The organism is Streptococcus sp. 3109 (genome assembly GCF_013276905.1).
Lineage (GTDB): Bacteria > Bacillota > Bacilli > Lactobacillales > Streptococcaceae > Streptococcus.
In genome coordinates this window covers 1-40,417 of the sequence record NZ_VMLY01000014.1, presented here as the reverse complement: position 1 = coordinate 40,417, position 40,417 = coordinate 1, and the positions used below count along the sequence as shown (strand labels likewise).

General features: G+C 39.2%; 42 protein-coding genes and 2 pseudogenes. 11 read left to right on the top strand and 33 right to left on the bottom strand.

Going from position 1 to position 40,417, the window contains the following annotated elements; genetic code table 11:
- The 10 genes and pseudogenes from HT698_RS10185 to HT698_RS07575 form a co-directional block, all read right to left on the bottom strand.
- Positions 1 to 227, bottom strand: a pseudogene (locus tag HT698_RS10185) (hypothetical protein); the annotation flags it as partial.
- Between the two features lie 162 nt (positions 228 to 389).
- Positions 390 to 2,264 carry a G5 domain-containing protein gene (locus HT698_RS07615; RefSeq protein ID WP_173218697.1) on the bottom strand — a complete coding sequence of 625 codons (1,875 nt, stop codon included), beginning with the start codon at positions 2,262 to 2,264 and terminating at the stop codon, positions 390 to 392.
- Between the two features lie 630 nt (positions 2,265 to 2,894).
- Positions 2,895 to 3,446, bottom strand: a complete 552-nt coding sequence (locus HT698_RS07610; RefSeq protein WP_173218695.1) for a GNAT family N-acetyltransferase — start codon at positions 3,444 to 3,446, stop codon at positions 2,895 to 2,897.
- Positions 3,447 to 3,844: 398 nt separating this feature from the next.
- Positions 3,845 to 4,669, bottom strand: a complete 825-nt coding sequence (gene nadE / locus HT698_RS07605; RefSeq protein ID WP_173218693.1) for an ammonia-dependent NAD(+) synthetase — start codon at positions 4,667 to 4,669, stop codon at positions 3,845 to 3,847.
- Entirely contained in the window at positions 4,666 to 6,126 is a 1,461-nt protein-coding gene (locus HT698_RS07600; protein WP_173218686.1) for a nicotinate phosphoribosyltransferase, read from the bottom strand. Before HT698_RS07600 ends, nadE begins: the two co-directional genes overlap by 4 nt.
- Before the next feature lie 115 nt (positions 6,127 to 6,241).
- On the bottom strand, positions 6,242 to 6,730 hold the full coding sequence (locus tag HT698_RS07595) for a DUF6773 family protein (RefSeq protein WP_173218684.1): 489 nt from the start codon (positions 6,728 to 6,730) through the stop codon (positions 6,242 to 6,244).
- Positions 6,720 to 6,929 (bottom strand): helix-turn-helix transcriptional regulator, encoded by a 210-nt coding sequence (locus HT698_RS07590; protein WP_049525060.1) that lies wholly within the window; start codon positions 6,927 to 6,929, stop codon positions 6,720 to 6,722. Before HT698_RS07590 ends, HT698_RS07595 begins: the two co-directional genes overlap by 11 nt.
- A 380-nt stretch (positions 6,930 to 7,309) precedes the next feature.
- Complete coding sequence (locus HT698_RS07585) at positions 7,310 to 8,038, bottom strand: hypothetical protein (RefSeq protein ID WP_173218682.1); 729 nt, start codon at positions 8,036 to 8,038, stop codon at positions 7,310 to 7,312.
- Between the two features lie 15 nt (positions 8,039 to 8,053).
- Positions 8,054 to 8,924: pseudogene (locus HT698_RS07580) on the bottom strand (ABC transporter ATP-binding protein).
- A gap of 359 nt (positions 8,925 to 9,283) precedes the next feature.
- The gene (locus HT698_RS07575) at positions 9,284 to 10,570 is read right to left on the bottom strand and encodes a U32 family peptidase (protein WP_173218678.1); all 1,287 of its coding nucleotides are present in this window, start codon (positions 10,568 to 10,570) and stop codon (positions 9,284 to 9,286) included.
- 443 nt (positions 10,571 to 11,013) lie between these two features.
- Between HT698_RS07575 and HT698_RS07570 the strand changes: the two genes are divergently transcribed.
- Positions 11,014 to 11,388, top strand: a complete 375-nt coding sequence (locus HT698_RS07570; protein WP_173218677.1) for a hypothetical protein — start codon at positions 11,014 to 11,016, stop codon at positions 11,386 to 11,388.
- A 293-nt stretch (positions 11,389 to 11,681) separates the two neighbouring features.
- Entirely contained in the window at positions 11,682 to 12,590 is a 909-nt protein-coding gene (locus HT698_RS07565; RefSeq protein ID WP_173218676.1) for a Dam family site-specific DNA-(adenine-N6)-methyltransferase, read from the top strand.
- A gap of 33 nt (positions 12,591 to 12,623) precedes the next feature.
- On the opposite strand, the gene HT698_RS07560 is transcribed toward HT698_RS07565, so the two are convergent.
- Complete coding sequence (locus tag HT698_RS07560; protein WP_173218675.1) at positions 12,624 to 13,466, bottom strand: type II restriction endonuclease; 843 nt, start codon at positions 13,464 to 13,466, stop codon at positions 12,624 to 12,626.
- Positions 13,467 to 13,556: 90 nt separating this feature from the next.
- Complete coding sequence (gene guaA / locus HT698_RS07555) at positions 13,557 to 15,119, bottom strand: glutamine-hydrolyzing GMP synthase (RefSeq protein WP_000065711.1); 1,563 nt, start codon at positions 15,117 to 15,119, stop codon at positions 13,557 to 13,559.
- A gap of 141 nt (positions 15,120 to 15,260) precedes the next feature.
- On the opposite strand from guaA, the gene HT698_RS07550 reads away from it, so the two are divergent.
- On the top strand, positions 15,261 to 15,959 hold the full coding sequence (locus HT698_RS07550) for a GntR family transcriptional regulator (RefSeq protein WP_125452984.1): 699 nt from the start codon (positions 15,261 to 15,263) through the stop codon (positions 15,957 to 15,959).
- 44 nt (positions 15,960 to 16,003) lie between these two features.
- Here HT698_RS07550 and HT698_RS07545 read toward each other — a convergent pair whose 3' ends face one another.
- The 6 genes from HT698_RS07545 to HT698_RS07520 all read right to left on the bottom strand — a co-directional run bounded on the left by HT698_RS07545 (position 16,004) and on the right by HT698_RS07520 (position 21,455).
- Entirely contained in the window at positions 16,004 to 16,900 is an 897-nt protein-coding gene (locus HT698_RS07545; protein ID WP_173218674.1) for a DMT family transporter, read from the bottom strand.
- 8 nt (positions 16,901 to 16,908) lie between these two features.
- Entirely contained in the window at positions 16,909 to 17,844 is a 936-nt protein-coding gene (locus HT698_RS07540; RefSeq protein ID WP_173218673.1) for a serine hydrolase domain-containing protein, read from the bottom strand.
- A complete protein-coding gene (locus HT698_RS07535) occupies positions 17,841 to 18,566 on the bottom strand; it encodes a CppA N-terminal domain-containing protein (protein WP_173218672.1) in 726 nt (241 codons plus the stop codon). The genes HT698_RS07540 and HT698_RS07535 overlap by 4 nt, the downstream gene beginning before the upstream one ends.
- An 83-nt stretch (positions 18,567 to 18,649) precedes the next feature.
- Positions 18,650 to 19,285: a GDSL-type esterase/lipase family protein gene (locus HT698_RS07530; protein ID WP_173218671.1), complete on the bottom strand. Its 636-nt coding sequence runs from the start codon at positions 19,283 to 19,285 to the stop codon at positions 18,650 to 18,652.
- Position 19,286: 1 nt separating this feature from the next.
- Positions 19,287 to 20,114 (bottom strand): HAD family hydrolase, encoded by an 828-nt coding sequence (locus HT698_RS07525; protein WP_173218670.1) that lies wholly within the window; start codon positions 20,112 to 20,114, stop codon positions 19,287 to 19,289.
- A 21-nt stretch (positions 20,115 to 20,135) separates the two neighbouring features.
- Positions 20,136 to 21,455, bottom strand: a complete 1,320-nt coding sequence (locus HT698_RS07520) for a CapA family protein (RefSeq protein ID WP_173218669.1) — start codon at positions 21,453 to 21,455, stop codon at positions 20,136 to 20,138.
- 188 nt (positions 21,456 to 21,643) lie between these two features.
- Between HT698_RS07520 and def the strand changes: the two genes are divergently transcribed.
- Both def and rlmB read left to right on the top strand, forming a co-directional pair.
- On the top strand, positions 21,644 to 22,255 hold the full coding sequence (def, locus tag HT698_RS07515; RefSeq protein ID WP_112444173.1) for a peptide deformylase: 612 nt from the start codon (positions 21,644 to 21,646) through the stop codon (positions 22,253 to 22,255).
- Positions 22,256 to 22,299: 44 nt separating this feature from the next.
- Complete coding sequence (gene rlmB / locus HT698_RS07510; protein ID WP_049497720.1) at positions 22,300 to 23,028, top strand: 23S rRNA (guanosine(2251)-2'-O)-methyltransferase RlmB; 729 nt, start codon at positions 22,300 to 22,302, stop codon at positions 23,026 to 23,028.
- A gap of 39 nt (positions 23,029 to 23,067) precedes the next feature.
- Here rlmB and trxB read toward each other — a convergent pair whose 3' ends face one another.
- The 7 genes from trxB to HT698_RS07475 form a co-directional block, all read right to left on the bottom strand.
- Positions 23,068 to 23,979 (bottom strand): thioredoxin-disulfide reductase, encoded by a 912-nt coding sequence (gene trxB, locus HT698_RS07505; protein ID WP_173218668.1) that lies wholly within the window; start codon positions 23,977 to 23,979, stop codon positions 23,068 to 23,070.
- 65 nt (positions 23,980 to 24,044) lie between these two features.
- The gene (locus tag HT698_RS07500) at positions 24,045 to 24,269 is read right to left on the bottom strand and encodes a DUF4059 family protein (RefSeq protein WP_000926599.1); all 225 of its coding nucleotides are present in this window, start codon (positions 24,267 to 24,269) and stop codon (positions 24,045 to 24,047) included.
- A gap of 77 nt (positions 24,270 to 24,346) precedes the next feature.
- The gene (locus HT698_RS07495; RefSeq protein WP_000590965.1) at positions 24,347 to 25,090 is read right to left on the bottom strand and encodes an amino acid ABC transporter ATP-binding protein; all 744 of its coding nucleotides are present in this window, start codon (positions 25,088 to 25,090) and stop codon (positions 24,347 to 24,349) included.
- Entirely contained in the window at positions 25,090 to 25,890 is an 801-nt protein-coding gene (locus tag HT698_RS07490) for an amino acid ABC transporter permease (RefSeq protein WP_050313437.1), read from the bottom strand. The genes HT698_RS07495 and HT698_RS07490 overlap by 1 nt, the downstream gene beginning before the upstream one ends.
- Before the next feature lie 157 nt (positions 25,891 to 26,047).
- Entirely contained in the window at positions 26,048 to 26,404 is a 357-nt protein-coding gene (locus HT698_RS07485; protein WP_078351980.1) for an arsenate reductase family protein, read from the bottom strand.
- A gap of 12 nt (positions 26,405 to 26,416) precedes the next feature.
- On the bottom strand, positions 26,417 to 26,926 hold the full coding sequence (locus tag HT698_RS07480) for a methylated-DNA--[protein]-cysteine S-methyltransferase (protein WP_173218667.1): 510 nt from the start codon (positions 26,924 to 26,926) through the stop codon (positions 26,417 to 26,419).
- On the bottom strand, positions 26,926 to 27,420 hold the full coding sequence (locus tag HT698_RS07475) for a GNAT family N-acetyltransferase (protein ID WP_173218666.1): 495 nt from the start codon (positions 27,418 to 27,420) through the stop codon (positions 26,926 to 26,928). The genes HT698_RS07480 and HT698_RS07475 overlap by 1 nt, the downstream gene beginning before the upstream one ends.
- A gap of 134 nt (positions 27,421 to 27,554) precedes the next feature.
- On the opposite strand from HT698_RS07475, the gene HT698_RS07470 reads away from it, so the two are divergent.
- Both HT698_RS07470 and HT698_RS07465 read left to right on the top strand, forming a co-directional pair.
- Complete coding sequence (locus tag HT698_RS07470) at positions 27,555 to 28,001, top strand: DUF1836 domain-containing protein (protein ID WP_173218664.1); 447 nt, start codon at positions 27,555 to 27,557, stop codon at positions 27,999 to 28,001.
- On the top strand, positions 27,998 to 28,645 hold the full coding sequence (locus tag HT698_RS07465) for a hemolysin III family protein (protein ID WP_001097996.1): 648 nt from the start codon (positions 27,998 to 28,000) through the stop codon (positions 28,643 to 28,645). Before HT698_RS07470 ends, HT698_RS07465 begins: the two co-directional genes overlap by 4 nt.
- Before the next feature lie 20 nt (positions 28,646 to 28,665).
- Here HT698_RS07465 and pdxT read toward each other — a convergent pair whose 3' ends face one another.
- The 3 genes from pdxT to HT698_RS07450 form a co-directional block, all read right to left on the bottom strand.
- A complete protein-coding gene (gene pdxT / locus HT698_RS07460; RefSeq protein WP_173218662.1) occupies positions 28,666 to 29,247 on the bottom strand; it encodes a pyridoxal 5'-phosphate synthase glutaminase subunit PdxT in 582 nt (193 codons plus the stop codon).
- The gene (gene pdxS / locus HT698_RS07455; protein ID WP_000138526.1) at positions 29,248 to 30,123 is read right to left on the bottom strand and encodes a pyridoxal 5'-phosphate synthase lyase subunit PdxS; all 876 of its coding nucleotides are present in this window, start codon (positions 30,121 to 30,123) and stop codon (positions 29,248 to 29,250) included. It lies immediately after the preceding gene.
- Between the two features lie 152 nt (positions 30,124 to 30,275).
- Entirely contained in the window at positions 30,276 to 31,655 is a 1,380-nt protein-coding gene (locus HT698_RS07450) for an FAD-dependent oxidoreductase (protein ID WP_173218660.1), read from the bottom strand.
- A gap of 144 nt (positions 31,656 to 31,799) precedes the next feature.
- On the opposite strand from HT698_RS07450, the gene HT698_RS10345 reads away from it, so the two are divergent.
- Genes HT698_RS10345 through HT698_RS07435 form a run of 4 tightly spaced genes read left to right on the top strand, consistent with a single transcriptional unit; the run spans position 31,800 to position 34,797 of the window.
- Positions 31,800 to 31,982 (top strand): hypothetical protein, encoded by a 183-nt coding sequence (locus HT698_RS10345; protein ID WP_345789467.1) that lies wholly within the window; start codon positions 31,800 to 31,802, stop codon positions 31,980 to 31,982.
- Complete coding sequence (locus tag HT698_RS07445) at positions 31,952 to 32,875, top strand: FAD:protein FMN transferase (protein WP_173218658.1); 924 nt, start codon at positions 31,952 to 31,954, stop codon at positions 32,873 to 32,875. Before HT698_RS10345 ends, HT698_RS07445 begins: the two co-directional genes overlap by 31 nt.
- Positions 32,876 to 32,934: 59 nt before the next feature.
- Positions 32,935 to 33,540, top strand: coding sequence for an NADPH-dependent FMN reductase (locus HT698_RS07440; RefSeq protein ID WP_033677008.1), 606 nt, complete (start codon positions 32,935 to 32,937; stop codon positions 33,538 to 33,540).
- A gap of 18 nt (positions 33,541 to 33,558) precedes the next feature.
- Positions 33,559 to 34,797 carry an NAD(P)H-dependent oxidoreductase gene (locus HT698_RS07435; protein WP_173218656.1) on the top strand — a complete coding sequence of 413 codons (1,239 nt, stop codon included), beginning with the start codon at positions 33,559 to 33,561 and terminating at the stop codon, positions 34,795 to 34,797.
- Between the two features lie 115 nt (positions 34,798 to 34,912).
- On the opposite strand, the gene HT698_RS07430 is transcribed toward HT698_RS07435, so the two are convergent.
- The 5 genes from HT698_RS07430 to HT698_RS07410 all read right to left on the bottom strand — a co-directional run bounded on the left by HT698_RS07430 (position 34,913) and on the right by HT698_RS07410 (position 40,272).
- A complete protein-coding gene (locus HT698_RS07430) occupies positions 34,913 to 35,170 on the bottom strand; it encodes a DUF896 family protein (RefSeq protein ID WP_173218654.1) in 258 nt (85 codons plus the stop codon).
- Positions 35,171 to 35,212: 42 nt separating this feature from the next.
- Positions 35,213 to 37,249, bottom strand: a complete 2,037-nt coding sequence (glyS, locus tag HT698_RS07425; RefSeq protein WP_173218652.1) for a glycine--tRNA ligase subunit beta — start codon at positions 37,247 to 37,249, stop codon at positions 35,213 to 35,215.
- 211 nt (positions 37,250 to 37,460) lie between these two features.
- A complete protein-coding gene (glyQ, locus tag HT698_RS07420) occupies positions 37,461 to 38,378 on the bottom strand; it encodes a glycine--tRNA ligase subunit alpha (RefSeq protein ID WP_000038733.1) in 918 nt (305 codons plus the stop codon).
- An 18-nt stretch (positions 38,379 to 38,396) separates the two neighbouring features.
- Positions 38,397 to 39,158, bottom strand: coding sequence for an elongation factor Tu (locus HT698_RS07415; RefSeq protein ID WP_125393438.1), 762 nt, complete (start codon positions 39,156 to 39,158; stop codon positions 38,397 to 38,399).
- Positions 39,159 to 39,429: 271 nt separating this feature from the next.
- Entirely contained in the window at positions 39,430 to 40,272 is an 843-nt protein-coding gene (locus HT698_RS07410; protein ID WP_173218651.1) for an aldo/keto reductase, read from the bottom strand.
- Positions 40,273 to 40,417 lie beyond the last annotated feature (145 nt).

Here is a 40,417-nt window from a genome sequence, read left to right as displayed (position 1 = left end):
TTGACCCTGACTCTCCTTAGTCTCAAAATCAAAGACTTATACTCTTCAAAAATCTCTTCAAACCGCGTCAACGTCACCTTGCCGTAGGTATGATTACTGACTTCGTCAGTTTCATCTACAACCTCAAAACACTGTTTTGAGCTGACTTCGTCAGTTCTATCTACAACCTCAAAGCAGTGCTTTGAGCAACCTGCGGCTAGTTTCCTAGTTTGCTCTTTGATTTTCATTGAGTATTAAACAAAAAGTGAACAAACCTGAATTCTAATGTACAGAAGACTAGGCTTGTTCACTTTTTTATAGTCGCTATAAGATGAGCTTATCTATAGCTTTTTATACATAATTATATATTCAGATATACTATTATCAATTGTGTCGCAGGGAGGAATCTATTAACGCACCCATTCACCATTATCATTGACTCTATAGCCATCTATACTTGTATTGACCGCTAGCTCACCCGATGCGTTTACATAATACCATTTACTACCAACTTGGAACCATTGATTGGCTTTCATAGAACCGTTGCTGTTGAGGTAGTACCATGAACCATTATTTTGTAGCCAACCTGTCTCCATAGAACCATTATCGTTTAGATAGTACCATGAACCATCAACTTGCTCCCAACCTGTTGCCATGGAACCGTTAGAGTTGAGGTAGTACCATAAACCATTCACTTGTACCCAACCTGTTGCCATGGAACCGTTAGAGTTGAGGTAGTACCATGAACCATTCACTTGTACCCAACCTGTTGCCATGGAACCATCAGTATTATAAAAATACCACATACCATTTTCTTGTTTCCAGCCTGTTGGCGCAACTGGTTTAGCTGGTTCTACTGCTGCATCCGTTCCTTGATTAGATGTAACAGATACAGGATACGAAGGAATAGATGATTTCTTAGGAACAACAACTTTTTCAGGTTCTCTCGTCCCTCTCCTTATACGTCTTTTTACCATCTCTTTAGTAATTTGACGAGAAGTAGTTTCTTCAATTGTTCCATCACGTTCATCTACAGTATAGATTGTAGTAAGCGTAATTTCACCAATTTCTCCTGCTTCTTCTATTTCTTGACCTTTATCAAGAGTTGGGTCATCGAGATATTCTGTTTCGATTGGGATTACTTTTGTTTCAACGCTATCCTTAGCTGGAACTTTAACAATAATAGGTGTAGCTGCTTTAGTAACCATCTCTGAAACAGTTGCTACCGTAATATCGCCTGTCTTAGAATCAACTTTATAACTAGTCGTAACTGTTTTCAGTCCATCTTCGCTTGGAATAGTCGTAGGTTGGCTTCCTCTTGTATGTTCTGGATCCTTTTCATATCTCACTTCCGTGGAAATTGTAGGCTCAGTTGTTTCAGTCGGTTTTGTCCCGACTTTAACCACTTTCTTAACCATCGCAGTTGTTACTTCACTGGTCTTCTTATCTTCAACTGCCTTACCACCTTCGATTTTATAAGTAGTCGTAATGGTTTCAGTTCCTACCTTACCTGGACGAGTTGGATCATCTTTCTTTTCCCCTTTAACAAGAGTTGGATCCGCTTCATACTCTGTTTCGATTGGAATAGCCTTTGTTTCAACGCTATCTTTAGCTGGAACTTTAACAATAATAGGTGTAGCTGCTTTAGTAACCGTCTCCGAAACAGTTGCTACCGCAATATCGCCTGTCTTAGAATCAACTTTATAACTAGTCGTAACTGTTTTCAGTCCATCTTCGCTTGGAATAGTCGTAGGTTGGCTTCCTCTTGTATGTTCTGGATCCTTTTCATACCTCACTTCCGTGGAAATTGTAGGCTCAGTTGTTTCAGTCGGTTTTGTCCCGACTTTAACTACTTTCTTAACCATCTCAGTTGTTACTTCACTAGTCTTCTTATCTTCTACTGCCTTACCACCTTCGATTTTATAAGTAGTCGTAATGGTTTCAGTTCCTGCCTTACCTGGACGAGTTGGATCATCTTTCTTTTCCCCTTTAGCAAGAGTTGGATCCGCTTCATATTCTGTTTCGATTGGAATTACTTTCGTTTCAACGCTATCCTTAGCTGGAACTTTAACAATAATATTTCCTACTTCATCAACATCAGTCTCCGGTTCCTCCCCTTTACGGCGGGTATCGTCTTTAATAAATGTCACTCCTGTTCCATCAGCATGAACAAAACTTGTATTCAGGACTCCTCCTAAAAATAAAGTTAGCCCGATTATCACAGAACCAAAAATCTTTCCGAGTTTACGTAATGCATAGCGCTTATTGGTATTAGATTTTGCCATTACATCCTCCTTCTAAAAGTTACTACTTCTAGTATAGCATCTTTTCTGGCAAATGTTGAATAATATGTTTCATATATTAAATAAACTTATAATGATATATTGATTATTGAAATAACACTTTAACTATATCGTAATCAATCTCATATATAGAGGATTGCAGACATCTTATCTAAATACATGCTAATATATTTAAATACAAACATTCCAACTTGATAATTTTCACTCATCTTTCATCATTCTTTATACAACGATGCAGTAGCAATCGAATAGTTTGTTCATCAGAATTAGAATGTTTTAATATTAGATATTTTGATGAAAAACATAAATAAAATTTGTGGAATTTAATTCCCTAACTCGATAGAGGATTCTATTTTAAATTTAACAACAGCTAGGATTACACTATAAAACATATATTACTACCTGTTCGGCTGGAGAATCTAGTCGATTAGCTCCCTCTTAGTTACAAGCTTAAAGCGATTTTTTAACTAATACTAAATAAGATTAAAGAAGGAACTAGAACATCTGTCTTGTACTAATCAATATGCTATTTTAAAGTTGTAAATAAACTTGGAATACCCATTATTATATTTACAATAAATAGTTGACTTCAATGAAAACAAAAAAGAGAATTCAACATTCTTCCCTACTTATCTGATAATAAATAAGGTCCGCAAGATAGCCTTTTCTCTCTACACCATTGCTAATAGTCTTTAGATAGGACATTCCAGCCTTCTCCATGACACGACCTGAAGCTGGATTGAGACTGGCATATCGAGCTCTAACTTTTTGAAAACCTGCTTGAGTAAAACAGAAGTCCAAGACAGCTTTCAAGGCCTCCGTCATCATACCATGACCCCAGTACTTCTTGCCTAACACATAGCCAATTTCACAAGAAGAATTGTTCTCATCTATTGCAACGATGCTGATATCTCCTATCACTTGCTCTGGGTTCTCTTTGAGACAAATGGCCCATTTGTAATAGTTGAGATTAGTATAGGAGGCAACCCAATTTCGAATGGAGTTTCGAGTGACCTCGACATCAGGATGGGGATCCCAAGTGACGTAGGTTAGATTCTCAGCAGACGAAGCCCAATTTTGAAACATAGCTTCTGCATCACTTTCCACAAATCTTCTTAAAATCAAACGGTCTGTCTGTAATGTTTGCGTACCGATAGATTTCATGATGCTACCTCACTTTCTGATAGATGTTTCTCTGTCCAATCTCCATCGAAACTTGTTTTGCTTTTGAATTTCAAGGTAATAAGCTAAAAAGGTCCACTGGACCTTCCTCGCTTACCTGTTTCCATGCTCGGGGTAAAAAGATTAAACTCAGTGACAGCTAGAAAATGAGTTTTTCATATAATTTCTTGACGCAGTCGCTGTCTGGTTTGAAATGCGCTTTCCCAAGCTTTTTCAAACCTAGTCATCGTTGCGGGGGTGAGACTACGAAATCGAACTCTTCGAGTTACCGAACCTTCTCTCACTTTCTTATTTCAAGGTGAGAGGCTGAAAACCTCCACTGGAGGTTTTTCTTGCTTTTTAATTTCAGGGCAAGAAGCTAAAAAGTCCCCCGGACCTTTTTACTCCCAAAAGTCATCAAAGACGGTGATTGGTAGGTGGCGTTTGTGTTGGCCTTTGTGCCACCAGTTTTCGATTCTTGCTTGGGCTTCTGGGTTAATTGTTTTGCCTTCTAGGTAGTCGTCAATCTCTTCATAGGTGACTCCGAGGGCTACTTCGTCAGCTAAGCCTGGTTTGTCTTCTTCTAGGTCTGCTGTTGGGATTTTTTCATAAAGTGCTGGGTCTGCACCAAGTTCCTTCAAGAGTTGTTTTCCTTGACGTTTATTGAGGCGGTAAAGAGGGAGAATATCCGCACCACCGTCACCAAACTTGGTAAAGAAACCTGTGATATTTTCCGCGGCGTGGTCTGTTCCAATGACCGCTCCGCTATGGGAACCAGCAAGGGCATACTGAGCAATCATACGGCAACGTGCCTTGATATTGCCCTTGTTAAAATCTGAAACAGGACTACCTGTCGCTTCAACTGCTGCCGTCATGGCGTCAGCTGATTCCTTGATATTGACGACTAAACTGACATCTGGTTGGATGAATGCTAAGGCTTTTTGAGCATCTGCTTCATCAGCTTGCACTCCATAAGGCAGGCGGACAGCGATAAATTTATAGCTGTCGTCTCCCGTTTCTGCTCGCAGTTCTTCCATAGCTAATTGGGCCAAGCGCCCTGCCAAGGTTGAGTCCTGCCCTCCAGAAATTCCTAGTACAAAGGTTTTTAGGAAAGGATGTTTTTTCAGGTATCTCTTTAAGAAATCAATGGAACGACGGATTTCTTCCTGGGCATCAATCACTGGTTTCACGCCCAGTTCTTGGATAATCGCTTCTAGCAAACTCATTCTTCTTCTCCTTCACCAAGGGCTTCCTTGCGCATCTTATCAATCAAGTCCATCTTGTCTTGCCATACATCACGCGCCAAATCTACTGGATAATGTTGCGGATTGAGCACGCGCTTGTATTCATCCCAAAGCTTGTCAAATTCCTTACGAGCATAGTCCTGAATCTCAGTCAAGCTAGGCAGGTTATAAATCAATTTTCCGTCTTTGAAGATATCCACTAAGAGAGGAACAGCGTCAAAATTACGAACGGTCTTCTTGATATAAGTATAGGTCGGATGGAACATCTTGATTTCTGTCATGCTGGCAACATCTACGCCATCATAAGTGATGTAGTCGCCCTCTGACTTACCTTTTTCACGACTGGTAATGCGCCACACCTGCTTCTTACCTGGCGTCGACACTTTTTCCGCATTATTTGACAGCTTGATGGTATTACGCATGTTACCATTTTCATCTTCAATCGCAACAATCTTATAAACCGCCCCAAGAGCTGGTTGGTCATATGCTGTAATCAGCTTAGTACCTACTCCCCAAACATCAATCTTAGCATGTTGCATTTTGAGGTTAAGGATGGTATTTTCATCAAGGTCATTTGATGCATAAATCTTAGCATCAGTAAATCCTGCCTCGTCCAGTTGTTGACGAACTTTTTTAGAAATATAGGCAATGTCTCCAGAGTCAATGCGGACACCAAGGAAATTAATCTGGTCACCCAGCTCACGCGCCACCTGAATGGCAGCGGGTACCCCAATTCGAAGTGTGTCATAGGTATCCACAAGAAAGACGCAATTTTTATGGGTCGCAGCATAAGCCTTGAAAGCCTCATAATCATTACCATAAACCTGCACCAAGGAATGGGCGTGAGTCCCCAAGACAGGAATATCAAAGAGTTTACCAGCACGCACATTGCTGGTTCCATTAGCACCACCAATCACCGCTGCGCGTGTTCCCCAGATAGCCGCATCCATTTCTTGAGCCCGACGTGTCCCAAACTCCATCAAGGGTTCATCTTCAATAACCGAGCGAATACGAGCTGCCTTAGTCGCCACCAAGGTCTGGTAGTTGACGATGTTCAAAAGGGCTGTTTCGACCAACTGACATTGGGCTAGAGGGCCTTCCACCTGCACAATCGGTTCATTAGCAAAAACCAGGTCTCCTTCTTGGGCAGAACGAACGGTCAACTCCAACTTGAAATTGCGGAGGTAGTCCAAGAATGCCCCATGATAGCCCAGCGACTCCAAATAGGCAATATCACTATCTGAAAAACGCAAATCTTCAAGATAGTTCACAATTCTTTCCAAACCAGCAAAAACCGCATAGCCGTTCTTAAAAGGCTGCTGGCGGAAATACACCTCAAAAACCGCCTTTTTATTGTGAATCCCCTGGTCAAAGTAAACCTGCATCATGTTAATCTGGTACAAGTCCGTGTGCAATGTCAAACTATCATCTGGATACATACTTTTCCTACTTCCTTAGCTAGAAACCCATGAAAATTTTCAAGAACTTTCATGTATTCCAATAAATTAGTACTATTATATCACATTTTAGCTGGATTGAGAAAAGAGTAACAAGCTATTCACCACTCTCTAGTTCATCCATATCTTGTTCAAACTTTTTCTGAGCCCATTCACCATAGCTCTTCAGACCAAGATTGCCAATAAAGACCCATGGAAGGTAAATGACATAAGTAATCGCCCAAGCAGATAGGTATTTAACGTTCAAAGGATTGTACTGATAAATTTCTATGTTGAATTGATAATTCTGCAACATCAAAAGAGCCGTAATAGCCAAGGTTAGACAAAAACAACCCAAAATCGTAAAATGAAAACGACTATAGTAGGTCACTCCCAGATAACGGGCACGATTGAAAAAGAAGAAAATTCCTACTATCAGGGTATAGACTAGAAAATTCGGATTAAAAAGAGAGGGAGCCAACACTGCCACCAAATAGCTTAGAAGTACAAGCCCAATAAAGAGTGAAAAAGACTCTGCCCCAGCTTTATTGATTAGTTGTTCTTCTCTTTCGTCAAGTAATTGATAATGAATAAATTTATTTACCATCTTCTTCCTCCCAAAATAGTTGGTCTAAAGTTTTTCCTAAGCATCTGCAAATAGACTGGCAAAGGGAGAGACTAGGATTGTATTTCCCTGCTTCTATCAAGCCTATAGTCTGGCGCGTCACCCCCACAGCCTCTGCCAGTTGACCTTGTGTTAAATCAAGCTCTATCCGAGCTAATTTTAATTTTAAATTTTTAGCCACCTGCGTCCTCCTTATAGTTTTAATACTCATCTACTCTTAAAAAATCCAAAACCAACACAAGCTGTCAGCTATTTATTATAACCTCATTAATTAGCACTCCAATATTATCTTCAGCCTAAAATCAGTATGTTGGATTGTTTGAAATAAACTTCCTAGTTTGCTATTTGATTTTTTGTTTAGTATTAGCTTTAGTAGGGTCTTTTAAGCGAGTTTTGATTGCTTGTATTTCTTATTTAGTTGATTTCATATCACTATTATATAATGCTTTTGGAAATGAGTCTAGTATAAGTCAAAAACGTGGTAAACAGCAAGAGCAGGAGCATAGCAAGATGACTGATTTTTTACTAGATTTTAAGTCTACAAAATAATACTAAATGAAACTAAAATGAATACTCCTTGCTTTTCTTGAGAGTGAAAAAATACAATAAAATGATTGTAGTGATTACCACAAGATACTGACTAATAGACATCGTATTTGAAGCAACAAATACAGGTAAGGAATAAAAAGGAAGAAGTTCAATCGCTTTGATAAACAAATCATTACTAGTATTCATCATAATCGTATTTAATATATTAGGGACAAAGAGTAGTAAAGCTACTAAAATACCAAATACCAAGCCACTTTTCAATTTATATAAATAGAAAATGTAAGATAATAGAAAATAAAATAGGACTAACAAAATTGTATTGACTACAATGGCTACAATAAAATCTAATCCTAAATCACCTGGAACACCCAATTTACTTACGATGACTAGTAACACAATACCATTCAAAGCATAGATAATGGAAACTGAGATGGCATATAGAAAATTGGACAAGACGTAAATCATCCGATTTTTCTGTTGATTATAAAATAAACTGATCGTATTGTGGGAAAAATCCCTGCTAATAATTCGGTTAGCATGTATAACAGCCATTAACATACCGAGCATAGCATAAAAATTTGAAATATGCTTAATACCAAGTGATGTCCCTTGAGTCTTTAGAATAAAGAATGTAACCAGTATAGGCGGTATAAACGAGATAACCAATCCTAGATATATTACGCCTGATGAATATAAATCTCTTATATTTTCCTTAAGAAAATTCAATTTATTTAATTTCATGATTATAACCTTCCTTTATTTTGAACGATTTAGATAAATATCTTTAAGCGTCTCTTTTTTAGTTTCAAAATCAACTACTTTAATAGAGTTTTCGTTAAAAAATTTAAAAAGCTCACTACTTTGAATATTCCCAGACATAGTAATTTTCAGTCCCTCTTCCTGAACAATATCCCCAAATTCTTGTTTGGTAAGGAAAATGTCTCTATCTGTAGCTGATGAGAAAGCTATCTCAAACAAGTAATTATGACTATCTTTTCCTACTTTTTGAAATGTCAAAAGCCCGTTCTCCAAGAAAAGAACTCTCTCACAAATTTCTTCAATATCTTCTAATTTATGACTCGATATTAAAATTCCCACATTTTCACTTAAAGCTAAGTTTTTTAGAACCGCTAAAACTATTTGTGATGATTCAATATCTAAACCATTAGTCGGTTCATCTAAAATCAATATATCAGGTTCCGTAACGAGAGTTAGAAGCAAAGCTAATTTTTGTTTTGTACCCAAAGAATAGGTCTTTACTTTTTTATTAATAGACTGAGTCAAATCTAACTCTTGAATCAAACTCCCAAATCTTTCTTGATTGTAGTCAACACCATATAAATTTGACAAATATTTTAAATTCTCTAAACCTGTTTTAGATAAAAATAACTTTGGTTCTTCGATTAAATACCCAACATTATCACTACTTATAATATTCCCTGCAGTCGGTTGATTATTCTGAACAAGAATTTTCATCAATGTACTCTTACCAACTCCGTTTCTCCCTACTAGACCAACAATTTCACCCTTATTAAGTGCAAAATTTATACCTTTGAGAATGATTGAATGGCCATAATGCTTACTTACATTTATAACTTCCATTTTTTATTCCTCCATTAATATTCATTGTTTGCTCTTTGATTCTTATTGAGTTTAAAAAGTTGCGCCTCTTTTTAACAACATTATATCATATATCTAACTTAATGCAATATATAAATGTCATTTTGTAAAATTTTATTAACAAAAAAACTCTCTACCACAAAAAGATAGAGAGTTTTTAGTTTAAATATATAATTTCAAAATATCGACGGCATCGCTTCTTTGTTTAATTTGATAGGCTTTGGATACCTAAGCTCCGACTTTATCACTTAAAAAATAAAAAAGGACAGCTAATCCCTTGCACATCAAGGGATTTCGCCATTCTTTAATCTCGTTTAAGTGTTGTATATGGAGCTTTGCATAATTTTTTAAAACTAAACAACTACATTAAGCTCGAACTGTGACACTAGTTCCATCTTCTTTGTAAAGATTGATGAGTCCTTCTTTTAATGCACGAACCATGTCTCCTGCTTGAACAGGTTGAGGCACCTTAATAGTCAATAGCTCCATTGGATTTGGAGCACGGTCGATTTTATTGCCTTTAGCATCGTGCAAATCTTCAATATAAGTTTCAAAATGACGGAAACCTGGTCCATAAAACTCAACTTGATCGCCTTCGTTAATGACGTTTCGTTGACGAATAGTTGCTGTTTGTGTTGCGTCATCATAAGAAACCACTTCAGCAACAAACTTGTACTCAGGAATTTTACGGCGAGCACCAAACAACTGCTCATTTTCAGATGGTGTACCATAGTAAAAACCTGTTGCCAATTCACGTTGGGCAACCTTCCACATCTCATCAATCAAGTCTTGTTTGATAGATTCAAACTTTTCAGGACTTTCAAGATAGGCATCCACAGCCGCCTTGTAGCAGTTGGTTACTGTTGATACGTAGTGAATAGACTTCATACGCCCTTCAATCTTAAGACTGTCCACTCCATTTTCAATCATATCTGGAATATGGTCAATCATAGACATATCAACGGCTGACATTGAAAATTCTTCTGGAATCTCTCCCTTAAGGCTCTTACGTTCTTTCCCAAATGGCATATCGTAAAGGTCGTATTTCCAACGGCAAGACTGAGAACAACCACCACGGTTGGCATCACGCATACTCATGTGGTTTGAAAGAGTACAACGCCCAGAGTAAGAAATACACATGGCTCCGTGGACAAAGGCTTCAATCTCAACATCTGTACGTTTGCGAATTTCAGCTAATTCTTCCATTGAAACCTCACGCGCCAAAACGACACGTGTTAAGCCTAGCTCTTTCCAGAACTCAAGGGTTTCATAGTTAGTGGCACTTGCTTGGGTAGAGAGATGGATTTCAAGACCTGGTGCTTCTGTTGCTGCAATCATAATCAAGGCTGGGTCAGACACAATAACTGCCGCAATTCCGATATCACGCAGTTTACGGAACCACTCACCAGCTCCCTCTTCATTCCCTTCGTGCATAACCATATTAGCCGCTACATAGACCTTGGCACCGTACTTGGCAGCAAACTGGACGCCTTCTTCCATCTGTTCAAAGGTAAAGTTACCTGCTCGGCTACGAAGACCATAGGCCTGACCGCCGATAAAGACAGCATCTGCTCCATACTGAACAGCTACTTTTAGCTTCTCTAAAGTCCCTGCAGGTGATAAAACCTCAGGACGTTTTAATGTTTTTGTCATGTTTTCTCCTATTTGCAATATAAAAGTTTGACGTTTTTCCTTCTCATTTTATAGTAAATAAGCCATAAAATCAAGCCTAGACAGATTGTTTTGACAATTCTAATCTTTTAAACTTTGCATAATAACTGTTAAACAATCGAAAATTACCCCAGTTTTAACAAGTATTCAAAAAGTTTAGGAAAGAGCAAAAACCAGTATCCAAAGATACTGGCCCGTTATACTATATAAATTAGTTCTTAGATGACTATTCCCACTCAACTGTTTTCTAAATTGATAAGGTTCGATATAGTGTGAAATTAAGGATTTATACTCAGTTATTTTTATAAGAATTTATTAAAATTAATTTCTGTTATTTGTAAATTGTTTACAGAGTTGAAATTAATGTGTAGCAAAAACACAACATTTTTTGTATAATAGTATTAGTAAAAAAAGGTGGTGAGATAGTGAGATTAGCTGTCAGATTAGCAATAGAAACACGAAATAGCATCGATACTCTAAAAAAAGAAATAAAAGCAACTGGAGAATTTGATAATCTTCATCTTACTAATGGGTTTGTCGTAAATCAAGCTTATTTAGATTCTAAAAAAATTACTGCTGAACAAAACTGGGATAAAGTATTAAAATTTGGGTCTCAAGTTGAAGAACGAAGTGCCCCAAAAACTCGAACTGATTTACAAGTAAATCAAACTACTATTGATGATATTGCTGAGTTAAAAAAGATTTTACCTCTATATACAGAAACAAATTATGTAACCACTTCTTTTGTTATCAGAATGATAGTGAGGGGTTCTCTTTTAGTGCGTCACGGAAAAATTTAGGCTTCAAGCCTATTTTTTTTATTTCAATTTTATGTGTCGACAAAACACGACACTTATTTTATAACAGTGGCGTGAAATAATTACAACACTGAAATTATATAAAGGAGAACTAACAATGATTAGACCAATTTTGAATGCAGAATGCATTTATTTGACTATTTTTTGTAGTGTTAAATATTTTATGCGTTTAACTTTACATTTTAGGAAGAGGAGAAGTTTATAATCAGTTTTTGAAGAAAAAAGTATAAAAAATGCTATAATAGAATACATATAGTAGGGGAGGAGAATTACAATTGTTACCTAAAAAAATTATCACACCTAAAGTACCACCTATTAAAATCCAAGGAATAAAAACTAAATTAGTTCCATTTATTGCTGAATCAATAAAGTGGGATGGTAAAGGAACATACTTTGAACCATTTATGGGATCTGGTGTAGTAGGTTTTAATTTAGAACCACAGAAGGCTATTTTTAGTGACACCAATCCCTATATCATTCAATTTTACAAAGATATTCAATCAAAGAAGATTACTGCTCAAACAGTTAGAACTTTTTTAGAAAATGAAGCAACTAAATTATCTAGTACTCCGGCTGATAAGACATCTTATTACTATGAAGTTAGAGATAGATTTAATAAAGAACATAGCTCTTTAGATTTTTTATTTTTACAACGTTCCAATTTTAATGGAATGATACGTTTTAATAATAAAGGTAATTATAATGTTCCTTTTGGACGAAAACCAGAGAGATTTCAAAAAGCATTGATTACAAAAATTGTAAATCAAGTTTCATGGATTGAAAAAATAATGAAGGGTAAAGATTGGGAATTTATCTGTATTCCTTTCACTAAAGCATTTGAGATGATGGGAGAAAATGACTTTGTTTATTTAGACCCTCCGTACATTGATCGATATGATGGATATTATGATTCTTGGAGTGAAGAATACGCGACATTACTCGCAGAACTTACTCAAAAAGGAAAAGCAGGATACGCCTTTAGTATGTGGTACGAAAATCAGTATAGAAAAAATACCCACATGGAAAAATGGACGGATGGAAAGTTGTTAACTACTGAACATTTTTATCACTTAGGAGCAAAGGAATCTAATCGAAATAAAATGATAGAAGCCCTAGTAATAAGTGAAAAACATTTGAATTTAGAAGAAGTTTATCACGAACAACAACAAATTCTATTATTCTAAATAAAAAAGGATACAAAGTGTATCCTTTTTTTATTATTCACATTCTTTATTTGTTTCAACTGATAAATATTTTTCAAGTCGTGTTAATTGTTCGGTTGATAATTGTTTAGTTTCTTTTCCCCACTCTGTAAATGTCTCTAAGTTATTAAAGAGTTTATCTTTTACTTCTTGAGAATCTTTATATTTAGGAAAATTTTCCCAATAAATATGGAAAAGGTCGTTCCCTAATTTACTAAAAGGACCATTACCATCTTGAAAATCCTTAATTATTTTAGATTTAAAGGTTCCAATGTTATCTGTATTTCCACTTCCTTTACTTGTACCAGCTACTTTATATTTTTCTTGAACAAAATATTCTACATCTTTATAAGCTGGTACTATTGAAGAAATGTCTTCTGATTCTAAATTAACCTTTCTAATACTTGCACTTTCATTCCTTGAATATAGAAAACCTAGAATATAATGCTTATCATATTCACTATAATTACCATCAATATTTTTAGTTCCATTTCTTAAGTAACTAGTAAAACTTCCAGCTGTAAAATTGAACTCTTTAATTTGACCTTGTTTATCAAATTGTCGATAAGTTGTTTTAATATCAAGTGCAATTCTTTTCTTATCAGGTTTCAAGAAATAAAAATCTGGATAGACTGTCTGCTTTTCAGATTCAAACAACTTATATCCTAACTCCTCTGCAACTTCAAGCAAATATGGATATACTATCACTTCAAATAATCGTCCTATTATTTTTGAATCATTTCCAAATGGGAAAACTTCTTTCTTTTCATTTACAAAACCAAGTAAGTCCCAAGCGTTTTTATCATCTATTTTAGGTAATTTTTCAATAATTGTTTTAATAAAAATATCATCACACATCTTATTTCTCCTTTGTTTGCGAATTGTTTGCGATTATTTAATTAAAGGCTCTGAAACATTGATTTCAAAGCCTTTTTATTGTAATTTTTCTTATTCCCACTCAACTGTTGCAGGTGGTTTACTTGTAATATCGTAGACGATACGGTTAACGTGATCTACTTCATTTACGATACGTACTGAGATTTTTTGAAGGACATCCCAAGGAATTTTGGCAAAATCAGCAGTCATACCATCAATAGAGGTGATGGCACGGATTGCAATTGTATAGTCATACGTACGACCGTCACCCATAACACCAACTGAACGAACACCTGTATTAACTGTGAAGTATTGCCAGATATCGCGGTCAAGACCAGCTTTAGCAATTTCCTCACGAAGGATAGCATCTGATTCACGAACAGTTTCAAGTTTCTCTTCAGTGATTTCACCCATGACACGGATAGCAAGTCCTGGTCCTGGGAATGGTTGGCGCCATACAATATGGTCTGGCATACCAAGCTCTGTACCAAGGGCACGAACTTCATCTTTATAAAGAGTGTTGAGTGGTTCAATCAATTCAAATTGCATGTCTTCTGGAAGACCACCCACGTTGTGGTGCGACTTGATAGTTTGAGCTGTATCCGTACCAGACTCGATCACGTCGGTGTAAAGAGTTCCTTGTGCAAGGAATTTCACATCTTTGAGCTTGCTTGCTTCGTCATCAAAGACATAGACAAACTCGTTACCGATGATTTTACGTTTTTGTTCAGGGTCAGAAACGCCAGCAAGTTTGTCAAGAAAGCGTTTTGCAGCGTCTGCTTTGACGATATTCAAACCAAACTTACCACCAAGCATATCCATAACCTGATCTGCTTCACCTTTACGAAGAAGACCGTGATCCACGAAGATACAGATCAATTGATCGCCAATCGCTTTTTGGAGAAGAACTCCAACAACTGAAGAGTCAACACCACCTGATAGACCAAGAAGGACACGTTTATCACCGACGGTTTCACGAATTTTTTGGATCTGCATATCAATGAAGTTATCCATTGACCAATCGCCTTTAGCCTTACAGATGTTAAGGGCAAAGTTACGAAGGATATCATTTCCGTATACAGAATGACGGACTTCTGGATGGAATTGGATACCGTAAATGTGTTTATCTGGGTTTTCAATGGCTGCATAAGGGCAGTCAGCTGATGTTCCAGTACGAACAAAGTCAGCAGGAATCTCAGTGACCGCATCACCATGGCTCATCAAAACAGTCTGCTCGTCTGGTGTTGATTCAAAAAGCGCTGATGGTGTGTGAGTTAGGGTTGATTGACCGTATTCACGATTTCCAGCATCACCTGCAGGGACAACTTTTCCTCCAAGTTTATGGGTCAATAACTGCATACCGTAACAGATTCCCAAAATAGGAATACCAAGTTCGAAGATTTCTGGGTCAATATCAAATGAACCATCTTCGTATACAGAGTTTGGACCACCTGAAAGGATAATTCCTACAGGATTGATTTCACGAACTTCAGCAGCTGAAATTTTATGGCTTTTTAGTTCTGAAAAAACACCAATCTCACGGATACGGCGTGAAATCAGCTGGTTGTATTGGCTACCATAGTCCAATACGATGATTTTTTCTACATCTTGCAAATCAGTTGAAATGTTGCTCATCTTTTTCCTTTCTCAAAAGAAATATCTTTTTTCAATATTCTATCACAAATAAGGGCGAATTACCAACTAAACAAGGCGAAGATTGACTTTTTCTAGTTTATTGGGGTACAATAGAGAAAAGATAGAAATGAAGTGAAAAATATGCTACCCGCTTATATGAAAATCCATGATCAGATTAAAAAGGATATTGACGAACATCGTTGGGCCATTGGTGAGAGACTTCCCAGTGAACGAGACTTAGCAGAGCAGTTTGCGGTTAGTCGCATGACCCTCCGCCAAGCCGTATCTCTATTAGTCGAAGAAGGCGTCTTAGAGCGCCGTGTAGGAAGCGGCACCTTTGTTTCCAGTACTCGAGTACAAGAAAAGATGCGAGGGACAACCAGTTTTACTGAAATTGTTAAGTCCCAAGGTAAAGTACCCTCTAGCCAACTCATTTCCTACAGAAAAACTATTCCAAATGAACAGGAAGTTGCCAAGCTAGGAATTTCTCCAACGGACAATATTATCCGAATGGAACGTGTTCGCTATGCCGACCAAGTTCCTCTGGTTTATGAAGTTGCTTCTATTCCTGAAAAATTCATTAAGGACTTTAAAAAAGAAGAAATCACTAGTCATTTCTTCCAAACCCTACAAAAACATGGCTATCGTATCGGCAAATCACAGCAGACTATCTATGCTCGTCTCGCTAAAGAAAAAATTGCCCACTATTTGGAAGTTGAAAAAGGACATGCTATTCTTGGACTGACTCAGGTTTCTTACCTAGAAGATGGGACAGCTTTTGAATACGTAAAAAGTCAATATGTAGGCGAACGTTTTGAATTTTATCTTGAAAATAATTAGATTACTATGCAAAAACTCTCTGTCACGGACGACAAAGAGTCTTTTTATTTTTCTAAGAGTAAATCTTTCAACGAAATCAAAGTTACAGCAAATAATATCATTGCCATACCAAGAAAATCAATGGGATAAAATTGTTCATTCATGATTAAGAAGGCAAAGAAAACAGCCGAAATTGGCTCAATTGAAGCCAACAAACTTGACTTGACCGGCCCAATCAGACTGGCTCCTTTTAAGAAGGCTGTATAGGCAAAGACAGTCCCGATAAGGATAATACCTGCAAAGGCAAGGAGAAAATCAAGACTGGTTGGGATAGCAGTCTGTAGAACCCCTGTAAAAGGAAGGGCGACCAAACCTGCTATGACCATTCCCACACCAATGACCAAGCTACTCCCCCACTTCTTAATCAAGGCTATGGGTAAAATGATATACAGAGCATAAGTCAAGGCAGAAAAGAGACCCCAGAATAGGCCAGAAGGTGTAATGGATAACTGGTCCAACTGCCCATGAGTTGCGATCAGGAAGGTTCCTCCGATGGCTAATATAATGGAAACAATCTCTCCCAGTGTTGGCGCCACCTTATCCTTGATACAGCTATAAATCAAAATCCCAACAGGACAAACATACTGAAGCACCGTCGCAGTACCTGCATTGGTCTCCTGAATAGCAGTTAGATAGGCAAATTGATTGAGGAATAGACCAATTAGAGCAAAAATAAGAAGAGACAGCAAACTCTTTCTATCCTTTAAAAAGGCCAGCATTTTATCCTTTGCAGTAGCATAAGCCAAGAACATGAGAACTCCACCAGCGATTAAAAGACGCAAGTTGGTCAAAACCAGAGCCGAAATTCCATGCGCCATCAGGTATTGACCACTCGTTCCTGACAAGCCCCAAGCAATACCAGCCACAACTGTTAGTAAAGTCCCTTTTAAACTATTTGACATGGTTCTCCTTACTCTTCTTTGCGAATCAAGTTCATCACTTGATTGCGGTCTACAATCCATTGAGCCCTCTCATCCTTTTCATAGGTACGATTTGATAGGAAAATAGCCGCTTCTTGCTTCTGACGATTCCACATAATAAAGGTACCTGTATAACCCGTATGGTCTAGCCAATCTCCTTCCAAATTCCATGCCAAAGAACGTTCCTTGTCATCCAAAGGAGAAAAATTTTGACTCAAATCTCCTGCAAAATCATCTACTAAATAGTGTTCTAAAAAGATTTGTAAATCCGTTACAGTCGAAAATAAACCAGCACTACCTGCATGTCTGCCCAGGAGGCGAGCCTTGGGATCATGTACCACGCCAGACTCTACACCTCTAACTGTTGGAACAGCATACTCAACAGGCCCAAACTGGGTTTCATCCATTCCCCAAGGTTTCCAAACTTGCTCCTGTATAATCACATCCAAGTCTTGATCGAAGATTCTTTCTAACATAAAACCCAACAGTAAAAAATGAACATCTGAATAAAGAAAGGCTGGGTGACTTCGTCTGTTGAGATGAAACATGGCTTCCTTTAATTCTGAAGCTGTTAAAAGATCACGGTTAGGAATAAAAGGATCAAGATCTGTTGCGTGAGTCAAGAGTTGACGAATAGTGATATCTGGATAATCACTTTCAGGTAAAAAATCGGTTACTGGTCTGTCAATATCTAATTGACCGTTTTCCCACAAGAAGGTGAAAACAGTACCAACCCCAACAACCTTGCTGACACTGGCTAGGTCATAAACTAGTCCTGCCTCAGTATCCAAGCCATGTTCTGGATCACTCTGGCCTAAATAGAACTCCGTCCATTGATTGTCCTTAAAATATGCAAAAGAGGCTCCGGGATAGATCCCTGCCTCGATTTGTTCTTCTATTTTTTTAATAATCTTGGTCCACTTCATACTTTTTCAAACCACAATTCAACATTATTTCTATCTTTACCAAGGAAGAATTTTTCAGACTTAGGAATAAAATATTCTGTAGACTCAAACTTCTTACGAAGACTTGCTATGTCTAATTCATTGACCAAGAACTTGAGCATAGATAAATCCCAAGTAGCCGTATTGTCCACAGTCAAATCCTGCCCCTGAGCTGGGATAAAATCAAGTGACTCCCCAATTTCAGATAGTTCCAAGTAACTATCGACATCAGTTGGGAGATGTAATTCCATAGAAATCTCAAATTTACTTAAAGAAATTAATTCCAAATCTGTTTGAAATTCAGGCTTTTCTCCTACTTCTACTAGACTTGCTCTGTCATCTTCCGCATGAATCAAAATCAAATCATCTTCTGGTGAGAAAATTTCAAAAGCGTATCCATTTTGACCTTTATATAATTGATGAATCGAATCTGTTTTAGATAAGAGTTCTTCGATTTCCAAGGGATTTTCCACCTTGATAATCAATCTAGCCAGTTTTTTTCGTCCCTCTACCTTACGAGTACGCATGCTTGGTGCTTCTTCCAAAACCAGCTTCTCAAGACCTGTTTGGTCGCCTAGTGATAGAAAGGCCGACTCTTCTAATAAGGCCTTCATGCCAAGGGTTTCAATATAAAATGTTTCATTTAATTTTCTATTATTAACTTTTAAAGTAGGAATAATCCGTACAATCTGATTTACATTCATAAATTCCTCCATCACTTTTTATTTTAAAGGATTTTAGAATTTTTTACAAGATATTATGCTCAAATTTACCATTATTTAGCTATTTAGTAAAGATAATCTTTCAAAGCTTTGGTCAAAACCTGATAACCAGCAACACTGAGGTGCAATCCATCAGTTGTATATTCTTTTTTGAGTTGGCCTGCTTGGTCTGTCAAACTATCAAAAACTGGCACAAATTCCACCTGCATATAGGCAGAAGCAAGTTCTTTATAGACTTGATTCCATTTCTGAATTTTTTCATTCGTACGGATATAGACTGTCTGCTGGTACTCCTCTCCCTCATTGACTGGCAAAATGGAAAGCAATTTTATCTCTGTCAATGGATAATCGCGAGCAATAGACTGTATGATAGCTTCGAGATTATTGAGAGCCTCATTCACAGGCACATCTTTTCCAATATCGTTCGTCCCAGTTAAAAGGACAATTTTATCTACTGCTCCACCGTACAGATGCGCATCGAGGTTCTCAAGTAACAACCCTGTCTGATAACCTCGAATGCCTCGATTGACAATCGTCTTCGAAGTTCCAAATAGCTCCTGTATAGGATAATACTCGACAATGGAATCCCCAATAAAAAGAACATCTGGCTCTAGAACAGAAACCTGATTTAAGTGACGATACTTGGTTTGGATTTTTTCTTGTTCCTTTAGGAGCCAATTTTCTAATAACTGTACTGCCACTTCATTCTCCTTTTTCTAACCAGTTTTCCAATACTTGATAAACTCCTCCTTGGCTATTGGCTGGCGCTAGAGCAGTCGCCACAGCTTTGGCTTTCTCATCAGCATTTTCCATCGCATAGGCAATTCCAGCCATTTCAAGCATTTCAACATCATTTTCACTGTCACCAAAAGCCATGATTTGTTGGGAGGTCAAGTTCCAGCGCTTGAGTAATTCTTCCAAGCCCCATGCTTTATGAATTCCAGCTTGGAGGATATCAATGCAACCATAGCCACTGGATACAGCCCGAACACGGCCATCAAAGAGGTCATTGATTTCTTCCAAGACCGAACTCAAACGTTCCTCACCAACAACCATACTCATCTTGAGCACACCACCAAAGAGGTCAGAGGTTAATTCATCCACAAACTGCATCCGTTGGTAGAATTTTTCAATCATTTCTGGAGTCATAAAACTTTCAAGGTCTGTAAAAATCGTACCTTCTTTGACGAAACCACCCTTCATCCCCGTTACAACAAACTGGTTCTGACACGCTCGACCCTTGAAATGAGCCAAAGCCTTATCAACAATGGCATCATCCCAAGTCTGAGCCTGAATCAGTTCATTGTTTTCAAAAATACGAGCACCGTTGGCAACAACCAGAACCACTCTATTGACCAAGTTCTCCAGTAGTTGCCTCATGCGGTGAATTTCATTGCCCGTCGCGATAACAAAACGAATGCCCCTTTTATCCAACTGATCTAAAATCTTTTCCAATCGTGGGAGATCCAGCTGGCCTCTAGCATCCAGCAAGGTTCCATCCATATCTGTCGCAATTACTTTAATCGTCATTTACTTTCCTCTGGATTCAAACTAATCCCACTTCAATCCCACATGTTCGTTCATTTCTTTATAGGCTGTATCAATTCGTTCCTTAGTCGCTTCATCTAATTGATCACGATGACTGCCACCCTCGATAAAATCTTCTAAGATATAGGTTTGGTAATGATATAAAGGATAGCCTTCTGGTGAAAAGGTTCCCTTTGGTGTTCGATTGACCCAAGTAGGATGAGCTTTAGCTGTTCCGATAGTTGTTTTTCTATCCTTCTTCTTAATGGTCACGTCCATAAGAACACCACGTTCAGTCCACTTAGCATTTTCTTCATCTCCCATAGATTCAATCCGTTGATTGGAAATGAAGTTCCCCATTGAATAGATAATGAGTTTCTTGTCTCCATCTTTTTCAACCGTTTCAGATGGTTCCACAACGTGAGGATGCCCTCCAAAGATGATATCCGCCCCCCAATCAATCATCTTGTGATAAAGAGCTTTTTGTTCTTCAGTTGGTTCCAATCGATACTCAACACCCATCTGAGGCATGATAATGGTGATATCTGCTTCCTTTTCCGCCCGTTCAATTTCAGCCTTCATCTTATCTTCGTTTAAATCTGAAAGATAACGATTATAGTCTTCCTGAGAAATATACTGTTCAATTCCATTGAATCCATAGGAATAGGCTAACAGTGCAATCTTGATACCATTCACTTCCTTAATGACCAGCGGAGCCTGATCACGTGGTTCATGCGTATAAACTCCGATTGGAGTGATTCCAGCTTTCTCAATAATATCGGCCGTTGAAATAACTCCCTCAATTTGCGAATCCAAAATGTGATTATGAGCTAAATCCAGCACATGATAACCTGCATCCTTAATGGCATCCATAACTTCAGCAGGAGCATTAAAGAGAGGATAGCCTGCTAAATAATGATCCTTATTAATGGTTCCTTCAAAGTCACCAATAGCTAAATCTGCTTGCTTAAGCCAAGGTGTCACATACTCAAAATTCTCATGAAAGTCATAGGTACCGTCTTCTTTTTTAGCTGAAAAGAAAAGTCCATCGTGGTAGAGCAAATCCCCGTGGGCCATAATTCTGGCAGTTTTTTCCTCTTCCTGCTCCTGAGACTTTTGCTTAGTCCCCTCTTGAGAAATAGTATCTCGTTTTTGACTGGTCAGAGGCATGCCTTGGAAACTTTCAAACAACAAGACCAAGCCCATTGATAAAGCAACTGCTAGCAAGAGTACCGCCACAAATCCTTTATTGCTCCACTTGCGATAACTCCTAAAAAAGTTTACCAGGCCCTTCATAAAACGAAAAGCTAAACCACCCTGATTTCTATCTTGTCTTCTTTGCATCTTCATTCTCCCTACTTTCTTATGCAAGCCTTTTCTTTTTATTATATCACAGATAAGTAATTCTTTCACAATTGAATTGAACTTCCTATCTATTTTTCGCTATCTATTTTCTATAAATCCTAAAGGATATAATGCTTTCAATCCTTGTCATTTTGTGTTATCATGTAGAGGTAATGAAAGGAGAGAAAATGTCTGCTATAGAACGTATTACAAAAGCTGCTCACTTAATTGATATGAACGATATTATCCGCGAAGGGAACCCAACTCTACGCGCGGTTGCTGAGGAAGTCACTTTTCCCTTGTCTGACCAAGAAATCATCCTTGGCGAAAAGATGATGCAATTCCTCAAACATTCCCAAGATCCTGTCATGGCTGAAAAGATGGGGTTACGCGGGGGGGTTGGACTGGCTGCTCCCCAGTTAGATATCTCAAAACGCATTATCGCTGTTTTGGTGCCTAATATTGTTGAAGAAGGTGAAACTCCAGAGGAAGCCTACGATTTGCAAGCCATTATGTACAATCCAAAAATCGTCTCTCACTCTGTTCAGGACGCTGCTCTTGGTGAAGGAGAAGGTTGCCTATCTGTTGACCGTAACGTGCCTGGCTATGTTATTCGCCATGCCCGCGTTACTGTTGACTACTTTGACAAGGATGGAGAAAAACACCGTATCAAACTCAAAGGCTACAACTCCATCGTTGTTCAGCATGAAATTGACCACATCAACGGAATCATGTTTTACGACCGTATCAATGAAAAAGACCCATTTGAAGTTAAAGATGGTTTACTGATTCTTGAATAAAGAAAATCCCGTTGCAAGACGGGGTTTTGTGTTATAATAGAGGCATGAAAACAAATGATATTGTCTATGGCGTTCACGCCGTTACCGAAGCTCTACTTGCAAACACAGGAAACAAACTTTACCTCCAAGAAGATCTCCGAGGTAAGAATCTTGAGAAAGTCAAAGAACTGGCTACAGAAAAGAAGGTGTCCATTTCCTGGACTTCAAAAAAATCCCTCTCTGAGATGACTGAAGGTGCTGTCCACCAAGGTTTTGTTCTACGAGTATCTGAATTTGCCTATAGCGAGCTAGATCACATTCTTGCCAAAACGCGTCAAGAAGAAAATCCTTTGCTATTGATTCTGGACGGGTTAACTGATCCTCACAACTTAGGCTCCATCTTAAGAACCGCTGATGCGACCAATGTTTCAGGAGTCATCATTCCCAAGCACCGTGCTGTCGGAGTTACTCCTGTCGTTGCCAAAACGGCCACAGGTGCTATTGAGCATGTTCCAATCGCCCGAGTGACCAATCTGAGTCAAACTCTAGACAAACTCAAGGATGAAGGCTTCTGGACCTTTGGAACAGATATGAATGGGACTCCTTGCCACAAGTGGAATACAAAAGGGAAAATTGCCCTCATCATCGGAAATGAAGGAAAAGGCATCTCTAGCAACATCAAAAAACAGGTTGATGAGATGATTACCATTCCGATGAATGGACATGTTCAAAGTCTCAATGCCAGTGTTGCTGCAGCCATTCTCATGTACGAAGTTTTCCGAAATAGACTATAAAAAAGTTTCCAGTCATCTGATTGGAAACTTTTTTTATGATTAACTATGTTCGGTGATAAACTTGTAAACTTCTTGACCGGCGATGGCCCCATCTCCAACTGCTGTTGTTACTTGGCGAAGGTCTTTCAAGCGAACATCTCCAACTGCAAAAATACCGTCAACTGCAGTTTTCATGTGGTTATCTGTCACAATCCAGCCAGCCTGATCTTGGATATTCAATTCTTTAACAAAATCGCTAAGAGGGTCCAATCCAACATAGATAAAGACGCCACCGAAGGCTTGTTCTGTCACTTGACCTGTTTTCACATTTTCAAATACGACAGATTCTACTCGGTTTTCACCTTTGATTTCCTTAACTACAGAATCCCAGATAAAGCTGATTTTCTCATTCGCAAAGGCGCGGTCTTGTAAAACCTTTTGAGCACGAAGTTGGTCACGACGGTGAACAATGGTAACAGTCTTAGCAAAACGAGTCAAGAAGAGGGCTTCTTCAACAGCTGAATCTCCACCACCGACTACCAACAAATCTTGGTCACGGAAGAAAGCACCATCACACACGGCACAGTAAGAAACTCCACGACTGTTCAGTTCTTCTTCTCCAGGTACTCCCAAAGGACGGTGTTTAGAACCAGTCGCTACGATAACGGTACGAGTTTCATATGTTTGGTCATCAGTAATCACTTTCTTAAAATCACCATGATCTTCGACATTTTCAACATAACCATAAATGTGCTCAACACCAAGATTTTCAAGCGGTTCAAACATTTTTTCTGCCAATTCTGGTCCACTAATATTAGCGTATCCAGGGTAATTTTCAATATCAGATGTATTATTCATCTGACCACCTGGCAGACCACCTTCAATCAAGGCTACTTTCAAATTACTTCGAGCAGCATACAAGGCTGCAGTCATACCTGCAGGTCCAGCACCGATAATAATAGTATCGTACATATAGATTCCTTCTTTCTTGTTGTAACTATCTTTATTCTAACTCTTTCTTGTCAATCAAGCAAGGATTATGCTTTGAAAACAAGAATTAAACTCATAACCGCAAAGGATAATACTGGAACAACCAAGACCCCAATCATAATCATATCATAGAGATGGGCTTGGCGAGCCTTGGCTGTCTTATCAACTCCCGACATGGCTCTCAGTCCAATCCAAATCCCTAAAAAAATCAGGACGAGGATGGTGGTCAAGATCAAACTCTCGAAATATAAAGAAAATAGTTGCAGTAGCATGATTTCTCTCATTTCTATCTTTTTTAAAGAGTAAACTCAGCTAGTCCAGCTAACTGAGTTTTCCTTTATCTATTATATCAAATATAAGTCCGTTTGTAACTAGCGAAGAATTCTTTTGTCCGCTCTTCTTTAGGATGGTGGATAATCTCATCCGGTGTTCCAGACTCAATGATTTTCCCCTTATCTAAGAAGAGAATCTTATCAGCCACTTGGGCTACAAAGGACATGTCATGACTGACCAAAATCATGGTTTGACCTGACTTAGCAGCATCTGCAATAGACTTCTCTACTTCACCGACCAATTCTGGGTCAAGGGCTGAAGTTGGTTCATCTAAGAGCAAGACATCTGGTTTCATAGCAAGCGCACGCGCCAAGGCAACCCGTTGCTTCTGTCCACCTGATAAATGACGAGGATAATGGTTTTCACGGTCAGAAAGTCCAACCTTAGCCAACTCTTCCTTGGCAATCTTGGTTGCTTCTTGGTCAGATAATTTCTTGACAACAACCAAACCTTCTTTCACATTATCAAGTGCCGTGCGGCGTTCAAACAAATTAAACTGTTGAAATACCATAGACAGCTTACGGCGTAGGGCAAGGATTTCTTCTTGAGTGATTTTAGAAAAATCAACTGAAAAATCATCAATCTGAATCGAGCCACTGTCAGGTGTTTCAAGATAATTGAGACTACGAAGAAAAGTTGATTTTCCAGCTCCTGAAGAACCAATCAAGGCTACAACTTCCCCTTTTTGAATATCCAAGTCCAGATGATCCAAGACAGTCTGTCCTGAAAAGGATTTACTTAAATTCGAAATCTTAATCATTAACGAAGGTCTCCTTTCACATCTGTCTGCACTGTATCAGGTGCAGAAATAGCCATTTTTCTCTCGATGAAACGACCGAGGCTTTCAATTCCGATATTGACTACCCAATAAACAAGGGCAACGGAGATGAAGCGTTCAAAATAGCGGTAATCAGCTCCACCTAGAATCTGAGCTTGGGCAAAGACTTCCACAACGCCCGCACTAAAGGCTAGGGACGTGCCCTTGGTCAAGCCGATTAGGGAATTGATCAAGGTTGGAGTCGCTACAACGGCCGCATTTGGAATAATCACTCGACGATAAACTTGCGCTCGGGTCATCCCCAGACTGCGTGCCGCTTCAATCTCACCAGGATTGACTGAGAGAATGGCTGCACGAATGGTTTCACTAGCATAAGCTGCCTCATTAAAGGCAAAGGCAACAATGGCAAAAGCAGCAGCTGGAATGGCATTGATATTGAGACCAGTTCCCCATTGCTGATTGAGGGCTTTCAAAACCAAAGGAATTCCGTAGTAGGTCAACATGAGTTGCACCAAAATCGGTGTCCCTTTTAAGAAACTAACGAAGAAGGCCTGCAAGGGATATAAAATCTTGACACGATTGATTTTCACAATGGCAAAAAGAAGCGCCAAAACCAAGCCAAAAAAGGCACCACCAATTGTCAACATAATCGTTGTTGGAAGTTGTTGGACAATTCTTGGAATCCCATCAAAGACCGAACGCAGGCTAAACAGCTTGCCATCCGGAATCAATTGCATCAAGTTTTGGTACCAATCTGATGCTAAAATCGTTGTAACATTCATAAAAACATCCTCTCCTGATAATGATTCATTCTACCATACTTCTGCCGTCAATGAAATTATTTGCTACGGTCAGATACAGACTTTGTCTACCTACTAGTTTATCATACTTTGAAACAGGGAGGCTATATATTTTATCTATCAAAGAGATAAGTAAAAACTATCTCAACCCCAATTCTTCATAAGCTTTTCGATAACCAATTTGCTTAACAGTTCCATTTTCTACTAAAATAGGCCGTTTTAACAACATACCGTCACTTGCTAGTAACTCAGCCGCTTCTTGATTTGACAGACTTCCCACCTTATCTTTCAACCCCAATTCACGGTATTTGATCCCACTGGTGTTGAAAAATTGCTTTAGCTCGAACCCTGAGGTTTCTAGCCAGTTTAAAATGACTTCTTGGCTGGGTGTTTCTTCGACGATATGAACGGCTTTATAATCCACACCGAGTTGGTTTAATTCTTGTTTTGCTTTTTTACAAGTTGAACATTTTGGGTATTCGATAAATTCTAACATGTGTTTTACTTTCTATTTTATATCTTTAAAATCTGCGCCTTCATGCTCCAAGAGCCAAGCTTTCTTTTCCACTCCTGCAGCATAACCTGTCAGACGCTTGCCTGCTCCCAGCACACGATGACAAGGTACTAGAATAGACCACGGATTGCGTCCCACTGCTCCACCAATTGCTTGAGCAGAAGCCACTTGCAGGTCTTGAGCTATTTGTCCATAGGTCACTGTCTGACCATAAGAAATTCCCTGTAAATAGGACCAAACTCGCTTTTCAAAATCCGTTCCGATTGGAGCCAAGGGCAAGTTGGATAAATCCTGAGGCTTGCCCTTAAAGTAAGCATCTAAGCAAGCAATAACTGGATCTAAAATGGGATGACTAACAACTTCTTCTATCGTTTCATCTCCTAGTCCCCTCTCAAAATACTTCTGATCCTGCACCCAAATGCCATACAGATAATGGTCATCAGCTACTAGTGATAGAATACCAATTGGCGAAGAATAGAGCATTTTTACATACTTCTTTTGCATTATTTCTTTAATTTTTGATAGGCCAAGCGTTCGCCATCTACTGGCACCTTACCAACTTGTTTAAAACCAAGTTTTTCAAAAATATGTCGCATAACCTTATTTGCAACATGCGTATCTGAGCGAAAATCTAGATAGTCAAAACCTTCAATTAAACCCTCTAAAAAGGTTTGAGCAACTCCCTGTCCCTGCACATCTGCTGCCACAGCAATACGGTGAAAGACAAGGTACTCTGACTCTCCAGCTTGCCATTTTCCTTCATAAATGGCTTCATAGGCTGCCTCTGGACTCTTGGTCACAGCTGCACAGGCTAGTAGTTCTCCCTCTTCCAAGGCTACGTAGGCTTGACCTGAGATAATATCCTCAATAATAATATCAGCATTTGGATAGCCATTTTGCCACTGGTCACTACCAGCATCTGCTAAACATTTTTTAGCATCTTCCATCACCTGCATGATGGCATCTACTTCATTTGGAAAAGCTAAACGAATTTCCATCTTTTCTCCTCATTTCTGACTAGTTTCTCCCATCATAGCATAATTTAGGTCTTTCTACAAGCAGTTAAAACTTGACTTTTTGTTTTTGTTATTTTATAATCTAGTTATTAAAACTAGATAAAAAGGAGTTGAAAATGAAAACTGCCTTTTCCTACCCCAAATGGGCAGAAATCCCAAATATTGACCTCTATCTGGACCAGGTTTTACTCTATGTCAATCAGGTCTGCGCCCCTATCTCTCCTGATAAAGACAAAGGCCTAACAGCATCTATGGTCAATAATTATGTCAAACATGGTTACCTGACAAAACCTGATAAGAAAAAATACCAACGCCAACAGATTGCCCGTTTGATTGCTATCACAACCCTCAAATCTGTCTTTTCTATTCAAGAAATAGCCCAGACACTTAATACTCTACAAAGTCAAGCAAGTTCAGAGCAACTCTACGATGCTTTTGTGGACTACATGAACCAAGGAGTTGACCCAGCTAACCCTATCATCCAAACCAGCTGCCAAACCGTTAAACTCTATCATCAAACCCTAGCCTTAATCCATCATACTCAAGAGGAGGTAATCCAATGAACACTAGTCTTAAACTCAGCAAACAACTCAGTTTTGGAGAGGAGATTGCTAATAGCGTGACCCATGCTGTGGGGGCAGTCATCATGCTCATCTTACTCCCTATTTCATCAACCTATAGTTATGAAGCACACGGATTTTTATCCTCTATCGGCGTTTCCATTTTCGTTATTAGTCTCTTTCTCATGTTCCTCTCATCCACCATTTACCACTCTATGGCCTATGGTTCAACCCATAAATATGTCTTGAGAATCATTGATCATTCTATGATTTATGTTGCTATTGCAGGCTCATACACGCCCGTCGTCTTGACCTTAATGAATAACTGGTTTGGCTATCTGATTATTGCCATCCAATGGGGAACGACCATCTTTGGTATTCTCTATAAAATCTTTGCTAAAAAAGTCAATGAGAAATTTAGCCTTGCTCTTTACCTGATTATGGGCTGGTTGGTTCTAGCTATCATTCCTGCCATTATCAGTCAAACAACGCCAATTTTCTGGAGTCTCATGGTAACTGGCGGACTCTGTTATACAGTTGGGGCTGGATTTTACGCCAAGAAAAAACCTTATTTCCACATGATTTGGCATCTCTTTATCCTAGCAGCATCTGCCCTCCAATACATTGCCATTGTTTATTACATGTAAAAAAGTTGAGAAATTCAATCTCAACTTTTTTCTTTACACATATTGATAAAGTACTGGTGCAAGCTCACATCATCAGTCAATTCTGGATGAAAAGAGGTCACTAACATATTTTTTTCTTGAGCAGCAACGATTTGATTGTCAACTGTTGCTAGAATTTCTACACCCTCTCCAACACTGCTGATAATTGGACCACGGATAAAGGTCATTGGAATCTGACCGACTCCCTTACATTCTGCTTCCGTATAGAAACTTCCTAATTGGCGCCCATAGGCATTTCGCTCGACCACCATATCCATAGTTCCTAGATGACTCTCGTCCTGAGCAGCAATTTCCTTAGCCAGCAAAATCAAGCCTGCACAGGTTCCAAAGGCTGGTAAACCAGATAGAATGGCTTCTCGAATGGGAATCAGCATGTTCTGATCACGTAAGAGCTTGCCCATGGTTGTAGACTCACCACCAGGCAAAATCAAACCCGACAAGCCAGTCTGATCTTGCTGAAAATCCTCTAAATTTCTGATTTCAACACTCTCGACTCCTAATTGCTCTAGTACTTTTGCATGTTCTGCAAAGGCACCTTGCAAGGCCAATATTCCGATTTTCATCTATTTTCCTCGCTCTGCCATGAGAATTTGAATTTCATTCTCATTGATACCAACCATAGCTTCTCCTAAATCTTCAGAGATTTGAGCTAGGATTTGAGGATTACGGAAGTTAGTCACAGCCTTAACAATAGCACTCGCTCGTTTAACAGGATCTCCTGATTTGAAAATACCTGAACCGACAAATACACCTTCTGCCCCTAACTGCATCATCAGCGCAGCATCTGCTGGTGTTGCAACACCTCCAGCCGCAAAGTTTACAACTGGCAATTTCCCATGTTCATGGACATATTGAACCAATTCTACAGGGACTTGCAATTCCTTGGCAGCAACATAAAGTTCGTCCTCACGTAGGTTTTGAATGCGGCGAATTTCCTGATTCATCATACGCATATGACGAACAGCTTGGACGATATCCCCTGTACCCGGTTCTCCTTTGGTACGAATCATAGAAGCACCCTCAGCGATACGACGCAAGGCTTCACCCAAGTCCTTAGCCCCACAGACAAAAGGAACTTGGAATTCTTTCTTGTCCACATGGAAACGGTCGTCAGCTGGAGATAAAACTTCACTCTCATCGATATAGTCAATCTCAATAGCCTCTAAAATCTGAGCTTCCACAAAATGCCCGATTCTAACCTTGGCCATCACTGGAATACTAACCGCTTCTTGGATTTCCTTAATCATCTTTGGATCGCTCATGCGGGAAACTCCACCAGCTGCACGAATATCAGCTGGAATCCGTTCCAAGGCCATCACGGCTGCCGCGCCAGCAGCCTCTGCAATACGGGCCTGTTCAGGATTTTGCACATCCATGATAACACCGCCCTTGAGCATCTGTGCCAAGTTTTTATTTAGTTCATAACGATTTTCAGTCATTTGTTTTATCCTCATCATTTGTATTGGTAGCTACTATTTCATTTTAAGTCAGATTTGGAGGAATCACAAGATAAAAAAATCACAATTGTATGGGTACATATTGGCTAAAAAACTATCTGACCTTAACTTAAGGCCAGATAGTTCATCAAATTTTATTTTTCAGCTGTAAGGGCAGCCATTGTGATGTAGTTGTAAGGTTTGTTGAAGTGTGGCAAGAAGAAGAGGTCTGTCAATGCCAATTTATCAATTGTCACATGCTCTTGGATAGCAAGTGAGAACATGTGGATTCCCATACTGATAGCAGAATCACGTGATACCATTTGAGCTCCAAGAATTTCACGACTATCTTTATCAAAGACAATCTTGATTGCTACTTCATGGTTATCATGTTTCATGAATTCTGGTTTTTGAAGATCGTTAAAGCCTGTTTCAGTTGCATTGTAACCAGCAGCTTTCGCTTTTTCAAGAGTCAAACCAGTTGAAACCATGTGAAGACCGTAGATTGAGATACCGTTTGAACCTTGAACACCGATTCCTTCCAATTCATGTCCACAAGCGTTGTAAGCACCAACAATACCAGTACGAACAGCATTTGAAGCAAGAGCGATGTAGCTTGTATCTTTACGAGCATTGTCATAAACAGTTGCACAGTCACCTACTGCATAAACTCCTGGAATTGATGTTTCTTGTTTCTTGTCTACAAGGAAGGCACCGTTGCGGAATAGTTCAATCTTACCATCAGCAAGGGCTGTGTTTGGACGGAAACCAACCGCAAGAACAACCATATCCACATCGAAAGTTTCTTTATCAGTAATCAAGCGTTCAACTTTACCGTCACCTTCGATTGCTTTAACAGTTTGACCAAGAGCCAAGCGGATATTGTGGTCTTCCAAGTTCTTGGCCATCATTTGAGTGAAGTCTTTGTCATAGTAACCGTTCAAAACAGTATCTACGATATCAACAAGGACAACTTCTTTTCCAAGACGTTCGAAGGCTTCGGCAAGTTCAACACCGATATAACCACCACCAACAACGGCGATGCGCTCAAGGTGTTTACTCTTGTCAGCAAGTTTATTGATAACTTCTTCAGCATTTTGGTACAATTTCACGAATTGTACGTTTTCAAGAGTTGCTTTAAATTCGCGGTTGCCTTTAACAATTTCAACACCTTCGATTGGTGGCAAGATTGGTGTAGAACCTGTAGCGAAAATCAATTTTTCGTATGATTCTTTGTGCTCTTTTCCTTCAACTTCTGCTGTAACTACTTTGTTATCATAGTCGATTGAAAGAACTGGTGAGTTCATGTAAACTTTAGCACCTTTAGCTTCCAATTTTTCTTTATCAGAATAGAACAAGCCTTCAGCACCGTCAATTTGTTCCCCAATCCAAAGAGCCATTCCACATCCTAGGAAAGAGATGTTAGAGTTTTGGTCAAATACAACAATTTCGTTCTCATTTCCAAAATTATCCAACATGGTATTGATACATGCTGTACCAGCGTGGTTAGCACCGACTACAACGATTTTACTCATAGAAAAATTCCTACCTTCAATTTTAAATTTACTCTACTAGTATAACATTTACTGTTAGCGTTTTCAAGTGATTTCCTATTATTTCAGCATTTTTTATCAAAAATAATTCCCCATTTATCCTGTTTTCAAGACTAATGAATTTTTGTGAGCATATTTCTTGACTTTTTCCAAATTTCATTTGTAGAAAATCTAACTTTATGGTATTCTAATAACATGAAAATAAAATGTAAGGGCTTCAATTTAGATAATTGCTTGATATTACAACTTATTTTCTATAAGAGAAAGGAGTTGGTAGCTTGCCTCTTAGTTCACATTCTGAACGGCTAATGGGGACTACTATCACTATTTCATTAGTGGATGAGCGAGCCGATAGCTTGCTCCAAAAATCCTTTGATTTACTCAGAGAGCTAGAATACCGCTTCAATGCCAATAGTCAGGAATCTGAGTTGATGGAAATCAATCATCAAGCTGGAATAGCTCCAGTCAAAGTTCATCCAGACCTGTTTGAACTGATTTCACTTGGGTTAGAGCATAGCCTAGCGCCCTCTAGCCATCTCAACATCAGTATTGGTCCCTTGATTCAAACATGGCGTATCGGTTTTTCAGATGCCAAGGTCGCCCAACCTCAAGAAATTGAATCTGTGCTCCCTTTAATCAATCCCTACTATGTCGAGTTAGATTCTTCTACTTCCACTGTGTTTTTAAAACAGAAAGGAATGAAAATCGATCTTGGTTGTTTAGCCAAGGGTTATAGTGCGGATAAGGTTGCCCAATTTCTGAGAGAAGAGGGAGTGACATCTGCCTTAATCAATCTGGGAGGGAATATCCTGACCATTGGAAAAAATCAGGCAAGAGGAAATCAGCCTTGGCAAATCGGGATTCAAGACCCAGCCAATCCGAGGGGGAATCACTTAATGACCATCCCTGTTGTCAATCAATCTGTCGTGACTTCAGGCATTTATGAACGTCACCTGACCGTCGATGGACAAGATTACCATCACATTTTTGACAGTCAAACAGGATATCCTGTTGAAACAGAACTAGCGAGTCTAACAATCATCTCTGATAAATCAGTTGATGGCGAAATCTGGACAACTCGACTCTTTGGAGAAAGACCTGCTTCTATCCTTTGGCAAGTAGAAAGTTTGGAGGGCATCGAAGTCATCCTCATCGATAAGGAAGGTCACCTAAGTTGTTCTTCAGGAATTCCTACTCTATAGAAACAACTGTTTCAATGGAGTTTTAAAATCGTATTATGTAAAAAGAGAAAGGAAATCTCATGTTAAAACTTATTGCTATTGTTGGAACAAATTCAAAACGTTCTACAAACCGCCAATTGCTTCAATACATGCAAAAACACTTTGCTGACAAAGCTGAAATTGAACTTGTTGAAATCAAGGACATCCCTGTCTTTAACAAGCCAGCTGACAAGCAAGTACCTGCTGAAATTCTGGAAATTGCTGCTAAAATTGAAGAAGCAGATGGCGTTATTATCGGTACTCCTGAGTACGACCACTCTATCCCAGCTGTTTTGATGAGCGCTCTTGCTTGGTTGTCTTATGGTATTTACCCACTTTTGAACAAACCAATCATGATTACAGGTGCTTCTTACGGTACACTTGGTTCATCACGTGCTCAAATGCAACTTCGCCAAATCTTGAATGCTCCAGAAATCAAAGCAAGTGTCCTTCCAGATGAATTCTTGCTTTCACATTCTCTTCAAGCTTTTAATCCAAGTGGAGACCTAGTAGATCTTGATGTTATTAAAAAATTGGATGCCACTTTTGACGACTTCCGTATCTTTGTAAAAATTACAGAAAAATTGCGCAACGCACAAGCTCTACTTCGCAAAGATGCTGAAGACTTTGACTGGGAAAATTTGTAAGATAGGAGACCAAAAAGAATGAAATTTGTTGGACTTGTAGGATCAAACTACGATCAATCATATAACCGTAAACTCTTGGAATTCATCCGTCGTCACTTCAAACTCAAATTTGAATTAGAAGTTCTCGAAATTGACGAAGTTCCAATGTTCAACCAAGACGAAAAATGGGATGAAAGTTTCCAATTACGTTATTTATATAATAAAATTACTCGTGCTGATGGTGTCATCATCGCTACTCCTGAGCACAACCATACAATCTCAGCTTCCCTAAAATCTGTTCTTGAATGGCTTTCATACGAAGTTCATCCATTTGAAAACAAACCAGTTATGATTGTAGGAGCTTCTTACTATGACCAAGGTACTTCTCGTGCCCAAGTTCACCTTCGTAAGATTCTTGACGCTCCAGGTGTCAATGCCTATACGCTTCCAGGTAACGAATTCCTTCTTGGTAAAGCCAAAGAAGCATTTGATGTTGATGGGAATATCACAAATGAAGGAACTATTAATTTCCTTGAAACATGCTTGGACAACTTTGTAAAATATGTGGGAGTCGTTTCAAAATTGAAAAAACCAAAACCAATCGCACCAGAAGATTTATATTGTACAAATCCAATCGCAACTACCATTCAAGGTGTTGATCCAGATGATCCTGAATGGGTAGAAAAAGCAGCTGAACTTGTTGGAGCTGTTTCTGGAGATACTTACGTTAAATTAGACCACGGTATCTTGACAGTTAACCAAATTGATATGTTCTTGAAAGCAATGCCATTTGAGTTGACATATGCGGATGATAATAACCAGTTCTTGTACTTTAATAACGCTCACCAAGATCCAAATACAATGTTTGGTAAACGTGTACGTGCTCAATCAGGAAACCGTTTAGGAACTGTACACGGTTCATTGCCAGACTCTAGAATGAAAAACGTTGAATGGGTTGTCGGTGTACTACGTAACGGAGATCAAGAATATGTCCGTACAATTGTGCCGGGAACACCTGAAGGTGTTATCAATACCCATAATTACCAAGCAATGTACTATCCAGATGGTTCATATGCTGGAATCAATGAGATTATCTTTAATTTCCAACCATGGCTTGACTGGTACCTCAATACAACTGGTCAACGTCTAGTTGGTGGAAATGCTGTAGCTCCTGCTGGAGGACACGGTGGCGCAGATGCCACATCTGGAGCTTCAGATTCAGGTGATGCTGGAGGTCACGGTGGTGGCGCAGACGCTACAGCTGGTGCAAGTTACTAATGATAGTTTTAGGAACCATTTTGGTTCCTTTTTTAGTGACAAAAGACTAGCAGTTTGTGTCTGCTAGTCTTTTGGTTATTATTTTATCTATCCTTGTTAAAAGAAAGAATACATATTACGAATTTGGGTCATCGAGACTACGACCATGTAAGCCTTTTTCACGTTGGACTTGACGTAGTTTCTCTGGTGTAACATCGTTTCCTTCTTCGTCAACAATTTTGATTCCCTCAATGTGGTGACGAACAGTGCGACGATAACCTTCGATGTACTCCTCACGTAGTTTGGCTTGTTCTACTTTTTCTTCTGAGGTCAAGCCTTCTGTTTTTTTCTTTTTGGCAAGCTCGTTAATACGATCAATTTTTTTAGGATCCATGTTTCTCTCCTTTGTGATAAGATAAAGTCCGTTTATCAAATTTTATTTAGTGTTAATTTGGTTAAAACGAGCAAGCTTAGCTGCTTTTTGAGTTAAATGAGACAAGATTGCCAAACGATTTTGTCGAACAGTCTGATCTTCAGCCATAACCATAGTATTCTCAAAGAAGGCATCGATGACAGGGCTAAGCGCAAAGAGTTGTTTCAATTGCTGACTGGCAGATCCTGATAAAATAAGTGATTCTACGGCTTCTGCTAAAGCCTTCTCTTCTTCATTCTCAAAGAGAACTGGATCAACAGTATCAGTTCCTTCGGCTTTCTCAGCCAAATTAAAGGCACGAGAAAGTGATTCAACAGATGGTTTGAAGTCTTCTTCCTTGCTTGCTTCCACGAGAGCACTTGCTGCTTCCAACATATCCGCCACAACAAAGTTCGAACTTGCAAGTACTGCTTCCTTGATGTCTTTTGGAGTAGACCCCATCATCTTATCAACACGAGCCTTGATAAAGTCCATAACCTCTGACTTATTTTCATAAGTCAAGCTGTCAAATGTTAAAGCATAAAGGCTATCAATCAACTCATCCATAGCAATGTGCCAACCAAAGGCATCCAAGATACGAACCACACCTTGGGTCGCACGACGAAGGGCATAAGGGTCATTAGAACCTGATGGAATCAAACCTACTGAGAAGAAACTCAAAATCGTATCCAATTTGTCTGCAATGGCTAGAATGGCTCCAACCTTGCTCTCTGGAAGTTCTCCTTCGGCTGATGTAGGCATGTAGTGTTCACGAATAGCAGCTGCCACCGCTGGAGTTTCCCCAGCAAGAAGGGCATATTTCTCCCCCATAATTCCTTGGAGTTCGTCAAATTCACCAACCATACCTGTCAACAAGTCAAACTTGTAAATGGCTGCTGCACGGGCTAGGTCAATCGTTTCATCCGCTGACAAGCCTGCTTTTTCTGCTAAGAGAATAGCAATCTGACCCGTACGAATCATGTGTTCACGAAGGGAACCAATCTTCTCATGGAAAGTCACATTGTTTAATTTTTCAACAAGATCTGAAATGACCAATTTTTGATCTTCACGCCAGAAGAATTCACCGTCTTCCAAGCGGGCTACCAAGACTTTTTCATTACCTTTGATGACATTTTCCAAATGCTCTGCGTTTCCGTTACGGACTGAAATGAAGTTTGGCAAGAGTTTACCATCTTGATCACGAACAACAAAGTAACGTTGGTGTTCTTTCATTGAAGTCACCAAAACTTCTTCTGGAACTTCAAGGTATTTGGCATCAAAACTTCCCATAAAGGCAGTTGGGTATTCAACCAAGTTCAAGACTTCATTCAGCAAATCAGCATCAATTTCGATACATACACTGTGTTCAGCTTCGATTGCCTTAATTTGGTCAATAATCATTTGCTCACGTTCACGTGGATCCGCGATTACAAACTGTGCACGAAGGTCTTCTTCATAGCTCAAAGCTGACTGAATCTTGGTTTCTTTTCCTAAGAAACGATGGCCACGGCTCACACGCCCTCCCTTAATATCAAGGAAATCTAAGTCAAACTCTTCTTCATCTAAAAGAACAGTTAAAGTGTGAACAGGGCGGATGTATTCAAAGGTGTTGTTAGCCCAGTGCATGCTGACAGGGAAAGTCAATGACTTCAAGACATCTACAACACCAGGAACAATGGCTTCAACTGCTTGACCAATTTCTTCCTTGGTAACATAGACATATTCTTCACCCTTGATTTCACGGAATTCGATATCTTCAACAGTCAATCCTTTTCCACGGACAAATCCTTGAGCTGCTTTGGTGAAGTTTCCATCACTATCCAAGGCAATTTTCTTTGCTGGACCCTTGAAGTCTTCTGTCAAATCAGACTGTTTGTCTGCAAGACCAGTCACACGAACAGCCAAACGACGTGGTGTTGAGAAGGTCTGAATAGCTTCAAAAGACAGGCGGTTTTCCTTGAGGAAGGCTGCCATTTTTTCGCCTAGTTGTTTTTCACTTGGTGTGACAACATAGGCTGGTAATTCTTCAAGACCGAGTTCTACTAATAAGTTTTTTGTCATGTTTTTTCTCCGAAAAGTATCTTTTTATTTTCCAGTTTGCCTTATGTGATTGGCACGCAAGCAACCAACTTCGTTGTTTCATTGCTAAAATTGGAGCCAAAAGTCTCCAATTTTGTCTAGTATCCTTAGTTTCACTAAGGATACCTTCATCACTGCGGCAACTGGCTCAGGGCTCACTCTGTTCGCCCATTTTCGTAATTTGTCACTCTCTTTATTCTGCGTCTTCTGCTAAGAGTTTAGCTCGTGTTGCTTCATCTAAAAGTGGGTAGCCTAGGCGTTTGCGCTCTGCGACAAAGGTTTTGGCTACGACACGGGCTAGGTTACGGATACGAGCAATATAGCCCGCACGTTCGGTTACAGAAACGGCACCACGCGCATCAAGCAGGTTAAAGGTGTGTGAACATTTGAGAACATAGTCATAGGCAGGGTGAACCAAGCCTTCTTCTAATGCACGACCAGCTTCTTTTTCAAACTTATCAAAGTTTTCAAGCAACATTTCTTGGTCCGAAATTTCAAACGAATATTTTGAATGCTCATACTCAGGCTGAATAAAGATTTCTCCGTATTTTACACCATCAGCCCACTCGATATCATAGACAGAGTCTACTTCTTGGATGTAAGAAGCCAAGCGCTCCAAACCATAGGTAACTTCTGCAGTCACAGGGCCAGTTGCCAATCCACCGACTTGTTGGAAATAAGTGAACTGAGTAATTTCCATCCCATCAAGCCAAACTTCCCAACCAAGACCAGCTGAACCAGTTGATGGGTTTTCCCAGTTGTCCTCAACGAAACGAATATCGTGCTCCAAAGGATTGATTCCCAATTTTTCCAAAGACTCAAGGTAAAGTTCCTGGATATTTGATGGAGATGGCTTCATGACCACTTGGAATTGGTGGTGTTGGTAGAGACGGTTAGGGTTTTCCCCATAACGACCGTCAGCAGGACGACGTGATGGCTCTACATAAGCCGCGTTCCATGGCTCAGGTCCGATAGCACGAAGAAAAGTGTAAGGACTCATTGTCCCCGCACCTTTTTCGTTGTCATAAGCCTGCATAAGCATACAACCCTGGTCATTCCAAAATTGTTGCAAAGTCAAAATAATTTCTTGAAATGTTAATTTCTTAGACATTGTTTACTCCTTTAGTTTTTATATTTCTTTTTCAATTAATTTCTGCTGAACAAACCAATTTAACAAGGGAAGAGTTTTATCTGTATTTGCCCATAGATGATAAGAATCAAAGACCGCTTGTACACTACCTAGATTTTCTACCAACTTATCTATTGTCAAAAAACTACGCCAGTATTCGTAAAAAATACTTGCATAGTTCTTATCATAAGTCGAAGAACCAAAATCATTCAATGAATGCCAACCATACTTCTTCTGAAAAAGTTCTACGAGAGATTGATTACAAATTTTTTCCGCTTGAAATTCCTCTTCTGTCAAGAAATACTTGCGACTAATATATTCAACCATCCCCTCTTCGAACCAGATATAAGAGTCGTAACCATCAAAATCATCTAAAAAATGCTCCGACCAATGAGCTAACTCATGTCCTACAATCTGTAAGAGGAAATTTTCAGATAAAGAATGATAGTGACTTTCTATTGCTTGAGTTTGCTGAGAACACTCGTAGTCCATCAACTGATACAAATACAACTCTTTCCAAACAGCTAAATCAGGCGTCATAACCATTCGTCTATTATTTGTATAGGCTGGAACAGCACTTTCCCTAATAATCTGTGTAGCAGCATTAAAACTTGACCAAATAACGGCTTGCGGTAAATCACAGACTGCAAGTTCATTCTTTAAAAAAGATTGATAATCTTTCAACTTTTCAGTATTTCTTACTACAAAATCACGAAATGCAGCTAGTTGACTATCGTCTTTGACAAGATAAAGGTTTTCCACGTCTCTCCTTTCTTTCACACAATAGACTAAATAAGTAAAAAACCGCATCCGACAATCCTAGGTTGATTTAACCTAGGGGCGTCAGAAACGCGGTTCCACCCTAATTTATTACTTCATTGTTTTTGAAAATAGCACAGAAAGCGCCAGCTCTTTATTTTGTTCTACTTGGCTCCCACTATCCCAAGCTCGCTTGAAGAACGCCATAAGACTTTCTTTCCTGCTGTCTATTATATCAAAAATTAGAATAATGTACAATTCTTTTTATGATTTTCTAAAAATCCATATCATCAACTCGTGGAGCACCAGACTGAACAGCAATCGTTTTTAAGGTTTCTCGCTCCTCATGACTCAGTTCAATTCCGAAACAATCAAGATTAGCCTGAATACGAGAGGCTGTGACAGATTTTGGAAGTGGTAGAAATCCTTCTGTCAAGCTCCAGGCCAAGGCTATCTGAGCAACCGATTTTCCGTGATTTGCCGCGATTTCTTGCACTTGCTTGCTATCAAACAGTTCTCCCTGACCAAAAGGTCCCCAAGCTTCCAATAAAATTCCTTTTTCTCTACAGTAAGCTACGACTTCCTCTTGATACACACCTGGTGCCAAACGAACTTGATTGACCGCTGGAACGATAGTTGCCGTTTCAAGCAAGGCATCCAAATGATGGGGAAGGAAATTGCTAACGCCGATAGCACGGATCTTGCCTTCTTGATAGAGGTCTTCCATCGCTCTCCAGACCTCAGCATTTCGGATTTTCCATGCGTCATTTTCTCTAAGCGGTTTTGGGTTCGGCCAATGAATCAAATACAAATCTAAATAGTCCAATCCTAGCTTCTCTAAAGACTCTTCAAAAGCCTGACGAGCTTGCTCATAGGTTTGTTGGCTATTCCACAACTTGGTAGTTACGAACAATTCCTCTCGTGGAACTCCGCTATCTTTGATTGCTTGACCAACACTTTCTTCATTCTGATAAATCGCCGCCGTATCAATATGACGATAACCAGCCTTCAAGGCTTCTAACACTGCACGATAGGCTTCTTCTCCATCCTTAGCCTTAAAAGTTCCAAATCCCAATACTGGAATTTCTACTCCATTATTTAATTGATAGGTATTCATATGCTTCTCCTTCTATTTTATACTCTTCGAAAATCTCTTCAAACCACGTCAACGTCGCCTTGCCGTAGGTATTGTTACTGACTTCGTCAGTTCTATCTGCAACCTCAAAACAATGTTTTGAGCAACCTGCGGCTAGTTTCCTAGT

What these genes read in the sequence shown, in the direction of transcription:
- HT698_RS07615 (WP_173218697.1), bottom strand. Translation starts at nt 2,264, where the DNA reads ATGGCAAAATCTAATACCAATAAGCGCTATGCATTACGTAAACTCGGA.
- HT698_RS07610 (WP_173218695.1), bottom strand. Translation starts at nt 3,446, where the DNA reads ATGAAATCTATCGGTACGCAAACATTACAGACAGACCGTTTGATTTTA.
- nadE (WP_173218693.1), bottom strand. Translation starts at nt 4,669, where the DNA reads ATGAGTTTGCTAGAAGCGATTATCCAAGAACTGGGCGTGAAACCAGTG.
- HT698_RS07600 (WP_173218686.1), bottom strand. Translation starts at nt 6,126, where the DNA reads ATGTATCCAGATGATAGTTTGACATTGCACACGGACTTGTACCAGATT.
- HT698_RS07595 (WP_173218684.1), bottom strand. Translation starts at nt 6,730, where the DNA reads ATGGTAAATAAATTTATTCATTATCAATTACTTGACGAAAGAGAAGAA.
- HT698_RS07585 (WP_173218682.1), bottom strand. Translation starts at nt 8,038, where the DNA reads ATGAAATTAAATAAATTGAATTTTCTTAAGGAAAATATAAGAGATTTA.
- HT698_RS07575 (WP_173218678.1), bottom strand. Translation starts at nt 10,570, where the DNA reads ATGACAAAAACATTAAAACGTCCTGAGGTTTTATCACCTGCAGGGACT.
- HT698_RS07560 (WP_173218675.1), bottom strand. Translation starts at nt 13,466, where the DNA reads ATGTGTGATGATATTTTTATTAAAACAATTATTGAAAAATTACCTAAA.
- guaA (WP_000065711.1), bottom strand. Translation starts at nt 15,119, where the DNA reads ATGAGCAACATTTCAACTGATTTGCAAGATGTAGAAAAAATCATCGTA.
- HT698_RS07550 (WP_125452984.1), top strand. Translation starts at nt 15,261, where the DNA reads ATGCTACCCGCTTATATGAAAATCCATGATCAGATTAAAAAGGATATT.
- HT698_RS07545 (WP_173218674.1), bottom strand. Translation starts at nt 16,900, where the DNA reads ATGTCAAATAGTTTAAAAGGGACTTTACTAACAGTTGTGGCTGGTATT.
- HT698_RS07540 (WP_173218673.1), bottom strand. Translation starts at nt 17,844, where the DNA reads ATGAAGTGGACCAAGATTATTAAAAAAATAGAAGAACAAATCGAGGCA.
- HT698_RS07535 (WP_173218672.1), bottom strand. Translation starts at nt 18,566, where the DNA reads ATGAATGTAAATCAGATTGTACGGATTATTCCTACTTTAAAAGTTAAT.
- HT698_RS07525 (WP_173218670.1), bottom strand. Translation starts at nt 20,114, where the DNA reads ATGACGATTAAAGTAATTGCGACAGATATGGATGGAACCTTGCTGGAT.
- HT698_RS07520 (WP_173218669.1), bottom strand. Translation starts at nt 21,455, where the DNA reads ATGCAAAGAAGACAAGATAGAAATCAGGGTGGTTTAGCTTTTCGTTTT.
- def (WP_112444173.1), top strand. Translation starts at nt 21,644, where the DNA reads ATGTCTGCTATAGAACGTATTACAAAAGCTGCTCACTTAATTGATATG.
- rlmB (WP_049497720.1), top strand. Translation starts at nt 22,300, where the DNA reads ATGAAAACAAATGATATTGTCTATGGCGTTCACGCCGTTACCGAAGCT.
- trxB (WP_173218668.1), bottom strand. Translation starts at nt 23,979, where the DNA reads ATGTACGATACTATTATTATCGGTGCTGGACCTGCAGGTATGACTGCA.
- HT698_RS07500 (WP_000926599.1), bottom strand. Translation starts at nt 24,269, where the DNA reads ATGCTACTGCAACTATTTTCTTTATATTTCGAGAGTTTGATCTTGACC.
- HT698_RS07495 (WP_000590965.1), bottom strand. Translation starts at nt 25,090, where the DNA reads ATGATTAAGATTTCGAATTTAAGTAAATCCTTTTCAGGACAGACTGTC.
- HT698_RS07490 (WP_050313437.1), bottom strand. Translation starts at nt 25,890, where the DNA reads ATGAATGTTACAACGATTTTAGCATCAGATTGGTACCAAAACTTGATG.
- HT698_RS07485 (WP_078351980.1), bottom strand. Translation starts at nt 26,404, where the DNA reads ATGTTAGAATTTATCGAATACCCAAAATGTTCAACTTGTAAAAAAGCA.
- HT698_RS07480 (WP_173218667.1), bottom strand. Translation starts at nt 26,926, where the DNA reads ATGCAAAAGAAGTATGTAAAAATGCTCTATTCTTCGCCAATTGGTATT.
- HT698_RS07475 (WP_173218666.1), bottom strand. Translation starts at nt 27,420, where the DNA reads ATGGAAATTCGTTTAGCTTTTCCAAATGAAGTAGATGCCATCATGCAG.
- HT698_RS07470 (WP_173218664.1), top strand. Translation starts at nt 27,555, where the DNA reads ATGAAAACTGCCTTTTCCTACCCCAAATGGGCAGAAATCCCAAATATT.
- HT698_RS07465 (WP_001097996.1), top strand. Translation starts at nt 27,998, where the DNA reads ATGAACACTAGTCTTAAACTCAGCAAACAACTCAGTTTTGGAGAGGAG.
- pdxT (WP_173218662.1), bottom strand. Translation starts at nt 29,247, where the DNA reads ATGAAAATCGGAATATTGGCCTTGCAAGGTGCCTTTGCAGAACATGCA.
- pdxS (WP_000138526.1), bottom strand. Translation starts at nt 30,123, where the DNA reads ATGACTGAAAATCGTTATGAACTAAATAAAAACTTGGCACAGATGCTC.
- HT698_RS07450 (WP_173218660.1), bottom strand. Translation starts at nt 31,655, where the DNA reads ATGAGTAAAATCGTTGTAGTCGGTGCTAACCACGCTGGTACAGCATGT.
- HT698_RS07440 (WP_033677008.1), top strand. Translation starts at nt 32,935, where the DNA reads ATGTTAAAACTTATTGCTATTGTTGGAACAAATTCAAAACGTTCTACA.
- HT698_RS07435 (WP_173218656.1), top strand. Translation starts at nt 33,559, where the DNA reads ATGAAATTTGTTGGACTTGTAGGATCAAACTACGATCAATCATATAAC.
- HT698_RS07430 (WP_173218654.1), bottom strand. Translation starts at nt 35,170, where the DNA reads ATGGATCCTAAAAAAATTGATCGTATTAACGAGCTTGCCAAAAAGAAA.
- glyS (WP_173218652.1), bottom strand. Translation starts at nt 37,249, where the DNA reads ATGACAAAAAACTTATTAGTAGAACTCGGTCTTGAAGAATTACCAGCC.
- glyQ (WP_000038733.1), bottom strand. Translation starts at nt 38,378, where the DNA reads ATGTCTAAGAAATTAACATTTCAAGAAATTATTTTGACTTTGCAACAA.
- HT698_RS07410 (WP_173218651.1), bottom strand. Translation starts at nt 40,272, where the DNA reads ATGAATACCTATCAATTAAATAATGGAGTAGAAATTCCAGTATTGGGA.